Below are 57671 nucleotides of genomic sequence, written 5' to 3' on the forward strand. Positions count from 1 at the left end.
TTTTGGAAAATTCTTGGCAGTTTTTAATTAAATTTTTCATGCTGTTAAGGAACTTCATTCCTTTAACTTTATCAGTTCTAAGGATGTGGGGTTTATTATCTGTATCGTTTAAAATAAACTCTGTATAACCAGCTTCATCAACATGGCTATTCTCTGGCCATGTCAGAAGCGAAAACTGGTATTTTCTAGAAGATTCCATGGTAACAGTAATGGAGCATATATGATCCGAAGCAACGCTATAGATTCTTTTACCATCAATCGTGGCTTTTCTGGGCATAGATTGTTGTAAATTACTGACTGCATTGAGGTACAAAGAAGTGTTTTGTACATTTTGCCCATAAGTGTGATAAGTTACGAAAAAGCCAGTTACAAACGAACAAGATAACAATAGTGTTTTCATTTTGTATGCCTTGTAGAATGAATGCGAGGTGCGTGACGATATGTGATCTAATCTTTGATTTTTAAAGGAATTTGTTTCAAAGACGGTATTTGAGAGAAGCTGCAATTTTTTGGGTGATATTCTTCACACACAGTTGTTTCATTGGGGTTGCTTAGCTCTTGATTTGCTTGATTAATATCAAATGAGATTTTACATCTTTTATAAGTTATAATGAGCTTGTTATTTTTCAATGCAAAAGGGTCAATATACCCTGCAATTTCTGCATTACATTGTGGGGATTTCAAAGAAATCATACCATAGGCAGGGTAATAAGGCATATATAAAACAGTTGCGTAGTGATTGGGTGCTTTATGTTCGTATGCAATCATATTTAAAGCATATTGTTCTTGTTGTTCCTTACTGGATTGTGCTTGGCTCAATGCAGGAAAGAATATCGCAGCACCAAGCATATATGGAAAGAGAACAGAAAATATTTTCATCGGATGATACTTTGGCTTATTGTGGATAAATACGAGTTAATAAAGATATAGATGAAAAGGTACAAAAATCACCATGCCATGCCGCACAAGCAGGGGTTTCTTTGGTAATTTTTAATTGATTATTGTTTGTTTTTTGTAATGCAATCTTGCAAAGTGGATCTTCTGTCGAGGTGAACTCAATCTCAGATTTATTTTTTGGATTAATCGTTGTGTTGCCGTACGAATTTGCCTGACATGTTGGAGAATCATAGGTGATTAACGCTTTTCCAGGTCGATCTGTATATAGCGCAATAACATAATTATTTTTATCTTTATGGGCACTATAAATAGTAATCTGAGGATCTGAAACGATTGATTTCTCCACATTTTTAGGAATGGTCTGCGGTGCATTGTGCTTATGCTTAGGAGGCGCTGTGGTATGTTGTTGTGCCGTTGCAAAACTGGATGGAATATTGCTTATCATCAGTAAAAAAAATATTCCCAAAGAACTGTTTGTTATCAACGGTCATCTCCAATATATTGCCTAGCAAGTAAGTAAGAAATCCCCTAGTATCAAGGGGATCATTAACTTCATTTAAATTATTTTATTTATTATCGAGTATAATAGTTGAAATATAATCAAATTTCAAATGTCAAACTACATATTCGATATGCTGGTTCAATTTGGGGTGTTAATATAATTTTGAGAATATTTTTTGAATTTGATTGGGCGTGGAAATGTGATTTGCAAGTAGAATTTGTAATAATAGGCGTGATTTTTGAGGGTTTAAATCTTCTGAAACCACAAAATGATTTTGGTCATCATTGACCTCTACGTTACGATTAACAAAGCCACTACTGACCCTTGTGGAACGGACGATAATGACACCTTTCTTTTCAGCATCTTGTAACGCTTTTAAGGCGACGGCTGATGTATTGCCATCTCCAACGCCTGCCAAAATGATACCTTTTGTGCCTCTTTTAACAGCATCTTCGATCAAATCTCCATCCATTTGGACATGAGAATAAATAATATCCACTTTGGGAAAAGGTGCTTGGGTAGGTAGAGATAAGGTGTCAATTTTTGTAGAAGATGATGGTTGATAAAACCGAACATGTTCATTATTCACCATGCCAATCGGACCCGCATTCGGGGCTTGAAACGCCTCTAAATTGGTGGTGTTCATTTTTTGTACAGAACGTGCAGCAAAAATTGTGTCATTCATAATCACCATAACATGACGATTTTGGGCGAGCGGGCTGGTTGCAACTTTGACGGCATCAATCAGGTTGGCATTTCCGTCTGCACTGGCATATCCTGCGGGGCGCATGGAACCGACTAGGATAATAGGTTTATGATGTGGTAAAACTTCGTTAAGGAAAAAGGCAGTTTCTTCCATTGTGTCTGTACCGTGGGTAATCACGATCCCAGCAATTTTTGGGTTTGCTTCTGCTTTTTGAATATGATGTGCTAGATCTAATAAGATTGCATCGGACATATCTTGAGAACCAATTTGAGAAACGGCTTCAACTTGTATATTCGCATGGTCTTTTAGCGCAGGAACAGAAGCAATTAATGCTTCGCCAGAAGTTTGCCCAGCATGATATCCAAGGCTTTGATGGTTTTGCGCTTGTCCTGCAATCGTTCCCCCAGTGGTTAAAATTAAGACAGTTTCTTTTTCATGTATTGGGTGCTGCATGATCGCTGTTCCTGAATTTGGGTGGGTATTTTGGGCAAATACTGCTTGAGAAAAACACATAAGGATGACGTAAGTAAAGCCAAAAATAAATTGGTGTGTTGTTTTTTTTATATTATGATACATGGTATGAAACAATCATTTTGATTAATGGAATATATTGCAAGGATGATTGGTAATTATTATCTTTGATTTCTTTTTTAATCTGTTTTGGTTGTGGTTAAAATAGCATAGATTATGATGCTGGATATTTGAATAAAAATATAGACTTAAATAAAGGTTGGGGCAATTTTATGGTATTTCAGTGGTTTAAAAAGAAAGGTCAAAAAGGTTCTAAATATAACCATTCTCAACAACGTTTGCTGGTTTTACCCATGTTACAAACGGGGCAACAAATTGATTTTATTTATAAAGCTGAAAATCAGGACGTTCAATATTTATTTGACCTGAGCTTTGTTTTACAACCTGATGAAGTCATTCAAGAAGTCAATTACGACAATAAAGAATCTTCTTTTCAATTAAAGAATTTCATTTATGAACAAAATAAGTTTACAGTAACTGCCGAGGGGGGGTGGAATAACTCTAAGTTTTCCATCTTATTAAAGGTTACTACCAAAACCAAACAAACCTATCATTTTACAATATTAGTAACCATTATCAGTACTTATAAAAGTAAAAGCGATCTTGAAAATGGACAAAGATCCTGTCGTTTATGGGGGCTTGAACGTAATCCAGATTCCAATTATGTTCAGGAAAATCAGGAACCTTGGATCGAAGGGGATATGATTTTGAATATCCATAATCGATATTTGTGGGAATTCAAAAAAACAGATGCACAAGAACTATGGTTGCCCTTGTTTATTTTGAACGGGGCAACAGATCCTGTGGTAAGTTCTTATAGTGATGCACAAAATCCCGGTGAGCGGTTGGCTTTAAATCACATTCATTCCGATCAAGGAAAGGTTAAATCAGATTCCAAAGGGAATTTGTCCGTTCAAGGGGATGTTACAACCGGTTCAATTTATACCAAAGCAATGATCGCTGGACATCCATTGGGAGAGGGGATGCTGTTTACTTCCCCAGGAATGATTGCAGGGCATAGCTTATATATCGGTTCCCCAGAGGCAAAACCTAAAAATATTTATATTGGAATGCCCGGGGTAGTTTCTACTAAAATGGTCTCGTCCGATTATTTACAATTAACCCCTTTATCAGTCAAAGAGTTACCTTCTCAGGTCACCAAAGGGACGTTAATTTTATGTTATGACTATGTGGGTCATTCTGATTTGGTTTTGTTATATGCCAACAAAGATAACCCGCAAACCTCAAATGATTGGAAGGCTTTATTTGCATCTGTTGGCACAGAACAAAAATCATTACCGCAAACACCGCCCTATATGCCACGTATTGTTCCAACATCCAGACCCCATTTATATCCAGTGTCCTTTAATCCAAATATTCCAACAGGAAGGTCAAGAACACATCATACGAATGATATCAAACCAGTTCCAAATACTGATGAACAGAAATTGGTTGCGGTGCAAGCAAATCGATGTTCTGGGGTTAAGACGTATACAAGATTTCAATTTGAAAAAATAATTATTCCCAAAACAATAGAGAGGAAAATAGTGTGGGAAAAGCTGTGTGTCAAAGAACATGAACAACAATTGAGCGGTGAAGGTCAACAATATTGGTCTGAGGAAGATCATTGCTGGGAAGCCCCTACAGAGGGGTTATTGCATGTAGAGGGATCTTTTGTATTTGCCGAGGAACAGTTAAATCCGTCAGAGCCTATTCCCTATCATGCGGGGGATATGTTTCTTTTGAACATTGCTTGTAATAAAGAGCAAAAACATGAGATTTATCCACCAACACAGTTGGAATTTCCTTTGATTCCTTATGTCAATGACGTGACACGTAAAATTTGCGCGCATCAGCAAATTTCTTTTACCATGACATACCCAGTCAAAAAAGGCGATATGGTTAGCTTCATACTAGGATATCTCAACCAGCATTCAACTTATGGCATCGCAAGGGATTTATCGGTTAAAAAATCAATCATAACATTATTTATGTCTTAGGTTATTTTATTGGCTTGATTTATGATTTTTGGTTATTAGAGTAAGCTAGGAAAGGGGATGCTATAACTACATTCATTCCCTTGTATAAATGCTCCAAAGTAATATCGATTCCAAATTCTACGTTTATTGCAGTGATAGTTCCGTAATATTGAATATTATAAATATCTATAGGCAGTTGATCCAGTAATGCTTGTGCACATTGGGGAGTGATAGAGTAACAGGGTAAACCAGCAAACATTGTTGTAGAAATAAAGTTAGGCGTAATAGATTGTGATAGATAGGATGCTTTATCTATTTGATTTTCATATGAACCAATTTGGTTAATTATATTCAGTTTCGTAGGATCTCCGACCTGCACCAAATAGGATATGAGAGAAGATGGAAGACCTTTGGCTGTTTGTAACCGAATGGGCCAGTCTAAATTATACCCCCAAGCAATAAGATCGTATTGTTCTTTATTATTAATTAAAACTTGATTTGCTTTGGCAAAATCAGGGTGAACGATGATATCATCTTCCATGATGGTAATACCATGTTCACTTTTTGCTGCGATCTTCCAAAGCTCGACGTGCGATTTTAAAATACCGAGAGCTTTTGGCTTATAGTTATTTTTCTCTGTAATCAATCCATCAAAAATAAGTTGCCTGCGGGCTAGGCGATTTCCTTCATACGCTTTAAATATGTTGACATGCTCTACAAGGAAAGGGTTGTTTACTTTGAATTGCTCTAGGCGTTCTTTTTGATGTTGCAAGTTAATAAGATAAATAGGCAGCATATATTCCTCATAAGATCTTATTGATTAAGATAGTGTTTTTATTAATAATCAGACTTGTAACGGATAAATCTTGAAAAGTAAAAATACTTTTTAAATCATATTAATTATTTTTCTTCGGCATTTTTCAATTCACCAGCTGACCATACGCGATACGATAAATGAATATCTTTTGGAATATAAATTACAAGAGGTAATTTGCTATTATATCTTAAGAACATTAAATTCGTGTGAATTGCGATTTTCTTGAATTGTGTCGTTTGTGGAATACAAGCCATTCTTGTAGAAGCGGGTTGCCCAACTTGAGTTAATACATAATAGTCATAGCCCCATCCAGTCAAAGGTTTTGTTTCGATTGTTCCATTAATCATGATGTGGTTGCAATCTGCTTTTAATGTTTTTTCAGGGATTAATTCGATACGATATAAATCTTCATCTTTTAAGTTAGGTAATTGAATAACAACTTGTTTATATCCTTTTTCAGGTTTAGGCCAAATGGACATGGGATCCTTTGTATTTTCTGCATCTGCTGTTATGCAGAAAAAAAGCGTAAACAAACCAACGAGAGATAAGCATAGTTTATAGAGTAAAAAATTCTTTGAAAAACGCATTTTATTTCCTTGAAAATCGATGGGTAAAGAAATACCTTATCATGAATATTATAAGATTTTGAGATATTCTCTTAACCTTATTATAACGCGACCATAAATTATAAATAATACATATTATCGCTATGGATAACTTTCCTTGGTTTAAATAATGGTTTTGATTTGGATAAGCTATGAAACTTTATATTTATGAACATTGTCCTTTTTGTGTGATGACAAAAATGATTTTTGTTTTAAAGAACTATCCCGTAGAAACTGTTTATTTATTATATGATGATGTGCAAACGCCAATGCAGATGGTTGGGCGTAAATTACTGCCTATTTTAGAATATAAACCTAATCGTTTTATGTCTGAAAGCGTTGATATTATCCACTATATGGATCGAAACATAGGCGAACCCCAAGTAATATTACCTGTGGTTGACGAGGTTGGGCAATGGGTTAAAGAGGTCGAGAGGTTTATTTATCGTTTGACCTATCCTCGTTGGATTCGAGCTCCCTTTCCAGAATTTAGTTCTGAGGAGGCAAAAAAGTATTTTTATAAAAGCAAGGATCCGTCTGGCAGAGGGTTTATGTCTGATTTGGCTGATCCTGCGTTGTTGCAAAGAGCGCAGAGGGCAATCGATAGGCTTGAAAATATTTTAGTTGATTATCCATTAATTGATCTTACACAACCCATTTCAATTAGCAGTTTATCTTTGTTTGCACAATTGCATTCTTTATCGATTATCAAAGGGTTACAGTATGGTCCTATCATCGATAAATGGCGCCAATCAACAGCAAAGACATTTTTTATTCCGTTAAATGATGAATTTGCCAACTAAAAAAAGAACGAGACAGACAGGTTTATGTCTGTTGTCTCAGTATTTTAATTAAATAAAATCTTTGGTTTGTGGAAACATTGCAGAGATGCTGCTTAATTGGTGCAATTTCTTGGCGACATTTAAAGCTGTTGATGAGCGTGAAGGGGTCGAAGCAATTGGAATTGTATCCGCGCCCCCTAATTCATGAAAATTATTGTCGATTTTATGAATTAAAGCGGTTCGGTCTTTTGGATCCAAATCAACAGCAAAAGATGAAATCAGTTGTTCTAATAACAATAGCGCGGCACTAAGCCGCTGATTTTCAAGTTTAAGGTTTTTTACATCTTCTTGCAGCTGTTGAAGTTCTTCTTTGGAAATAAGTGATTCAGTCATATAGGGATCCAATCAATAATATAATGAGAAATTAATTTATATATTTATTTATTTATCTGAAAGCCAGTTTATTGAAATTTTATATAATTCTCTGAATTTACTCAACAGAAATCACACGATGTTGAACAACTTGACCAATTATGACTAAAACAGGGCTTTTCAGATTTGCTGTTTTTACTAATTGAGATAAATTCCCCAAAGTCCCAGTGATTACTTTTTGGTCGGGCAAAGTTCCTTTTTCAATAGCAGCAGCAGGGTAAGTTGAAGGCAGCCCTTTATGGATCAATTCTTGGCATAGCTGGCTTAATGTGCTGAGCCCCATATAAATAACCAATGTTTGTTGTTGGTTAATCATGCTTTCCCATGGTAAATCCAACCGTCCCTCATGTTGTGTGTGACCCGTCAGGATCAGGCATGATTGGGCGCAATCACGGTGGGTCAGGGGAATGCCACTATAGGCAGCACATCCATTAGCTGCCGAGATACCAGGAATAATTTTAAATGGTATTCCAGCCTCAACCAAAGCTTCAGCTTCTTCGCCACCACGACCGAAGATAAAGGGATCTCCGCCTTTTAATCGCAAGACCCGTTTGCCTTTCAAAGCATACTGGATCAAAAGTTGATTAATTTCTTGCTGTGGAAGGGTATGTTTCTTTTTCTGCTTTCCGACGTAAATTAATACAGCATCGCGGCGAATACGTTTTAAAATGTCTTCTGATAACAAATGGTCATACAAGATGATATCTGCGTTTTGCAAGCACTGCATTGCTTTTAAGGTTAATAAATCAGGATCGCCAGGACCCGCACCAACCAACCAGATTTCTCCCTTAATCGGTGTGTTTTGTTGAACAAGTTGTTCTAAATAGGTTAAAGCTCGGTCTTCTTGATGTTGCTCTATAAAAGAAGCACCTCGACCATCTAGGAAACGTTCCCATAAACGTTGACGTTCTTCTGTGATGGGCAAGCGTTTTTTAATCCAATGACGATGTCTGCCCATAAAACGAGCCAATTGCCCTGTGGTTTGACTGATGATAGGTTCGATGGATTCACGAATACGTCTACTAAGAACGGGGGCGGTTCCGCCTGTCGAAATTGCGATTTGAACTGGGTTTCTGTCAATAATAGCCGGTGTAATAAAACTCGATTGTTGGGGATTATCGACTGCACAAATAGGAATATTGCATTCCTGTGCCCATTGAGAAATTTGAGTATTATAGTCTTGATCGTCTGTTGCGGCGAAAATTAAACGGGCGCCGTGAATATGGTTTTGAAATTGCTCTTTATTTTCGATTTGCCCGTGGAATTGTACGCGATCTTGTTGTACAAGCTGTTGAATTTCTTTGCATAAGTGTTGTGCAAAAATTTCTATTTGAGCATTTTTATCCAATAAGAGTCGAATTTTTCTCGCTGCAATTTGTCCGCCGCCCACAATAATAAGGCGTGAACGATCAATGCGTAATGTAATAGGGAAATAAGAAAAAGGGGTAGAAACATCCATAATGTGATTATTTTACCTGATAAAATTGTAAAAATATAAATGCAGTCGATAAAATTGTTCATATCTTAATTTTATAGGTATTGAAAGGAAAGTTGTTTTTAAATAGTATAAAAGGCAATTTTTTGTTCGGGCAGTATATTTTCACAGTAAAAATATAAAACGACAAGAGAATGATCCGTCGACTACCTGTAACAAAAATGTTATGTATTTATAACGCTGTGCAAGTTTCTTTATTGTTTTTGTGTTTTCTGACGACTTGCCTCTTGTGATGATAAACGTTCTTTTGTAAAGTCAAAACTAAGTTTATATCATAATTTTCGTAAAGGTCAGGATGTTCGCTGATGAGACCCGATAAACAGGTTCGTTGTTTATTTTCCAACAGTGAATATACATATAGACCTTTATTTCCAGTTGTTTCTAAAAAGAAAAGATTAATTGTCCCATGTTTTTTTTAGAGTACATCTTATTATTTTACATAAAAAGCTCGCAATATGACCCCTCGTAATCGATCGCTACTTAATACGATTGCTTTTTTAACTGTTTTACTAGGTGCAATTATTTATACCATTATGCATGTGCGTGAGGACTTGATGGGTTCAGCACATGCATCGGCTTTGGCTTTTTTATTATTGGGCCTAGCATTAATTATTGCATTAGGGTTTGAATTTGTAAATGGCTTTCACGATACAGCCAACGCTGTTGCAACGGTAATTTACAGTAACTCATTGCCCCCGACTTTTGCTGTCATTTGGTCAGGAGTTTGGAATTTCATAGGCGTATTGTTGTCAAGTGGTGCCGTAGCCTATACGATTATTTCCTTGTTACCTATTGAATTAGTACTCAAAGTTGGCAGCGAAGCAGGATTTTCAATGATTTTCGCTTTGCTATTGGCGGCGGTTATTTGGAATTTGCTGACTTGGTTTTTTGGTATTCCGAATTCATCTTCACATACATTAATTGGTTCGATTCTTGGTGTTGGAATTATGAATCAGCTCTTGATGGGGGATGGTGTCTCTAGTGGGGTTGATTGGGGACAAGCCCTACAAGTCTTCAAAGCATTGATTTTCAGTCCTTTGGTTGGGTTTGCAATTGCATTTTTGGGGATGCAACTTTTAAGAATTTTATTACCGATTCCAACGCTTTATCAAGCCCCAAAAGATGGCAAAGCCCCACCTTGGCCGATGCGTTTGCTTTTGATTCTGACCTGCACTGGGGTCAGTTTCAGTCATGGTTCCAATGATGGGCAAAAGGGAATGGGGCTGATTATGTTAATTCTAATTGGCACGGTTCCAACTGCGTATGCATTAAATAGTACCGTTTCTTCGAAACAAGTTGAGGATTTTACTCAAAAAGCCATTGTCGTGGATAAAATTCTAGCTGAATATAGTTCGGATATTAAATTATCTTTGGACGAAAGTCATGCTGTTTTAACCAAAACAATCCAACAAAATCATCTGCTTCCTGAAACTGTTCCTGCGATGAGAACAATGTTGCAGGCAATCAGGGCTGACGTTGGCAATCGAACCACATTTAAAGAAGTACCGATCGAACACCAGACCAATTTAAGAAATAATTTATATCTCCTAGACCAAAATTTAGTTCATTTTACCCATTTAAAAGCTGACTTACCAAAAGCGGAAGAAGCTGTGATTAACGATTTCGAAAGTGATATTGTCAGTGCTATTCAGTTCATTCCCCCTTGGGTTAAAGTTGTTGTCGCAATCGCATTGGGATTGGGGACAATGGTAGGATGGAAACGCATTGTTGTCACGGTTGGTAAAAAAATTGGTAAACAAGAAATGAGTTACGGTCAAGGGGCTGTTGCTGAAACCGTGGCAATGACAATGATTCAAATGGGAAATCAATTTCATATGCCAATTAGTACAACCCACGTTGTGACGTCTGCGATTGCAGGAACTTCTGTTGGACGCGGAAACGGAATACAATGGAGTACAGTGCGCAATATGGCAATGGCATGGATTTTAACGTTACCCATTTCTATTTTGTTATCAGGCTGTTTATTTTGGATATTTTTAAGATTATTTTAACACTTAATGGGTTTTATTTAGTAAAGATAAGCGTAAGCTGTAAAACAGATTTCATGGCGAGGTCTGTTTTATTTTTTAATAGATTGCATGATTTGGAATAAAGTAAATGAAGTCAACAATTGGTTACCGGCTATCTGAAATTGAACAAGAGGCAATAGCAATTTTTTACCCTTGGATTTTTAAAGGATTTCAATGTTTCAAGCCTGAAACAGGTCATGAGCTAGCAATTACCAGTTTATTATTGGGGTTATGCGGTGGACATAAACCTTGGCAAGATGATCCTGTATTACGCGTCAATGCAATGGGCTTGTCTTTTCCCAATCCCGTTGGAATAGCGGCTGGATTTGATAAAAATGCCTTGGTGATTTCACCGTTGGCTCGACTGGGTTTTGGTGCAGTAGAGGTTGGCACGGTTACTCCTCGACCACAAATTGGGAATCCAAAACCGCGATTATTTCGTTTGATTGAAGATGGCGCCATTATTAATCGTATGGGGTTCAATAATGATGGGATTAATCGTATTGTTGCTCGACTAGAAAGAATGAGAGCTTCAAAAGGTTCATTGAAAACAACGGCGAATATTCCAGTTGGTGTCAATATTGGAATTAATAAAGTGGGGGCTGATCCTGAAAAAGATTATCCGTTTTTAGTTGGAAAAGTTCAGGATTATGCAGATTATATTGTTTTAAATCTTTCTTCTCCTAATACGCCTGGACTAAGGGATTTGCAGCATCCCTCTCGTTTACGTGGTATCTTGGCAGCGATCAAGGATCAATATCCGCATCACCCTCCGTTATTGGTTAAATTGGCTCCTGATCTTGAAGATAAAGAGGTTGAAGGAATTGTTGAAACCGTTATAGACGCTGGGGTTACAGGATTAATCTTAACCAATACAACCATTACACGCTCTGATGATTTACAAGGGGCTTTTCGTTATGAACCAGGTGGGTTGTCAGGTCGTCCAGTGCGTCAAAAAAGCACAGAAATGTTGGCTCGGGTTGCGCGCCTGTCCAAAAATCAATTAACCTTAATTGGATGTGGAGGCATTGAAACAGGCGCTGATGTAATTGATAAAATCATGCACGGTGCAGATTTTACCCAAGTTTATAGTGCGCTGATTTATGAAGGTCCTGGACTTGTGAGGCGTATTAAAAAAGAGATTGTCGAGATTTTAAACCGCGAAGGCATTCAAAACATTGTTCAATTAAAAGGGGTTGCTCTTTAGTTGTGAATGAATTTAAGTTTATTTTATGAGATGTTTCATAAAATGACTTGTTTCAAGAATAGCATTTTCAGGGCGTATTGTATCTAGATATTTTTTCATTGTGATGAGTTTATCTTTGGTTGATACGTTCAAAAAATGTACAAGACCTAGTTTTTTGTTTTGAGTAGGTAAGGAATGAGTTCCTGGTGCAATACGGTGTAAAAGTAACCAGTTTGCTAGTATTTCAATATCTATTTTTTTTAATTTAAATAAAATATAATTTGTAAAACGTTGATCGTAAAAATCATCATTATATCCTTGTTGCTTCATGAATCCATAGACTGATTTAATAATTATATTAAATAGAGGCAATGCTAACTCTAGATTTCGAAAAAACATGGCACCAGCGGAAAAACCTCGTCCATATGGATTAAAGGGGACATTATCTTCTTTCATCAAACGCCAGCCATACCAATAGCCTCCAGATTCAGGATGACCTTCATCTATTCTTCCTTCTTTACAAGCGAGGATCAGTGAGCTGTCGATATTATCGATAAAAAGGGTGTCCAGTGGTGCATTACAGACAATATCTGTGTCTAGGTATAAGATAGGTTGCGCTTGTTGGAGTATAGGATGATTGATTCGATATCTTGCCATAACCCAATCTAGTGTATCTGTTGCGGGGGTAATGGTTATAATATGAAGTTTATTTTTTAATTCTAAGTCTAGTAGTTTATTTTCAAGAAACTCTTTGGTTTCTGTGGCGGTGAATATAACGATATCATGTTTCCATTTTCCAAATTCAATTAATGATTGTATGGCTGTGTATACGCACTCAAAGATTTCACTTTTACCAAAAGCACAAAAATAAATTAAAGGGCGATAAAGCTTAAAAGAGGCAACTTTCCAAGAATCATGAATGATATTAAATTCTTTAATACCATGAATATCAGTATTAGGATACGCTTCTAATATTTCTTGATCATCGACTGTAATATTTCCTAGTAACCATATACCTTTTGATGAATCTCTTTGAGGTTGAATAACTTCATTGCTTCCTAATATCACCCATTGAGAGTTAAGAATATGATCAAACCATTTTTGTTTATGTTGCATGATACTATCTTTAATAAATGTAATATCCTAAAGGTATATATATACCTTTAGGATATTATGGTTTACGGAGTGGCAGGACCTTTAATAATTTGTGCAAGGTCTTTTGGACGAACGTAGGTTTGGAATGCTTTTTGAATCTCAGTGGCGGTTGCTTTGTAATAGGCTTCGGCTGCGACATGAGACGTATTCAAAGGTAATCCCAAACTAGTATAGGTTAAATAGCGACTGGCAATGCCATCAATGCTTGCTTCTTGCAAAGGGATACTGCGTAACAAAGAGGCTTTTGCCAGTTGTAATTCGTCATCTGTCACAGGGGCAGTCTGCATCGCAGTCAAATCTTTTAAGGCAGCTTTGCGAGCCAAGGCGACTTTGTTCGGATCAGCACCAAAACTAATGCTGTATGCTCCTCTGGTTTGAGACCAGCTAAAATCACTATTGACATTATAAACATAGCCTGTTTTGACGCGTAAATCTTTGTAAAAACGCCCTGCAAAACCACCACTTAAAACCTCATTGCCAAGGTTTAATAAATAATGATCGGGGTGATGCACATCCAGTCCGATGCTTTCCACTAAGGCAACACTATTTTGCACAGCGCTTTTATCTGGGACATGTACATCAGAGCTTTTGCTATTGGGACGTGTAGGCATGTTTAAATCAGGTTTTGGTCCTTCGGCTTTCCATTGACCAAAATATTTCTCGACAGTTGCTTTTGCTTGTTCAGGGGTAATGTTACCAGCCACAACAATTGTCGTCAGATCAGGTCTAAAAGATTTTTTATAAAACTCGTTTAAATCTTGTAGGGTCAATTTCATAACTTCTTGAGGGTTTGCTTGGCGCAAACTGAGGTCATTAGGTGGGTTGATGGCTTTGGTAATGGCTCGACTGAAATGATAGCCAGGGGATTGGTATAGTCCAACCAAAGATTGTGAGGTTTGTTGTTTCACAATATCAAAGAATTTTTGATCGAAAGCAGGATTTAACTCATTATCAGCAAGTAATTGCACACCACGATCAAAATCTGGGGTTAATACAGATAATGAAAAATCACTTCCAGCACTGACATCCGCAGCAATATCATCGACAGCTTTTCTGAAAGCCAAGCGATCGAGCGTTTTGGTGCCATATTTGAACATATCATCGGTAATACCCGCAATGCCCTCTTTTCCTTTTCCTTCTTGGAGGCTGGGGTTTTGACGAATTTGCCCGAATATACTGATTGTGTTGCTGACATGGATGGGCTGGACGATTAAACGTATCCCATTGCTGAGCATTATATCACTAGGCGCAGCACTTTCTTTGGGAATATTGAGTTTTTTAAGAGCAGATTCTGCCCATTCAGGCAGTTTAACGGGTTTGTTTGGCACAGAAGCAAAGGATTCCGCACCCCCATATCCTTTGTTTGAAATGGGCTTTCCTGAATTTTCAGGGGTTAAAATGGCAGTAATGGCTTCATCAGGATTTAGGATTTGTTTGGCTAGTGTATTAACTTGCTCTGGTGTGACGGCTTGATAAGCCGCGACCATTTCATTTGGATCATTTAACCCTTGGAATGCCAATGCTGTTGACCAAGAGCTGGCCAATCCTGTGATACTATTGGCAGAAAACGCAAGGCTGGCAATTTCTTTACGCTTTGCGGCTTCAACCAACTCAGGGGCAACCCCATGCTCGTGAATATTTTGAAGGATTTGTTTTACTTCATTTAAAACTGGCTTGTAATCTTGCCCTTTTGGAAACGCCGCAATTGCAACCCCAAAACCAACCTCTCCTTTGGGAACATACTCAAAATCCGCCATTAAGGCTTTGCCTTGAGGAACCAACCCATATAAAGCCCCACGCTGGCTGGAAATAACATCACTTAAAATATCTGCTACGGCAAAATTCTGTGATTTTTCACCAGGCATACGCCATGCAATTGTAACCAAACTGGTTGGAAAATCGGTAGGATACGTTAAGGTTTGTGCTTTGATGGGTTTTAGAGTGATCGGCTTGGTTTTTGGAATATCTTTGCGTGGGATAGAGCCAAAATCTTTTTCGACTTGTGCAAGAGCTTGACTAGGATCAACATCCCCAGAAATCACGAGGATGGCATTATTGGGCGCATAATATGTTTCGTAAAATTTACGTAGCATTGCCACAGTCGTTTTATTAAAAGAGGGACGAGTTCCCAGGGCATCATGTTCATAAGGCGTGCCATCGAACATAATTTTTTGAAGCTCTGAAACATATTTATAAATAGGATTGGATAAGTCTCTTGAAACTTCTTGTTCAATAGCCCCGCGTTCTTTTTCCCAATCCGCAGCGTTGAGGCTAAGCCCCCCCATACGTAATGCTTCGATTTTTAACATAATGTTTAAATCTTCAGCAGGGGCAGTATAGTAATATTGGGTTACATTTTCAGTGGTAAAGGCATTATAACTGCCTCCTAATTGTGCGCCGAGAACAGCAAGTTGGTCTTTGTCTAGCCCTGTGCTGCCACGGAACATCATATGTTCCAAGGCATGTGCGGTGCCAGGAAATCCAGCAGGGGCTTGATTAGAACCAACAAGATAGCTGATTTGAGCCGTTACAACAGGAGCCAGAGGGTCTTTGACAACGATGACACGCAATCCATTTCTCAGCGTTTTCCGTACAACATCTTGTTTAATCAATACCGAGGATTTTACAGGATGGGTTGCGATATTTTGTGCAGATGCGTTTTGAGTAAAGGAAATGCCACCCATTAACGGGGTTGATGCTAGTAAAGCAAGAGAAAATGTTGCTGTACCAAATGTAAATTTCATCGTTATTTTTATCCTATTTTATAAAAATGTCCCTTAGCAGGTTAGTAGAAAAAACAGATTTAGTAAAATATATATCGATGAGAATAATGAAAAAATCGGTGTGATGTTGAAAATATTGACGATTTTAATGTCTGATTGGCTGCTTTGAAACCAGTTTGTTAGGCCACAAATATTGCCCAGCACCATCAGTTCTTTGAATTGTCCCATCAATACGTTCCCAATCATCCTTTGCATAGGATCCAGTCAGGAAACAAGGTTATTCACAGGTTTTTATCGGTAAGCCACTGGTGAAGATCGCATTGGCACTACTAGGGTTTACAAGGGGTAACATCATGCAACAAACAAAAAAGCGAAGTATTTTGAATGTCGTATTATTTACCCACTTAAGAAAAGATAAAAGGGAGAGCCCCTTTATATCTTTGAGTTCATTACTCGTCTGCGCTGTCAGAATTTAAATTAATGTAATTTTCCAGACCCATACGTTTAATCAGGTCAAATTGTTTGTCGATAAAGTCGATATGTTCTTCTTCTGCATCAAGGATAGAAAGGAATAAATCACGAGTGACGAAATCACGAACAGATTCACAATAAGCAATCCCTTCACGAAGGTCTTTGGTTGCTTTTTGTTCCATTGCAAGATCAGATTTCAACATTTCCTCGACGTTTTCACCAATTTGAATGGTGTTTAAACGTTGCATGTTGGGTAAACCATCTAGCATCAAAATTCTTTCGATAATTTCATCAGCATGTTTCATTTCTTCAATGGATTCGACATATTCTTTTTTCCCTAATTTGGTAACACCCCAATGGTTCAATGTGCGAGAATGAAGAAAATATTGATTAATGGCCGTTAATTCATTGGTTAATTGAATATTTAAATATTCGATAACTTTTTTGTCTTTGATCATTTGGTTTCTCTTAGAATGTTATAATTTATTATATTTTGTTTCTTGAGGATGATGACATCCTTGGGGCTGATCTTACCACTTTTATTGTCATAAGTAAAAAGCATAAACACTCCTAAAATTGTTTTTTTATATTTTTAATAAAAAACACTGGACAAATTAATTGAGAATGGTTATTAATATCATTATTAACAACTTTGTTGTCTTGGGGCATTTTGGCAATGTATATTTGTTCATGTAGAGCTTTAACGGATAAGGATGTTGGTAACGCAATTCGGAGCGGTGCAGATCGCCCCAGTGCGGTTTATGAATCTTGTGGATGCAAACCTGATTGTGGTCGGTGTGTTAACCGGATTGTTAATATGCTTAAAGAACACAAGGCAGACCCTGTCTTGGCATAGATTTGTATATTTTGTTTCTTGAACTTATTCAGCTCGTTTGTAATGAACGAGCTTTTTTTTGTTTTGTTGACAGCGATTATTGAAAAATCTTTTTACCTTGTTAAGATTTCCTACTATGACTAGAATAGCTTAGAAACAGAGGATAGAGTAAGTTTATGGCACAAAATACAGATAATGTATTGGTTCAAATTGATTTTTGGATATTGGATACTATTTTTCAACCCATTGCCAATCGTCTTCCAGGTGAAAAGATGAATATACGCCTTGGGATGAATCTGTTGTTGGGTTCAGTTATTTTTTCTTTTGCATTTTTATTAATGCCATTATTCTTTTTTAATGTTGGATTCTTTAATTCGACCTATAATTTGATGTCTTGTATTATGGTCATCTGTTTTTATATGTTTGTCTATCGACATCAAGATATGGTCAGAGAGGGTTTTATGAATCCTTTACGATATCATCTCTTTGGGATCAGGATTATTTCGATTCCATTTACATTATATGGTATCTATATTTGGTTATCATCGGGCAGTATGATCGGTCGATTCACCATGTTATATTGTATCAGTAATATTTTATCAGTATGTGGGTTATATTTGATTTCTTGTAATATAAATCCACCCAAGAAAAAAGAAGAACATAAAGTCGCTTTTGCTGATAATCCTTTTTCTTAAACTGTAATAATGCCCTGTTTAGCAATAATAATCAGGGCATCGTTTATATTAGTGATGAGATCTTTCATATTCCGCAATGCGTTGTTCGGCTAATTCTCGCCAAGGGACATTCTTAGGAGCAGTTTCTAGAGCTTTACGGAATAAATTGACGCTGTCCTTAGAAATTTTTCCTTCTGCTTGGGTTTGGATTTCGGCAATTTGTGCAGCAAGATTGGGATCAAACTGTTGGTTTAGTGCTTCTTTCCATGCTTGGGCTGCTGCTGATAAATTGCCACGAGAAGCCTCAACTTTACCTAAGAGTAAATATCCTTCTATCCTTTTGGGGTCGGTTATGGATAAATTGTATAGTTTCACTTTTAATTGCTCGATATAAGGCGCAACTTTTTGGTTCATCTCTTGTTGTTCTGCTAATCTTGGAGCCAAAGGTGCAGCAGGTAACGAGGGACTAGCATTTATCAAATATAAACCCATTGCTGCCAAAGGAATACAGCATAATCCTAAACCAGTAACAATCACGCTGCTTTTGGGTGTGATGGATTGAATGGCAGATGATGCAACAGAAGAATCTGTTTTCAATAATCTTCTTTGGATTTCCAGTTGTGCTTGTTTATATTCCGATTCTAGAATAAATTCGTTTTTTAAATCGTTTGTCAGCTCTTTTAATTGAGATTGATAAACACGCAAAGCAGATTGCTGCGTACTGATTGTGGCAGGGGTTTTGCATAAAGCAATCCAACAGGGAACTAAGCAAAGCAGGCTAAAAAGAATAATCACTGTCCATAACATCGTTGTTTACTCTTTCATTAACTTGGCAAGGCGTTGCCGCTCTTCTTTACTCAGTTCTGTGGTCACTGTATTTTTGTTTTTACGCAAGGTTACAAAAGCAATCATACATCCTATTCCCAAAGCCAATATAGGCATAAACCATAACAGAGCTGTTGTGAACGTAAAGGGTGGTTTGAGGCGGATAAAATTCCCATAATGGTCGACCATCCATTGCATGACTTGTGAATCGGTATCTCCTGCAACAATGCGTTGTCGGACGACTTTACGTAAATCTTTGGCAAGATCGGCGCTGCTATCTTCGATACTCTCATTTTGGCAAACCAAACATCGTAATTGTGAACCCAGATGTTGCGCTCTTTGTTCTTGTTGAGTGTTTTTAAGCATTTCATCTGGGCTATCAATACCAAAGGAAAGATGTGGTGTTGATAGACCAATGCAAAATAGAAATAAAATGGTTAAATAACGCATGGGAACGATGCTTTATTGCAAAAGAGATAAAAGAGTTTGAGTAGAAGTAACCGTCAATGGTTTGGGATAATGCCATTTGATAATGCCACCAGGCATAACAAGGAAACTTTCTGGAACACCCGAAAGCCCCCAATCAATACTGATATTGCCTTCGGGGTCTTGACCGATCCGTTGATAAGGGTTGCCATTCCGTTGTAAAAAGCCAGAAACCGCATCGGGTTTGTCTTTATACGCAATCCCCCAAATTCCAATATGGCTGGAAAGTTGTTGTAAAACGCCCATTTCTCTTAAACAAGGAATACACCAAGAGGCAAAAAAATTAATCAAAATAGGTTTGGTTTGTTGTTGTAGCTCTTGCTGATTGAACCCAGTTGATGGCGGTTGACTGGCTACTGAAAAAGAGGGGATGGGTTTGTTGATTACTGGAATATTAATTTCTCGTGGATCAAAATTACCTTTGCGTAATCCCGATAGCATTGAGAAAAAACCTCCACCTGCAACCGCAGCGGTGGCAAAAGGAAGTGACCATAATAAACGACGACGGGTTATCTGTTTCATATCATGCTTCCTTTATTTTTTTTCGTTGGGCAGGAGTGCCAATTCTGAAACGTCGGTCAGTTAGCGTAATAAAACCACCCATTGCCATGATGAATCCTCCAAGCCATATCCAAGGAGCTAAGGGATTATAGTGCAGACGTAGTACGAATAAAGGGGTTGGCTGGGTGCTATTTTTGCTATCGCCAAGAACAGCATATAAATCAGATAGAAAATTCGTATGAATGGCTACGTCGGTAACGACTTGCTTTTGACGATCAAAATAATGGCGGGCAGGGAACAACCATGTGATGACTTTTCCATTTTTAGATACTCTGATGACTGCCTCTGTGGCGATGAAATTCGCTTCTTGTCGATCTGCAATATTGGTTAATGTCCAATCATATCCAGCAAGATGGATCGTGGTATTGATAGGCACCTCAACGATTTTTTGTTGGCTGGCAGCCATTCCAACGATACCTAAGACAGTAATAGCAACGCCAATATGAGCAATGTTAGTGGCATAAAAAGCTTGGGGTAATCCAACCATTCTTTTCATTGAATTGTTCAGAGATGTTTTAAAAAGGGCTATATGCTTGATAAAGTCTGAACATGAACTGAGAATAATCCAGATACTTAATCCAGTTGCAAGTGAGGGGAAAATTTGATGAAGATAGATAAACGCAATGACGATGGAAATAATGGATAAGCATGCAGCAATACTTAATGTTTTAACTGTTTGTTGAATATTGCCTTTTTTAAAGGCAATGACAGGACCAATCGCCATGACAAGGAATAAAAAGAGTGCAATGGGAATAAGTGCATTATCAAAAAAAGGTTTACCAACCGATAAGGTTTGTCCATTAATCAGCTGCACAAAAGGAGGGTAAAGTGTTCCTGTTAATACAACCGCTGCCATAGTGCATAACAGGATATTGTTCAAAACGATTGAACCTTCACGGGAAAAAAATGTAAAGATTCCTGTAGAGGTCAAAGTCGGGGCACGCCATGCAAAGAGTAATAAAGCCCCACCGCTAATCACGCCCAGTAAAAGTAAAATAAAGACCCCTCTGGCTGGATCGGATGCAAAAGCATGCACTGAGTTTAAAATACCAGAACGAACTAAGAACGTGCCACTTAATGAGAGAGAGAATGTCCCAATAGCCAATAAAATAGTCCAGATTTTAAGGGCTTCTCTTTTTTCCACGACTAAGGCTGAATGTAACAAAGCTGTTCCCGTCAGCCATGGCAATAAAGAGGCATTTTCGACAGGATCCCAAAACCAATAGCCTCCCCAACCGAGCACATAATAAGACCACCAAGAACCCAAGGCAATTCCGCATGTGAGTAATGCCCAAGCTAAGACTGTCCAAGGACGAACCCATCGCCCCCATGCGGCATCGACTTTTCCTTCTAATAATGCAGCAACAGCAAAAGCAAAAGGAACTGCAAACCCAACATAGCCCATATAAAGAATAGGAGGATGAAAGGCTAAACCTGGATCTTGTAACAAAGGATTCATGCCTTGCCCATCTAGAGGAGCAGGTGATACACGTAAAAAAGGATTAGAAGTCATTAAGCAAAAAAGTTCAAATCCAGCAGCACTTCCCCCCATAATAGCAATTACTTTGGCGCGAAGAGATAGGGGGAGGTGATGGCTATATGCAGAGACAATGGCTCCAAAGAGTGCAAGAATAAAAGCCCAGAGTAAAATAGACCCTTCGTGATTTCCCCAAACCCCTGTAATTTTATAAAGTAAAGGCTTGTCCGCAGCACTATTTTGCAAAATATTCAAAACAGAAAAATCATCTGTGACCGCAGCGGTGATTAAACACGCAAACGCTAAAGCCAAAGCCAAAAATTGCCCCCACGCCAAGGGTGAAGCCAAAGCCATCAAACGGTTATTTTTTACCTTGGCACCCATCAAAGGAATGATACATTGCGCTCCTGCCAAGCAGCAAGCGAGTGCCAAAGTAAAATGACCAAATTCTGGGCTAAGTATTTTTGAGATCACAGTATTTGTCCAGAGTGTATTTTAAAATAATTTTTATTTTATCTTCTCTAACAAAAGCTATTTTAAAAGGGAATAATGAAATTGTGAATATAGTTAAACTTACAGACATTTTGAATTGTTAAAGTAAGCTTAACTTTATTGAAAAAATTGGTTCATTTATTTGATTATTTGGGTTTAGTCATATGATCCCATGTTGCAGCATCAGGAGGAGGACCATATTTAGGATCCCATTTTCCGCTTTTACGCAAAGCTTCGGCAACTTCTTTGGGCATATAGGTTTCATCATGCTTAGCAAGCACTTCGTTAGCCGTAAAAATATTGTTATTATCCAATGTTCCAATAGCAATTACACTTTGCCCTTCACGAAATAAATCTGGTAAAATGCCTGTATAATGGACTTCAATGGCGGCCTGTCCATCCGTGATTTTAAATTGTGCAGTCGGGGTTTGGTCTTGGTGGGAATAGTGCAAGGAATTTGCTAGTACCATTCCGCCCAATCGGATCGTTGTGCCTTTTTCGGTGGGATGGTTAATCAGTTGTGAAGGGGCTTTGAAATAAACCAGATTACTTGAAAATGCAGAAAGAATTAAAACCATAGCGATGGCAAAAGAAGCCATAGATCCCAGAATAATCCATAATCTTTTCGTTTTACGTTTCATGGCTGCTGATTATTTTGAATTTGAATAAGTTTTTTTTGAACGCGTTTTAACCTTGTCCAAGAGTGAAAGGATAAGACACTAAGAGAGAGAACGGTAATACCGTAAGCAGCAATAAGATAAGGTAAATGGGTCACGATTTAAATGGCCTATTCATTTAATAAATAATGGCGGACTTGACGTTCAAGAATAGCAGCACGTAATTGCATACAAACCAAAGCAATAAAGCCCAAAACAAATCCCACAAAACAAAAAATAAGGGGCCACATCATGGAAAGGCTCATTGCTGGTGCATGTGTTATACTAAATGTGCTAGGTTGGTGCAAAGTATGCCACCAATTAACACTAAATTTAATAATAGGTAAATCAAAAACACCAACTAGGGCTAAAATAGCGGCTGCTTTATAGCCTTTTTGTTGATTATCAAAAGCATGTAACAAGGTAATATGCCCAAGATATAAAAAGAACAAAACTAACACCGAGGTTAATCGGGCATCCCATACCCACCAAGTCCCCCACATTGGCTTGCCCCACAAAGAGCCTGTAATTAAGCAAAGTGCTGTAATGACGGCACCAATGGGTCCAATTTCACCTGCGGCTAAATCTGCCAAAGGATGCTTCCAAATCAAAGAGCATAAAGCACAAAGAGCCAGCGCAAAATATCCCCCACTAGCCAGAATTGCCATAGGAACGTGAATATACATAATTCTGACGCTGTCTCCTTGCTGCCAATCCGCAGGGGAAAAGCATAACCCCCAGACCATTCCGATCGCAAGGAAGATAATAGCCGATATTATAACCCATGGTTGTATTTTGCTGGCAAAACGTAAAAATGTTCCAGGGTTAGCAAAACGATGAATATTAAAAGGTGACTGGTTCTGTGGGGAAGGTGATGTATTTGTCATTCGGAAGAGATTAAATAAAAGAAAGATAATCATACTATTACAAGTGAATGTATTTTTTTTCAATTTTAAAAGTAGAAAGATTTATTTTACTGTGCATAATTAAGAAAGTTTTAATTGTAATATTATTAAGGTGAGGAATCTAAAATGTTATTTGTCATTATGTGCACCGATAAACCCGATAGTAATGAATTGAGAATGGCAGTTCGTCCGCAACATCTCGCATATTTAAAAACATACGAAAAATATATTAAAGTTTGCGGTCCTTTGCTGAATAAAGATGAAAAAAGCTGTGGCTCTTTGATTATGATCGAAATGCAAGATCGTGCAGCAGCAGAAGGGTTCGCAGTCAGTGATCCATATACCAAAGCGGGGCTTTTTGAAAGTGTTGTGATTAGACCGATGAAAATGATTGGATATGACGGAAAAATGTTGACAACATAGTTATTCTTAAAGCTGAATGTGTAATGTAATATTATTAAATACATATATATATAAAGGATAAATTCGGCTTCAATTTTATACAATCTAGATGGTAATTCACAAGTTCAAACGACAAAAGTTCCTGTTGATTTGACAAACGTTCATGATGTGAAATTTATTCGTAAATCCCCAACAGGGGAGGGGCTTTTGGTAACGGTAAGTTAAAACGCAATCAAGTATTTATCGTTATTATAACAATGGAAATGTCGCAAACTTCGGAACCATTCCGAACCTTACAAACACTAATTCAGAGGCTGAGAGTAAACAATCAACAGCGTCAACATTCTCTATTGATGGGTATTATTATGTTTCGTTATAAACGAACTTGAAACAAGATGCTCCAGGATATATTCGAATCACGAAATTGAATTCAGATGGGCAATCGGTTGCACAATATGCTTATGGTATCGATCACCCTGCAATGATTAATGTTAAGCATGATGGTGTTGCTGAAATATTGGTAATAAATAATAATCAGTTATTGATTTTGGAACGAGGATATATTTCAAATCAAAGTAATACAACAACAGGAATTAATTCTGATGCCAGAATTTATGAAATTAATTTGCAAGATGCTCATAATATTTTTGGGGGGTGCAAATATAGATCAAACAAATATGCAATTGATTCCAAAAAATCTTGTTTGTGATTTAAAGAATTTACATATTGGTCAAGTTGAAAATTCTCAAACGCAAAGATTAAATAATATTGCTAGCATGAGTTTAGGACCGACCTTATCTGATGGCAGGCGTTCGGTTGTTTTTGCGTCAGATACTCCAAATACAGTTAGCCCAGAAAATACAAAATTAGTTAGTTTTGCGCTTGATACAACATCAAGCAATTTACAATTACATTATATTAATCAAATTGGATTGCCTTTTGATTGTCAATACACAGATCCTAACGGAATAACATATCGTATCGGTGGTTTATCAGGAATTGATTATGATCCAAAAACAGATACTTATTTGGTTGAATCTGATCATCAGACAATAGACGGTGCTTCTCTGGGATATTCGGTAATGTTTCGTGTTAAATTGAACAGGTTAACTGATAAAAATGAGCACCCAACAATCGAGTTTTTAAGCGCGCAGCCATTGGTTAATGAAAAAGGTAATCCCATATCCGATGCTGAATCCATTCGTCTTGACCCGAATGGTAATGGTTTTTGGTATACAACAGAAGAGAAACCTGCAGGGATATACCATTATCATCAAGAAGGTTCAGTAACCAAGATTGCCGTGCCAGATAATATTACGACGCGTGCTCAAGATAATTTAAGTCTAGAAGGATCTAGTTTTGCGCCTGATGGATCATATTATGTTTCAATGGAGCGTAATTTAACCGGTGATGCAACTGGATATTCCAGAATTATGAAATATGATGCGAATGGAAATATCGTGGCACAATATGCGTATTATACGGATCGCCCTTCTACGATTGGTGCAACCAGTAATGGAATTTCCGAGATTCTGTCTTTGGATAATAACACACTTTTAATTATGGAAAGAGGCGATAATAAAAATCAAACAGGTGTTACAGAAGGGGCATCAAGAAACCGTGTACGTATTTATAAAGTTAGTTTAATAAATGCGCAGAATGTTTTGGATATAGATTATTTGGCTGCAAATAATACTAAATTACTGGATAAGACTAAAATTTTTGACTCTCAGGACTCTTCTATCGTGGATAAATTAAATACGAATGAGACAAAAATTGATAATATCGAAGGAATGACATTAGGACCAAAATTGCCCGATGGTCGGCAATCTTTAATATTGGTGTCAGATAACAATTTTAATCAGTCTCAATATAAAACTCAGTTTATTAGTCTGGTTTTAGATGATGGCGATGCTTGTTTTTGACTGGCACTTTTATTTGTGCGCAAAATGGAATGGTGAGGGTTGAAGATATAATTCCAGAGAATTTGATATATAGTCTTAGGCATCGAAATATATGGTAATTACGTCAAGTTACATGGGTGGGTAAATAAAAGGGCACAGTTGCTCCATATAAGTTACCCTTTACTGTTCAAACGGTTCCTTTAATGTCTAGGACTTATCGTCCGTGTGATGCATTTAGATCTTTTGTCGATAATTGTTATACTTTAAGTATTTTAGTCGGAAAAATTTGTTTACATCATCAGGATCAAGAACAAAATATTGATATCCATTTATCAAAGCGAGAATTGTCAGGATGGTTGCCCTTATCTGAATTAAGTGCCAGATAGATATCAGGAAATGCGTTTCTTCCTTTACAACCTATAGATACAACGGGAAAAATCTTTTTATCCATTCAGATTGTAGAGGCAGGTTCTTATTTTGTCGAAGATTAAAGAATGTGCTGGTGCATATTTTGCGAAAAATCAATGGTCTGTTATTGTAAATAGATGATATGCGTTGAAAGAGGAATATTCACGATAATAAGAATTATTCCTCTAACAGGCTAAGCGTCAAATCAATATTGAGTTGTTGCAATATCTCTATAATAATCGTTTTTATATTAGTGATATTGCCACCATTGATGGTTAAAATTATTTTGCCACTTACATGATATAAATTGAAATGCCCACCCCATTTCAATATTTCTTTATTGAACGCTTGGGTTTTATGAATGCAACAGATGGAATAAGACGTTACATCAAAGGCATGAAAAGTTGTGGTTGTATTGATTTTACTCGCTAAGTGGGCAAAGAAATGATCGGGTAATGGGCTGCTGATTATTAATTGATATTCGTCACTCATTGATGTATCAAAACTCCCTTGTATCTTCTGCCCATGGGATCAGTTTCGTTGTGGCTATCGTCACAGTTCCCCATAAACATATGGTCATCAAAGATAATAAAAATAAAGCGGCGAACATTAGGTCGGTTTGAAATCGGCTATTCGCATTTTGCATTAAAAATCCAAGTCCTGAAGAGGCACCCACCCATTCCCCAACCACTGCACCAATCGGGGCAATTGCTGCGGCAATGCGCAGTCCTGAAGCAAATGAAGGCAATGCAGCAGGAATACGGATATATAATAACTGCCGCAAGGGGGAAGCGTTCATTGTTTTTCCTAACTCTATCCATCCTGTCGGGGTTCGGGTTAAACCATCAAAAAAGGCGGAAGTGACTGGAAAGAAAATCATAATCATCGCCATGACCACTTTCGAACTAACCCCGAAACCGAACCATAATACCAATAAGGGAGCAAGCGCAAAGGTTGGAATGGATTGGCTTATCAAAATGATTGGCATTAACCATTGTCTTATAAAAGGAATGAGGCTCATCATTAACGCCAAAATCATTCCTAACCCACATCCTAAAATGAGACCCAAGATTGTTTCATTAAAGGTAATAAAAGCAGCATTCCACAATAATGCTTGGTTGTCTTTAAAAGCGATAAATACAGAGTATGGAGACGGTAATAAATAAGGGGGGATATGAAGGAATAAATGTATGCCTTGCCATAAAAGGAACAAGCCAATGATTAAGATAGGAATACGGAAATAAATTGGAAGAGAGGGCATTATAGTGCGCTTTTTTCTATTAGGAAAGCGAGTAAATTGGCTTGGGCTTGTTGCACATGTAAATTATCTGGATGACGAGGGATAGCCCCTTCAATAGATGGTATATAATGAATTTGTGCAGGATTGCCAACGAGGATTTGGATATTTTCACCCAATCGACAGGCTTCAAAAGGGTCATGTGTAATTAAGATGACTGTTTTTCCTTGTAGTAATTGTGCTGTATAATCCTGCATTTTACTACGGGTGACACTGTCCAATGCTGAAAACGGTTCATCCATTAGTATAATGGAACGATTTTCGTATAAAGTTCTGGCAAGGGCAGCACGTTGGCGCATTCCCCCAGATAGTTGAGAAGGATATTGATGGACTGCTTTGGTTAACCCTACTTGTTCTAAAATATGTAGTGCTTTGTTTTTATCTGGTTTTTCATTGCGTAATTTGCTGCCTAACATTACATTTTTTATGATCGTAGCCCAAGGCATCAGCAAATCTTGTTGTGCCATATAGCTAATTTGTGAATTTAACGAGGTTAATGGCTCGCAAGTAATCTTACCTTTGGTGATTGGTAATAGACCAGCAATCATTTTTAATAAACTACTTTTCCCTACACCACTTGCACCAAGGAGAATATTGAACGCACCTCCTTGAAACGATGTATTTAATCTGGAAAATATCGGTTCGTTGCGATAATTGAGTGTTAAGTCACGAATATGAATGGTTGGCGATGGGTTTGACACGGCAATGACTTGTTTGAAGAAGAGGTTGCAAAGGGACGGGTAATGCGTGGAGGAAAAGCAAGTTCTTCGTCCATTCCCCGTTGTAAAGAAAGATTGGGGTTATAAAAAGGATCATAATTGCATATAGATTTCCATTTATTACGAATTGAGAGGATTTCTTGCCGTTCTTTGCCAGCGCGTTGACCTGTATAATGATTGCCCAAAGAAAGAGATTCATAGTGAATAAGTTCAGCCTGTTGGCACTGAATTATGCGATAGGTTGCTTTTTGTAATTTTAAGCAAAAATCTATATCATTATAAGCAATTTCATACTCTTCATCAAATCCTTGTACTTGGTCATACGCTGTTTTACGAATTAACATGCAAGCTCCTGTAACGGCGGACACATCATGGTCATGAGTTAACGTAAACCGATTAGAGTGCTGAAAACGCCCTGCATGTTCGCATAAATTAGCGGCTCCCATAATGATTCCAGCATGTTGGATTTGCCCATTCGGATAATAGAGTTTTGCCCCAACAGCACCTACATCTTGATCTTGCATATGTCCCATCATGGAATTCAGCCATTGTGCAGTTTTAGGGCGAATATCGTCATTTACGATGGCGAAAAAATTATGTTTTGTGTGCTGAATGCCAAAATTACAGCTTTGTGAAAAATTAAACTGATTTGTTTTTAACCAGACCACGCGTAAGTTTGTATGTTTCAGTAATGGGCGTAAATAATGAAGCTGTGCACGAGTTAAAAAAGTTGGTTGTGAAATCACTAATATAAGTTCAAAATTCGGATAATTCGTTTCATTGAGAATACTTAAAATTGAATTGCGAATTATTTTGGATGAAATTGTTGTTGGAATAATCAAGCTGACAGGATGATGGTTTGATAATAAATTTATTTTCAAAGGAAAAATATTGTCTTTTACGTGTCCCGTCCATTGCCGAGATGAGATATCGTTTCTAACACTCTGTTGCATCTCTTGGATCGCTTGTGAATCAGGAACAATATGGCGATGGCTTAGGATAAAAGGCACATGATGGATCGAAGATCGTTTCTTCCAAAGATACAACGCCAAGGCAAGACGATGTGTATAGGCAGAATAATAATGGATTGGATAGTTTTGTTGAAAAGACTCAAAAATATCTTGACGAAACAACCAAATATCTTGGGTAAGGATACCTGATATCAAGGTTAAATATCCAATATTGGGTTTAAAGAGCGGACTTGCCCTGTGGTGATGTTGATCGAACATATCAGAATCTGCATAAAGTGCTTGTGGAAAATTTGCTCGTGCAGCTTGATCGGCGAAAATAGCCAAAGCATGATCTGACAAGACCTCACCATTTTGTAAAATAGCAACGTAAGAATGCGTTGCTTTCTTTGGTGTCGTCCATTGTTGGTTTAAAGATATATTTGTTTGTGAGTTATGATGATCGTCAGCATTATATATTATTGAATGAATAACAGGCCATTCTTTATAAAACGGACTTTGATATAAAGTTTCCTTTTCTTTATCTCCCCAACAATCATATAAATCACACCAATCCTTATAGGATAAATTAATTTTTGAGTGGTTATAGTGATGTTGAATGGCGGTGCGTAACCGTTTTTTAAGATGAATAGGGGATCCAATCAGTGTTTTTAAGATTTTTTTTGGATTGCTGAACGCCAGCAAGCTACCTGCAAGCAATCGGGATAAAGGAATAATTGTAACGACAATCTTCGTAGAAATATTCTGTTTGCTTTGAAGAGAACTTATTTTCACTTTGTCACTATGTTTCGGTATATATATAATCCCCATTATCCAATGTTGTAGAAAACAGAAGTAATGTTGCAAATAATGCGTTTCTTCCCATTCTTGGCTGTCATGGTGATGGATAGAAATCACATAGGGAAGCTGTTTATTCTCCTTATGAAGCACTTTAAAAAGCACTAAGCACCATCGGTTTTCATACGCTGTGATTAAAGGTTGTTTAATAAGATCGGACATTGGGTGCGGCATAGGAGTTCTTTGTAAGCAAATAAAACTATGTAAGTTTTCGATTTGTGACGATATTCTTTAAATAATCCAAATATTTTCAGAATAGAGTATAATTTAAAAGATTGGTTTGTAAAATGGGTATAAAAATAATTTGGTTTATGAATACATAACACTATATAAAATAGTATTTTAATCGCATTTAAAAATTTAATTTACTTAAAAATATTGTAATAAATTATTAGGAGCATTATAGTATGTATAATTAGCTGGGCGATTGTCGTTTTAAATAGGTAAATCATAAGAAAATGAGTAAATATTATTATGGATATAAAAACACCATAGCGCTACTTTTAATTGGTGGTGGTGTAACGTGTTTGCACGATTCTGGGTACAGTGCGACCCCGCAAACGAATATTTCTCATAGTACGATGGATGCAACCGACCAAGCAAAAGCCTTGTCTCATTTGCAAAAGGTGGATATTGGACAAGGATGGATTGCGTGTGAAAAGACAGTTTCATCATGTTCCCCGTGGAACGCGGTGAAAGTGATCAATATTGATCCATACCAAGATATTCACTATCAAATAGGTAAATTATCAGTTACTTTTTCCAAGGGACGACCAACCTTTTCTGTGAATAAAAATGAGCTGGTTATTTCTTTGGGGGGAATGTTTCAATATGATGTGGGTGCTTTTGTTGGCGCTAATCCCAAAGGAAATGGTCCGTCAATGAATAGCATCCGCAGTCATCTTAGGCGTGGACGTTTTATTGTCAGTGCAAAATACAAAGATTTCGTTGTAACCGTGACCCCTGATCTGGGAACCTCTGGCACACAAAATGATTCTCTGTTTGAGGCGTCCTTAAGATACCAAGGATTTCGTCATACCTCCATTGATATTGGGTTATTACAACCTCGTGTTACGATGGAAGATGCCGAGGGGTCTAATTTCTTTGAGTTTGTTGAACGCCCCATGGTAATTGATTTGGTTCGTAATATCGCTTCGGCAAATGCACGTCTATCTTTTGGGGGAACGCATTGGGAAAAAAGATATATTGTCGCAGCTTATGTAACAGGACCACGTTATGGACCCTTTAAAAATTTCCAAAATAATCAAATTGGTGGTGTATTTAGGCTGGCAGGACGACCCGTTATCACCAATGATATAGATTTACATGTAGGCGTTTCTGGATCTTTTGCGTTTCACGGGGAAAATCGACAATATTCGATGAATACAGGGCAAGAGGCACAGATATGGCTTACGCGTCCTTACATAAAGACCAGAACGATGGATGGGGTGAATAGTATTTGGAGCGTTGGTCCCCAAATCGCCTTGCGGTACAAGCGGTTTTTATTAATGTCCGAATATTATTCTATCCATATACAAAGATCAGCAGTAAATGGTCAAAATGCTCCAAATTTGAATTTTCCTGGATGGTATGTCAGTGCCAATTACACGTTATTTGGGCAACCTCGGCTTTACGAAGCACAAAGAGGTGTATTTATCACGCCAATAGGTCCCACTTTTAACCCAGCAGCAGGATATTGGGGGGCTTTGGAGTGGTCTGCACGTTGGAGTGTGATGGATTTAAATAGCCATAAATTTTGGTATGGCTCTAACAATAAATTATTTGGTGTCAATGGTGGCAAACAGACCGTATGGTCGACGGGGTTCAATTGGTATCCATCTTCTCAGGTAAAAATAATGTTAGATTATAATCATATTCAAGCGTCATCTTCGTTAAAAAATGAGTATAACCCCAGAGGGCGCAACAGTAATCTCGTTATTTCAAGGCTACAATATAATTTTTAAGCTTCTTTTACACATTATTTCAAAATTAATGTGTAAAATTTCTTAAATTACCTGACCGAAATGTTACTTTAACTTTCACCATATTCATACATAAGATTATTTTTCATAGTTTGATTCTCTGATATTCGTTAATTAATTAATCTATATATTTAATAATATGGTGTGTGATATGTGTATAAATAAAATAAATTACAGCAAAATTAATAGCTTTATTGTACCATATAGCATTGTTTTCAGTGTTGCTGTGTGTTTTACAAGTTTTTCTTCAGTAAGTGGAGCCGCTAGCACGAAGACTATTACCCAATCAGAGCAAATGCCTGACGATAAACAGCTTGCAAAATTAGGCGAGCAAAAGACAGATTTTGGACAAGGGTGGTATATTTGTTCAGAAACTGAAAAAACTTGCACAATGTGGAATGCAATTAAAATTGTTAATGTCGACCCTTACAAGAACATTAAATATCGTATAGGCAGCTTAAATTTAACATTTCCAAAAGGTCGCCCAACTTTAACATCCCAAGATAAACGTTTAAAAATCACTTTGGGGATGATTATTAACTATGATATTGGCGGGTTTATTGGTCCTGATAATAAATATGGACAAGATGTTTCAGGATCTCGGGGCTATATACGTCGTGGGCGTTTTAGTTTGGGCGTGCAATATGATGATTTTTTGTTAACTGTTAGTCCTGACTTTGGTGAGTTTTTTAGAGATACATATAATTTATATGAAGCGAACTTAGCATATAAAGGTTTTAAAAACACAATCATTAGCATTGGTTTATTCCAACCAAGATCGTCAATGGAGGATGCAGAGAGTTCAACTGGCTATGAATTCATGGAACGACCAGCCATTGTTGATGTGGTACGTAATATTGCTGGGGGTGAGCCAAGATTGTCTTTTGGTGCTCAACATTTTGGTAAAAGATATCTGATTAGTGCTTATGTTACGGGGCAACGATTAGGCAAAGCATTTCAACAAAATTTCCAAAATAATCAGATCGGTGGTGTTTTCAGAGCCGCTGTGCATCCTCTTTCTACACGTGATCTTGATTTACATGTCGGACTTTCAAGCTCTTTTGCTTTGCATGGCGATAATAAAAAATATGGAATAAGTGCCAGGCAAGATGCTCAATTATGGTTAAGTAAACAATATATTCGTACGGGTACATTAAACGGGGTTGATAATGTATGGGCGATTGGACCAGAAGTGGCATTTCGTTGGAAAAGACTTGTATTACAATCAGAATTTTATAATGTTCATTTAGGGCGTAATTCAAGCCAGGCAGAGTACAGACCGAATTTTAATTTCAAAGGATGGTATATTTTATCTTCTTATACTATTTTTGGTCAACCGCGTTCATACAATAACGCACGTGCTATTTTTAATCCGCCAACAGGGTCATATTTCAATCCAGCGGCAGGTCAATGGGGGGCTTTGGAATGGGGTACACGGTTCAGCCAAATGGATTTGGATGATCGTGTGCATAGTTACAGCTCAACAGGAAAGTTCCAAGGCGTTCAAGGGGGTAAGCAAACGATTATCACGACAGGATTTAATTGGTATCCATCAACACATATGCGTATCATGCTTGAATATCATCATGTGCATGCGACGGGATCTAAAGGAAATAAATATAATTTATATGGTCGCAGCAGCGATTTTATTACATCAAGATTACAATTTACGTTTTAATTTTTTAATGATACGCTTTTGCAAGCTGGTCAGGCGTTTGTTGTGATAATGCAAAATTGTACAGTTTTAAATAATCTGGCGATCAATATGTGGTAAGCATCAAAAACCATTCTGAGATTTCAAAGGCAATAAATGATTTCTGTAATGACCAACATATTATGTGTAAGAATTGCTCGTATTGTTTACAGTGATATTCCATATCACTGTAAACAACGCGATCAATTCCTACATGTAATGTTATGATATTCAGCTTTTCTAGGCTTTGCTCATGAATGGATGCTGAGCATAAAAAATAGAAATATTAAATAAAAGCGATATGTTATATAGTTAAATTAACCCTAATTGCTCGACATGTTTATCTTGTTGCATTTGCACGGCGTGTTCTAAATCAATAGATATAATTTGGCTAACCCCACGTTCTTGCATGGTGACACCATATAAACGATTCATGTGGCTCATTGTCAGTTGATGGTGGGTGACCACTAAAAACCGTGTGCCAGCCTGTTCGGTCATATCGGATATTAATGCACAAAAACGCTCTACGTTCGGATCGTCCAAAGGCGCATCAACCTCATCCAATATACAAATAGGAACAGGGTTACAACGACTGACCGCAAAGACAAGAGAAAGAGCAGTTAATGCTTGCTCTCCACCTGATAGCAAAGACAATGTAGCGAGTTTCTTTCCAGGAGGTTGAGCATAAATCTCTAATCCTGATTGCAAAGGATCTTCATGTGCCAATAATTTTAAATATGCACTACCGCCATTAAACATACGGGTGAATAAATCTTGGAAATGTTGGTTGACTTCATTAAAAATAGCGTTCAGTTTTTCTTTGCCTTGTTGATTGAGCTTTTGAATAGATTCTCGTAATTGCTGAATAGCAGCAGTTAGCTCGTTATATTCTTTTTCAATGGTATTTAATCGTGCTTGTTTTTCTTCGCGCTCAATCTCAGCCCGTAAATTCACGGCTCCCAAAGTATCTCGCTCAGCAGAATTTTCGGCAATGATAGTTTTAAGTTTTCTCTCAGCTGTATCACTAATATCGAGGTCAGATTGCTGTTTTGCAACTTCTTGAATAGAAGGTTCAATATTATTTTTTAATTGTTCTAATAATGCTTCTGCTTGTTCTTGTTTTGCTTGTGCTTTCAGTAAATTTTCTCTGGTTTTCTGAGTGTTTTGTTCAGCTTGTTGCAACTGTTTTTGTGCTTCTGTAAGATTTTTTTCTAACTGAATTAACTGTTGCTGTGCTGATTGATAAAGTTGACCCGCTTGAGTTTCTGTTTCTTTTAAAGAGTCATGTTGTGCTTCAAGATCAGGCAGTTTTTGATTGAGGATCGTATATTCAGATTTTAGCTGGGTAATTTTTCCTAGAGAGGTTTTGGCTTCCTCTTGCGCCTGAGATAAACGAGCTTGCCAGTCTTTAGATTGGTTTTCCAAAGCGTCTTTTTGTTTCAAGAGATTGTCTTTTTCATTGAGTAACAAATGATACGCTAATCGTTCTTTTTCTTCTTTTTCTTTACAGTTTTTATATGCTTCTTGAGCCGTGTAAAGGTTGTTCTTAACAGTGTCTAGTTCAGGAAGGGATTCGTAGTTTTGTGTAGAATGAATGAATTCTTGTTGTTTGATTTCCAAATATTTTTTTGCATCTTCACAACGGGGGTGCAGTGTTTCAATACGGCTATGGTGTTGAATATAGTTCTCTTTGATCGCTTGATATTTTTTTTGCGCTACGGAAAAATCTTGTTCAGCAATTTGATAATCTTTTTGTAAGTTGAGTATCTGTTGTTCAAGCTCTAGGACTTTCTTTTGTGCTGCTTCTTGTGTCGAAAGTGCTTGTTGGGGATTTTCCAGTTGTTTTTTCTGTTCTTGATCTTGATGCAAAGAGCGTTCTAAATGCTCTAACTCTGTGTGTAGTTGGGATTGTTTTTCTTGCAACGCCTCAAGACGGATATGATTTTGTTCATCTTCGCTGAGGCGTTTTTGTTGTTGATCTTTGAGTGTGGATAGTTGATTTTCAATCGTTTGTAATTGCTGTTGTGCTTGTCGAGCAGCTTCTTGACAGCGTTGTAATTTGTCTTGGCTTTGTTGAACGAGGGTATCATCAGGGTTAGGAAACTCAGCCTCTTTTTGAGCTTGTTCTAAATTTGTTTGTTTGTCTTTAAAATCTTGCTGTGCTTGTGAATAAGCAGGTTGTAACGCTTCAAACTGAGTTTGAGCGGCTTGAGCACGATTTTGAAGGGATAAGAATTCTTGTTGCAGTCTTTGAAATTCTTGTTTTGTCGTTTTGTAAAATGCTTGTTTTTCTGCAAGCTGTGTTTTGAGAATGTGGTACTGATCTTGCAGCTTTTGAAGTTGTGTTTTTAATGCAGGATATTGAGTGTTTAATGCTGCAAGTGTTTCTTCGGTTTGCTTCAGATTTTCTTTTTGTAATAGGCGTTGCGCAGCCTTACTTTGTAATCCTGCTTTTTGATGATAACCATCCCAACGCCATATATCTCCTTTTTTGGTCATCAGGCTTTGCCCAAAAGTCAGGTTATGAGAATAATCTTGACCTTCTTGGACTGTTTTAACCACACCAATATGATCAAAAGCACGTTGTAGAGCAGGGGAAGGAGGAATGATTTCTGAAAGTTTTCGTATAGATTCAGGAAAAACAGAATGACTAGGTGGTAGTACAATCCAACCTGTTTGTGTCTCTGAGCTTACAGGGCTTTCCAAGGTTTCATCAAATAGCGCAGCCACAGCAATAATGAGATCAGATGGGATCGTGATGCTGTCCAATACAGCAGGTAACGTGTGTGATGGTTTTTCACTTTGATCGTGCGACAAAGCAAGTGCTAAACCATCTCGCTTGGCTTGCAATTTCTGCTGTTCTGCTTCGTGTTGATACAGTTTTTTTTGTGCTTGCTCCGTTGCTTCTTGAGCCTGTTGATAGTGTATCGTTAAATTTTGTATGGTTTCTTGTAACGCTGTAACCCGACTTTCTTGCTCGGTTAATACTGTATTTTTATCTTGTAACACTTGATTGGCAATAAGGGTTGCTTTGACCTTGTCGATTTGCTCGGTCAAGAGTGTTAAGTTCTTTTGTGTTTGTTGGAATGCTTGTTGCGCAGTTACCAGATTTTTTTGACGATTATCATAAGTTTGTTTTGCTTGCTGAGTGGCAGACTCTGTTTCAAAATGCGTTTTGATGGCCTCTTGATGATGTTGAATCGTAACTTGCGTATGTTCTTTGGCACTCACATATGTTTTTTGTAGCTCTGATAATTCAACAACAAATTGTTGTTTTTGCTGTTCTGTCAAAGATTGATTTTGTAGCGTTTGAATTTGTGTGGCTACATTATTTTTCTGGCTTAGAATTTGTTGTTGTTTTTCTGTTTGCTGCTGAATTCTTTGAGCAAGCTGTGTATAGGCTTGCTCTACTTGTTGCGCATGATGTTGTGCATGACTTGCTTGTAATTTTGCTTCGTTTAGCAGTGTTTCGCTTTGTTGTTTTTGCGCTTGTATTATTTGTAAATGTTGTTGAGCATTGATTTGACTATTCTCAAGTTTATGAATTTCTTCTTCTTTGGGAAGGGCTTCAAGGCAGATTTGATATTCAGCACTCATTTTTTGATATTCTATTTCAGCATTATGTTGAGCCTGTTTTGCTTGTTCATAGTGCTGGGTTATAGCTTGATGTTGTTTTTGTTGTTCATCAAGGATATTTTCTTCTTTTTGGATTTCTAATGTTAAAATTGTTAATTGTTTTTCATAAGAAGCAATAGTGTCTTGTAAAATTTGTTCTTTTTCAGGATGGTTCTGTAAATTTTGTTCTGTAGTTTGTAAATTGATATGAACTTGATTTAAATCAGCTTCTGTTTTCTCTACACGAGCATTGGTCGTGCTTTGTTGTTCTGTTGCTTCTTGAATACGCTCTTGAAGTTGTTCTATTTGTTCAGCAATTTTGTTCTTTTGTTCTTGCAAGGATCGTGTGGCATGGCGTTCATGATCCCATTGTGTAAGAGCTTGAATCTCTTTTTGTCTCAGTTGAGGCAGCTTTTCTTCCAAAGATGCAAATAGAGCTTGTTGTTTGATATATTGATCTTCAGCGTCTTTTTGAGCATTTTCAGCTTGTAAATGTTTTTGTTCGAATACATACAGACTACGAATTGCCCGTTGAAAATATAAGGATTGTAACGTAGTTTCCGCAGTTCTCAGTTCTGTTGAAAGGCGTCTATAGATCGTTGCTTGTGAAGATTGCTCGTTCAGAGAGTCAATAAGAATGATTAATTGTTGTTGCAAATCATCCAAGCGGGCAAGGTTTTCCTCGGTTGCTTTGAGTTTTAACTCAGCCTCTCTGCGCCGACTATATAGACCAGCGATTCCTGCGGCCTCTTCTAAAACTTGTCGTCTTTCTTCAGGTGATGCTGAAATCAGTTGAGCAATCCGGTTTTGGCTGATGATAGCCGAAGATCGTGGTCCAGACCCCAAATCTGCAAAAAACGTTTGCACATCTCTGGCGCGTTGAACTTTGTTATTAATGCGATATTGGCTACCAGAACCACGTTCCAGCTGCCGTGAGATTTGTAATTGATCTTGTTGTTGGAAAGGGGCTGGCGCGATATGTTCTGTGCCTTCGATGGTTAAAGAAACTTCGGCGATATTGCGTGCTGCTCTGCGTGCTGTTCCTGCAAAAATAACATCGTCCATTTCCCCGCCTCGTAAGGATCGGGCAGAGCTTTCCCCCATGACCCAGCGGATCGCTTCGACGATGTTGGATTTGCCACAACCATTGGGACCAATAATCCCTGTTAACCCTGGCAAGATTTCTAATGTAATAGGATCAGAAAAGCTTTTAAATCCAGCGATTTTAAGATGTGTAAAGCGGATGGTCATACAGGGAATTGGGACTATTTATAATTAAGGGGTTGGTTGGCGACTTAAAGCACTTGTAACCTGTTTCCCAAAATCTTCAATAGTTAATTCACCAACAACGGGCTGATTGTTAAAAATAAAAGTGGGGGTGCTATCAATTTTATATTGATCTTCTGCTTGTTTAACTTCTGCTAAAATTGCATTACGTAACGCAGAATCGTTTGTGACTTGCTCAAATTGAGAAGCATTCATACCAGCAAGTGTTGCATATTTTTGTAATTCTTTGGCTGGGTCTGCACCTTCTTTGAATGCCCATTGGTCTAAATTATCCAACAAAGCAAAAACAAATGGTTTATATTGTTCAACAGGTAAACTGCGTGCAACAATAGCTGCCATTAATGCAATTTTATCCAAAGGAAAATCTTTAAAAATATAATAGACTTTGCCTGTGTTAATATATTGTTTTTCGATTTCAGGAAAAATAGTTTGTGCAAAGCGACCACAATGAGCACATGTCAAAGAGAACCATTCTTGAATATGGACTTTGGCATTGGGGTTCCCTAATGCGCGTGGTGCTGTAAAACTAGGTGAAATCGTTGCTGCTTTGGCGCGTAGGTTGGATGCAAATAAGGTTGCTGCGGGAAGCGCAGTGCTTAGAAATAGGCGACGAGTAATAGCCATAATAGTGTTCCTAAAATAGTAAAAAAAGACAATTATATTTGTTTCAATTTTAACATAAAAATTGATGGTTAATCTCTTATTTTATCATAAATATTGTCGATGATTATAAATAATTTGTTTGCAGTATGCAAAGAGAGACCTAAATAGGGGCATTGGTCAATAATATCAATCATCCACCCCGAAAGATAAAGAATACAGCACCAACAATACAAAGCCCTGCCCATACATAATCCAGCTTAAAGGATTGATTCATGAAAAAGATACTAAATGGGATAAAAACCAATAGCGTAATGGCTTCTTGCATGATCTTTAATTCACCCAAAGAGAGTTTGGTATATCCAATACGGTTGGCAGGAACTTGGATCATATATTCGCCCAAAGCAATGCACCAGCTAATGAGTGCAGCAATATACCAAGGTTTGCTTTCCAATGTTTTTAAATGTCCATACCATGCATAGGTCATAAATAGATTAGATAAGACCAACATCGACGCAGTCGTTAACCAAACAGGCATTTGATTCTCTTTTCAAGTATAAATTTTGTTGAATTTAAATAAATTTTAGTGGTTTGTTAAATAAATTGAATATGCTAACATTTGGTAATAATTTTTGATATATAAATGAAATTATTCAAATGGCTAAAACAATTTTTTATTTTATATGCTTGATAAGCATGATCCAATAGTAAAATACTGGAGATAATACTATTTTATAATCATATTCTGTTGTAGGAGATTTTTAATGATTATTTTGTGTGGGGATGTTTTAATTGATTTTATCCCAGATAAAACTGCGGATGGAGCAGATTGCTATTGTCCAGCCCCCGGTGGGTCATGTGCCAATATTGCCGTGGCGATTGGTCGTTTGGGCGGAAAAGTTGGGTTTATGGGTGGGATATCCAATGATTTTCTAGGTGAAAAACTAATGGAATTTCTTGAAACCTCTAATGTCGAAACACGCTATGTTGCACGGGGACCCCAACAAACGACGCTTGCGTTTGTAGAGTTGGGAGAAGAAGAACCTCAATACGCTTTTTATGATGAAAATACAGTATCTCGTCTTTGGGTGCGTTCACAATCCCCTGGATTTACAGAAGATGTTAATTTAATCCATATTGGTTCAACTTCCTTGATCGGCCCCCCCATTTCAGAGGCATGTGAACAAATGTTCAGAATTGAAAAGGGGAAACGGATTCTCTCTGTTGATCCAAACTGTCGTCCTGGTAATACATTACATCCAGACGTATATCGTGCTCGAATGGCACGCTTGCTTGCTATGGCAGATGTGATTAAACTTTCCAAGTCTGATCTTGCATTCTTAATGCCGGATACCTCTTTTGATGAGGCTGCTGAAATGTGGATTTCACAAGGGACTTCGATCGTGATCGTGACACGAGGTAGCCAAGGCACATTATGTTATTTGCCAGGTCAAAAAACAATTACCGTAGAGCCCGATTATATTGATGATGTTGTCGATTCTATTGGTGCTGGGGATACGTTCATGGCTGCAACCTTGGCGTATTTGCAGAAAGAAGAGTTGTTAACATTGGATAATATTAAAACAATTACGCCCGATCAAATTACCAAAGCATTAAAATATGCATCTGTTGCCGCAGCAATGATATGTCAACGTCGTGGGGCTAATCCTCCTTGGGAAAAAGAGGTTGCGGCACGCATTGCGTCTAAAAAGTAACTTCTAAAATTGGCAAAGATAAAGTTTTTTCTTTGCCCTTCAAATTTACACATATTTTCAAATAAATCGGTTTTTAATCATTGATGGTTGTAGGAAAACTATCAAAGGCAAGAAAATGAGTAATACATTGAAAAGGCTTGGTGCTGATGATTTTGAGGATTGCCAAAAAATAAGAATAGAAGGATTCGAACAGCAAGAGCGTGAATTTCGCCTTTCCCCTCAACATGAAAAAACTATCTAAAAGTGTTGTAATAGAACGTTTAAAATCTGATTTTATTATTGGATCATATGAGAATAATAATTTAATTGGTATTGGCGGGTTGACACGATTTGCAGGTTCAAAATTACAGCATAGAGCGTTGTTATGGGGAATGTATGTTCGTTCAGAATATCGAGGAAAAAATGTTGCAAACACCATTATGTCATTGTTAATTGGGCATGCAACTGATAGTAAAATTGAAAGAGTAATATTAACTGTTGTCAGTAGTAATTTACGTGCCATTAGTTTTTATAAAAAATGGAAATTTATTTCTTATGGGTTCGACCCATATGCAGTGAAGTGAAGTAATGGTGATTATTTGAATGAAATTTTGATGGTTAGATCCATATCTAGCATTTGAAAAAAAATTATATTGATTAAGAATCTCTTTTGTTAATGTCACTTTCATCTGCTTGCTTAGAAGCTGGAAAAACCCAATTATCAGGAATATGCATTCTTAAACGTCGAATATGTCTTGGGTCAGAGTCTAATACTCTAAACACCAAACCGCTAGAATGTGTTAATACTTCACCTTTGGTGGGAACATGCTCTGCCAAACGAAAAACAAGACCACCAATCGTATCAATGTCAGAGTTACTTTCTTCTTCGGTTAAAAAAGAGCCTATATGTTTTTCAAGATCTTCCAATACCATTCTGGCATCAAGGTCTAGGGTATTGCGATCACGTTCAACGATCATTTCCACATCAGGATCATCATGTTCATCCGCAATGTCGCCGACGATTGTTTCAACAAGATCCTCAATGGTGACCAAACCATCAATACCGCCATATTCGTCGATGACCAACCCGAGATGCGTTCGATGTTGACGCATTTGTAACAATAAATCCAAAATAGGGATTTGTGGTGCTATAAAAAGGGGTTGTCTTAAAAGGTTAGTGATATTAAATTCTTCTTGAGTTCCAGTATAGGCGATCAAGTCTTTGACGTGTAACATGCCAATAATATTGTCGAGTTCAGTATGATATACTGGGACGCGAGAATGATTTTCATGGCGCATGACCTCAAGTACCTTTTCCAAGGTAATTGTATCCTCAATGGCAAATATATCGGCTCTTGGCACCATAACGTCATCTGCTGTTTTGCCACGCAGGCGTAAAATATTAGAGATTAATAAGCGTTCTTGAGTACTAAGTTCTTCGGTATTAGCATGTTGGGGGGATTGATCGTTAGCGTTTTCTTCGTCAACCAAATTGACAATGGATTGACGTAAGCTGGGATGTTTACTTTTATATATCCAACGTGAAACAACTGATTTAAAACGTTTGGGTTTTTGCTGAGAGGAATTTTGTCCGTTATCAAATGGTGAGTTATTTGCAGAACCAGAGCCACGAGGCATTATTATATACTCCGTGAGGGATAGAGTTTCCAAGGATTGGGAATATTAAGTTTCTGTAATAAAACTGCTTCTCTCATTTCCATTTCTTTGGCTTCGTTGACATAAATATGGTCGTAACCTTGTAAATGCAATAAGCCATGAATCATTAAATGCGCCAAATGATGCATAAAAGGTCTTTTATTGTGCTGTGCTTCTTTTTGAATCGTTTGCAGTGCAAAAATAATATCACCGCCTATCATACCCCCACCAGGTAATTCAAAGGTTAATACGTTGGTAGGTTTGTTTTTCCCTCTGAATTGATCATTCAGTTTTTTAATTGAAAGATCATTGGAAAAACATAAATTGGTATCTTCGGTAATAGGAAGAATTTGATGGATACGATAGATCAATGGCAATAATTTAGGCATAAAACGCCGCCATTGTTGCTCTTGTATAATTAAATTTTCATTAAGGCTATGGCGGATTTGATAAATTGGCTGCATGGATTTATAAATGTTTTATGTTTTCTGAAAATCTGGATGTTGTTGTGCGTAACGCTTGTCATATGCTTTCACAATTCGACCAACCAAAGGATGCCTGACAACATCTTGGGCTTGGAAACGCATGATTTCAATGCCTTGAATTCCTTCCAACGTTTCAACAGCATCTTTTAATCCTGATTTGATATTAGAAGGCAAATCAATTTGGCTGAGATCCCCTGTAATCACCATTCTGGATCCTGGTCCTAAACGTGTTAAAAACATCTTCATTTGTGCAGTGGTGGTGTTTTGCGCTTCATCCAGAATAACATAAGCATGTTCAAGCGTACGCCCTCTCATAAACGCAAGAGGGGCGACTTCGATTTCACCATTGGTTAACCGTTTAATGACTTGATCGCCAGGCATCATGGCATGGAGTGCATCATATAAAGGACGTAAATAAGGGTCGATTTTTTCCTTCATATCCCCAGGTAAAAAGCCCAATCGTTCGCCCGCCTCTACAGCAGGACGAGATAAAATAATACGATCTACCTGACCAGACAACAACATTGAAACAGCTTGTGCAACGGCAAGGAAGGTCTTGCCCGTGCCAGCAGGACCAATTCCAAAAACCATTTCATGTTTGAGTAGTAGTTTAAGATACTCCGCCTGCCCAGCCGTGCGTGCAGAAATTGTTCCTCGGCGTGTCGTAATACTGGGGGCATTGCTGGGTATCACATCAGCTTGTTCAGGAGAGGAAGCCTGAGAATATGTGCTGGTTTCCAGCAACCCATCTTGGGTCATACGAATAATCGTATCAACGACAGTCGAATTAATGTCTTTTTGATGATAAATATGGTTATAAAGATTGCTAAGAACGGCTTTACCAAGCTCGACTTGTTGTATATTCCCTTCAATAACAACATAATTTCCTCGGCAACCTAAGCTTACTTGAAGCTCTTTTTCAATTTGCATCAAGTAACGATCATGTTCGCCGATCAAATGTGCTAGGACAAGATTGTCACTAAACTGCAATGTTGTTTTCAACGAGGACGCGTCTAGTGGTTCTTCTGAAACGATAAAAGGGCGGTTATCGGTTTGTTTGCTCAATGGGATGTGCTTTCTTTGACAAGATATCCTGATAGAGAAAAAGTAAGGCATTCATCTATTTCTACCATACATTCTTGACCAATCAAACTATCATTTCCTTGAGCATGAACGGCTTGTAAATAAGGGGACTTGCCAGCGATTTGCCCTTCTTTACGACCTTTATGGGTAAAAAGAATGGGAATCTTGCGTCCAACAGTATCTTTGTTGAATTGTGTTTGCTGATCTTTTAATACAGCTTGTAATTCTTGCAAACGTGCATCTTTTTCGGGTTCTGCGATTTGATTCATTGAAACCGCAGCAGAAGTGCCAGGACGAGGTGAGTATTTAAAAGAATAGGCTTGTGCAAAGGTAATATCGTTGACCAATTTCATCGTTGCTTTGAAATCATCGATGCTTTCACCTGGGTGCCCGATGATAAAGTCTGAGGATAACGCAATATCAGGTCTGGCTTTTTTTAATTTTTCTATAATTGCGTAATATTCACTGACCGTATGCCCTCGATTCATCGATTTTAAAATTCGGTCTGACCCTGATTGGACAGGTAAATGCAAAAATGGCATTAAAGCGGGTAAATCACGATGTGCTGCAATGAGGGAATCGTTCATATCATTTGGATGAGAGGTCGTGTAACGAATACGAAGCAACCCTGGAATGGTCGATAATTTTTCAGCCAGTTTGACCAAATCCCAAATATTTCCATCAGGACCTTGACCGTGATACGCGTTGACATTTTGACCAAGTAATGAAATCTCTCTGACACCAAGGCTGCATAAATGGGTTGCTTCATCGATAATGGCTTGTACAGGACGGCTTTCTTCTGCACCCCTTGTATAAGGAACCACACAAAAAGAGCAAAATTTATCACAGCCTTCTTGGATGGTTAGAAAGGCTGTATATCCTTGCGATTTATCGGGCGCGGGTAAGAAATCAAATTTACTTTCGGTTGGAAAGTCTGTTTCAATCACATTACCCGATTTGCGAGCGACATCTAATATCATCTTAGGTAGCCGATGATAGGTTTGGGGTCCAAAAACAATATCAACATAAGGAGCACGTTTGAGAATAATTTCACCCTCAGCTTGTGCAACGCAGCCCGCCACAGCGATTAATGTTGGATTACCTTGCTCTTCACGATATTCTTTGATTTGTCTTAATCTTCCCAGCTCAGAAAAGACTTTTTCAGTTGCTTTGTCACGAATATGGCATGTGTTTAAAATTAATACATCAGCTTTTTCAGCCTCGTCAGTTACTTTATAACCAAGGGGACGTAATAAATCGACCATACGATTACTGTCATACACATTCATTTGGCATCCCCATGTAATCACATGCAAATAACGTTTTGGTATCGTTTGTGTAGACTGAGCAATTTGAGAAAAACTGGTATCAACCATTCGGTAAGCAACCTATTATAAATAAAAAAGACAGCAAGGTTCTTATTTTTAACAAGAAAAATTGAACCAAGCTATCTTTTTATAAAAATAAAGGCGTTGAGACAAGTATTTTATAAACGTTTAACCGTTAGGTTCGAAGAAAAAATATCCCCATCAAAACGAATCGCACCTTGTAAATTTTGAGAAAGCGTTTCAAAGTGTTTTTGGAACATTTTCGCCAGTTCTTCTGCTTGTCTATGATAGGCTTGTGGATCCGCCCAACAGAGTGCTGGATTTAACAACTCACTTGGGATTCCATTTACTTTTGTGGGTATTTGCAATCCAAAATGTTTTTCTGTTTCAAAAGGCACGTCTTTTAACGAATGATTCAACGCCATATGCAATAATTGACGGGTATGAGGTAAAGAAAAACGTTTGCCAATCCCGTATGGACCACCGCTCCAACCGGTATTGATTAACCAGCATTGAATGTCAGGATTTTCTTCTAATCGCTTCATTAACAGCGCCCCATACACATCTGCAGGTCTTGGCAAGAACGGGGCACCAAAACAAGGGCTAAATGTAGCTTTTGGCTCTTTGCCTAATCCGCTTTCTGTGCCAGCAATACGTGCTGTATACCCCATTAAGAAATGAAAGATCGCTTGTGCATTGGTCAGTTTTGAAATAGGAGGTAAGACACCAAACGCGTCTGCGGTCAACATCACGATATTTAAAGGAAGACCACCTTTGCCAGATGTGGAGGCATTGGGAATGAAATCAACAGGATAACAAGAACGCGTATTTTCTGTTAAAGAGTTGTTATCAAAATCAGGAGAAGCATCCGTATTTAAAATAACATTTTCTAAGACTGAGCCAAATCGTAAAGATGCACTCCAGATTTCAGGTTCGGTTTTTTTATTAAGATTAATTACTTTGGCATAACATCCGCCTTCAATATTGAAGATACCTGTTTTTGACCAACCATGTTCGTCATCACCAATTAAAATACGTTCAGGATCAGAGGATAAAGTAGTTTTACCTGTTCCAGAAAGACCAAAGAAAATAGCAACGTCACCGTCCTGACCAATATTAGCAGAACAATGCATTGGCAAAATATTTTCAGCAGGAAGCTGCCAATTCATCGCAGAGAAAATAGATTTTTTAATCTCTCCAGCATATTGTGTGCCGCAAATAACAATTAATTTTTCTTTGAAAGAAGTGGTAACAGCCGTTGATCCATGTGTGCCACATCTGTCCGCATTTAAAAACAGATGAGGGGCATGTAAAATTGTATAAGGTTGTCTGTTATTTTGTTTAACAGATTCTTTTTCTTCCTCGCTTAAATCTTCGGGTCTGACAAACATATTCTTGGCAAAAAGAGCATGCCAAGCACTGGTTGTAATTAATCGGATTGGTGTGCAACAATTCATATCACGCCCTGCATACAGGTCTTGAATATATAATGGTTGTCCCTGAAGATAACCGCCAACTTCTGACAATAATTGCGTAAAATGAGCAGGGGAGAGTTTATGATTAATATCCCCCCATTGAATTTGATCGCGAACTTCGTCTTCATCGACAACGAATTTATCGCCAGCGGCGCGCCCTGTGAACTGTCCTGTTTTAACAACAAAGGCACCGTCTTTGGACAAGGTTCCTTCTTGGTTGCTAATGGCATGTTCGATTAATGTGGCGCGGGAAAGATTGATATATAAAGTTGGTGCTTTTATTATTCCCGTTCCTTGTAGAAAGCCGGCAATAGCATTGTCAACTTGTTCGTGATACCCATGTGTATAGGAAAGGCTTAGCGTTGCTCCTGTAACATAAGGTTTTATCACATCATGAGGTAAAGAGGATGCGTTTGTCATAATTTTCAGAACCTTGAATGATATTAAATAGGTTCATCTTATTAAATAGAGTAAAATATTCAAAAGGCTATTCACAAAAGCGCTAGGTCTTATCAACAGTTATTGAAATATTTTGCAATATTACGGTTAATATTAAAAAAAATAATAGTTCAAATAAGTTATATTATTTTTTTAATATCCTCCTCAGATTTCCCTTGTCTTAAATAAGCTGTACCTGTCGCAATAATATCCCATGTTTTTTGTGATAATTGCTTTCTGTTTTTAAACTCTTCGGGATAAAGTGGTTCATGATAAATGATAGAGGCTCTCATATCAGACCATTTACAAAAATCCCATAAATGAGGTGTCAGCTCCATATCGCCATACCAAGAATAGATAGGGCGGCGTAGGCGATTGACTGGCAACATACCCAGACGATCATATACAACTGAAATTGGTTGGATGATTGGGATAGGATAGGCAACAGTTTTGCTGATGGGTTTTGCCAACACAAAGAAAGAAGATAGAAATGGCGCAAGATGAGACCCCTCGGTTGAGGTGCCTTCTGGAAATAAAATTAGATTTCCACCTTCTTCTAATCTTTTTTCCATGGTTTGTTGTTCTTTGATTGTCGATTGACGCTGTCTACTGACAAATAAAACGCGCCCTAAACGACATAATGTACTAATCACTGGCCAAGAGCCAATTTCTTCTTTGGCGACAAAAGCTCCTGGTAATAATCCTCCAATGGATGCAATATCCAGCCAAGAAGTATGATTGACGATATAAATAATAGGTCGTTTTTGTGAGCCAGATTGATGTTTTTGTTCTGCAAGTTTTCCAAATATACGCAGGTCAAGCCCTAATATTCTAGAAACGTTACGCCAATAAAAACGTGCAAAATTAATTTTCGCAGAGCCAGGTAGTTTGATAAACAGGCTTTGAAAAGGCATACAAAGAATAGTCCATATCAAGACAATGCTAATCTTTTTTGCGGCTCTGATTCTTTGATAAATAGTCGAAAATTTAGATAAAAAATGAGGGTATGTAATAGGTGATTGATGAATATCAAGTTGTATAAAATGCTTTTTTTGGTTAGGAGAACGCAAAGGGGAATGTTTCATCTGTGACGAGGTTGGTTTGCACAATATTTTTTGTAAATTTCGTTTGAAAAAGGATAAGTATTTCAAGGTATGACAGCTGCTTATTACAAAGGTTTTGAAAATTGGGTAAAATGTTCTACTAACAATTGTCGGCATTCTATAAGAAGTTAAAAAGAACTACAAGGATATGTCTTATAATACGTTTTAAAAATGTTGTACTTATATCACAACATCTTTATAGTGCCAATATTTATAAATTATACATGGTTTTTCATAATGATGTGCTGTGAAATGTTTTATATATAAGGTTAAATAGGTCGTCACACTATATGCTCAGATTAATTTTGTCTTTCTTAACAATCGATGCCGAATAAAAATACTGTAATTATATCAATAGGATAGAGGGAATAAAGATTTGTTGTTCACTGAACTGCAATTAAGTTACTTTTATTGTATAAAAAAGATAAGACCCTCAAAAATAGCTTTCTGCTTGTGTTGGGGGGTGGTTGCAGGGACTTTTTCCTCGACATATGTCGCAATGGCAGCCGACCCTCAGACTTATAGAGTAGAAATAAGACCAACAGGCAATAAGGATATTGATGCCACTTTATCCGATGTGTCAAGCCTTGTGTCTTTGAAAAAAACCAAACCTGTCGGAGCATTTGCCTTGGCTGGGCGGGTAAAGGGCGACTATGATCGTCTGCAAAGTGCAATGGATAGCTTTGGATATTACAATGCTAAAATACACATTAAACTTGGTGCAGGAAAAGCCTTGGCAAACGTTGACGAGGATAAGAAAAAAGACAAAACAGAATCGGATATACATCAAGTTACTCAATTAACCAACGCAATGGATGGCAGTAACCCCGACCTACCTAGCTTTATTGCAAATATTCCTGAAAAAACAGAGGCGGTTATCGTTGTTGAGATTGATAAAGGGGATCAATACCATCTTGGTAAAATAGAGTTGGTGGAAAATAAACCAATAATACCACAACCTGTCAAAAGTTCGACACCATCAAACCCCAAGCCTCAAGTAACCACTCAACCCATAACATTAACCCCAGATCAGCAAAAAGCCTTTGGGTTAAAGTCTGGACAATCTGCCATATCCGCCGATGTTGTTGCAGCGAAGGGGCGTTTATTGACAGCGTTGCGAGAAGATGGGCATGCATTGGCAAAGATCAATGATCCTGTGGCTTATTTGCGCCCAGATACGAAAACACTCGATATTGTGTATCAAGTCAATCCTGGACCGATAGTTGACTTGGGGGATATTGACTTTAAAGGATTGAAAAAAGTTAACGAAGCTTTTGTGCGTAAGCGTTTATTATTGCATGATGGTCAGTTATATCAGCCTTCGAAAATAGAATCCGCGCGACAAGATTTGGCTTCTTTGGGTGTTTTTTCCAGTATTGATGCCACCGCAGCAACAAAGCTCGATGCGAATGGCAAATTACCCTTGGTGCTAACTTTCAAAGAATCAAAACGAAGGTCTGTTAGCTTTGAAGCAGGATACTCAACAGATTTAGGCGGACGTTTAGGGGTGCGTTGGGCGCATCGTAATTTGTTTGGCAATGCTGAAAAACTGAATATTGCGGCTTTGGCGACGGGACTAGGTGGCACAGCACAAAAAGGATTGGGATATGATATTTATGCTGATTTTACCAAGCCTGATTTTGGACGCAGAGATCAAGATCTGAATGCACGTATCGAAGCGGTTAAACAAAAATTATATTCGTACAATCAAACCGCGTTTTTAATCAAAGGGGGGCTGAATCGGAAAATCAATAAACGGTGGAGGGCTTCTGTTTATTTAGGCGCGATACAAGAGCGCATTATTCAGCAACATATACGCAATGACTATACGATGATTAACGTGCCATTAAATGTTCGATATGACAGCACAGATTTGGACAGCCCAATGATGTCGCCAACTCATGGAATGAAGGGATCGGTTTCCGTAACACCGACAACTTCTTTTGGTGATGGTACGATTTTCTTTGCAATATTAGAAGGTAGTGCTTCAACATATTTAGACCTTGCAAAAATAGGTTTAACAGATCCAGGGGATAGTGTGTTTGCATTCAGAGGAACGGTCGGAAGTATTCAAGGAGCCTCAAGAATGAACTTGCCACCAGATCAACGTATGTATGCTGGGGGGACTGCAACCGTCAGAGGGTTTCGTTTTCAAGGGGTAGGCCCTCAATTCCCAGGAACGAAATATGCGGTTGGGGGAAAAGCGATGGATGCTGGAACGGTGGAGTTTCGTCAAAAAATTACACAATCTATTGGCGCACAAGCGTTTGTGGATGCTGGGCAAGTCAGTAAAACCAGTATGCCTTTCCAAGGAGATTTAAGAGTGGGTGTGGGGGCAGGCGGTAAGTATTATACACCTTTGGGACCTATTCGTTTAGATGTTGCATTACCGATGAATCGTCCACCTAGAGGCGATAAATTTGAGGTGTATATTAGTTTAGGTGAGACATTCTGATGATGCTGGAACAACAAGAAAATATTGTAACTTCCCAAAAGTGGCGCCATAAACATCTCATTTTGCGGTATTTTATGCTGGGGGTATTCAGTATTCTAGCCCTGTTTTTTTTGTTTGTTGTTGGTGTGTGGGTGTTTGTAAATACATCAACAGGTAAAAACTATATCGCTACTGAAATTCAAAAACATACCAACGATCGTATTCAGATTCTGGGAATAACGGGGTTTGTTCCTACGCATATGAATATTGCTGAAATGCAATTTAAAAATGTCGAAATTGGGACATGGCTTGATGTCAAACAAAAGCAATTGAATTGGTCGCCTTGGGCATTATTACAAGAAAAAATCAGTGCCAGCGTCGAACGTAAAAATGGAAAAGAATATATGGAAAAGAATATAATGCACCTTTGGTGCCTTTGCATTTTTCAATTCGGTTACCAGAATATCCAACCCCTGCCAGTCATGACAAATTGCGAATTTATCTTGGTTTAGGAGACAAACTTTGATGCACCCTATCGACCAACAAACAAATGAACATGTAAAACCATCCAAGAAAAAATGGCGTCAACGGCATCGTATCCTATGGGGTTTGGGATGGTTTGTCGGTGGTGTTTTGGGATTGATGATCCTTGTCATTACAGGTGCTATGGTTTTTGTGAATACCCAAAAAGGACAAAATTATTTAGCGAGCAAGATTGGGGAATTAACAAATCATACAGTGATTGTCAGTGGATTATCAGGGTCTTTTCCTAATCATTTACGTGTTGCAACCATCGAGTTACAAGACCCACAAAAAGGGGTTTGGTTATCCTTAAAACAAACCGAACTAGATTGGTCTTTATTGGCATTACTAAGTAAAGAAATTCATGTCGATCGCCTATATGCCAAAGAGATTAATGTATATGATTTGCCTTCGCCAACAGAGCCAGAGGCACCTTCTGAAAATAGTGCTAGCTCTTTACCCAATATGGCGATTGCAGCGAATATTAAGGATATTCAAGTTGATAAATTATTCGTTTCAAACAAAGTCGCACCGATTGACCTTTCTGTAGGGCTAAAAGGCAACGTTGCGATTAAAAATGTTTTGAAAGTCGTTGAGATAGAATCTGTGAGTGATTTATCAAATATTCATTTGTCTCTACATCTTTGGGAATTAAATCAGGCTACAGATCTGAAATTATTGGCAGATATTGGTAATCAAAAATTCAATAATGCGTCTTTAAAAATTAATGTCAAAAAACAATCTGACGGATTGGTTGAACGTCTATTAAAGAGGGATCAAGTCACGCCATTGGCATTACATCTTGTATTAAAAGGTTCATATAATCAATTACAAACAAACCTAGATTTATCTGCTGCTCAAGCCAAATTAAATCTGAATGGTGATGTTGATCTTATTCATTCTAAAATGAATATTGCTTTAGCTGGGCATTCCCCTGAAATGACGATAAGCCCTACAATTGGATGGGGTGGGTGGAATTTGGATGCGAAATTATACGGTGCGTTTCAATCTCCATCTGGTAAAGGGAAATTTGAGCTGACCAACTTGGCGGCTGGGGACGCCATGGTAAATAAGTTGTTGTTACAGTTCAAAGGGGAAGATTTAGCCTCTTTGGATGATCAAAGGACGCGGTTTGACCCTTGGATTCGATTAAACCTTGTTGCTGATGGGTTGCGAATTCCTGGCAGCCAACCTCAATTATTAGCAGATAGTCCATTATCTTTGGATATAATTTATCATCCTAAGGAAAAGGACCAACCTATTGATCTACAATTAGATCATCAATTGATGAAAGCAGTGGGGCGTATTTTTATAAAACCTTCTTTGCATGGAAGTTTGGATTTATTTGCTCCACAACTCAGTTCTTTGGCAAAAGCTGGTAATGTTGATCTAAAAGGTTCTGCAATTCTCAATATGGCTTTTGCACTACCAGAAGATCCTAAAAACCCTATATATATCGATGTTGATGGACCCTTAATGATTACGGGGGGTATGCCCATTGCGGTGCAAATGGTTGGATCAGAAGGGCATCTTGGGTTACATGCACAAATTATTCAAGGGCAAGATCAAAAAATTGATTTACAATCTTTGACCTTTAAAGGAAAACAGATTGGTTTAAATGTGCAAGGTTCATTGATTGGTGAGCAAGTCAAAGGCTTGTTAAATTTGGACATCAAAGAGTTGGCAGCAGCAGCGCCAATGTTAAAAGGTAAAGCAAATGCTCAGGTCACTTTGGATGGTTCTTTAAATGACTTAGCCGCACAATTACAATTAACAACCAATTTTACCACCGCTGCCAAAAGTGGATATGTGGTAAGACCCAGCCAGTTGAAGCTGACAGCGAAAGCCCAACATTTGCCCTCAAAACCAATTGCTGAGGTCGGGCTGACTGGGACTTTGGATCAAACGCCTGTGAATATACAATTACAAGCAGGTCAATCCGAACAACAAAAAGCTTATTATTTAAAACTACAACAAATGGAGTGGCGAGGCATCAAAGCTGTGGCAGATATTGTGATGTCGAAAAATAACATGTTGCCTGTTGGAACAATTAAATTTGATGTTGTGCGTTTATCTGATTTTAGCCGGTTAATTAATCAAAAGATTGATGGGAATATTCATTTAGATATTCATAGTTCACCTGAAAATAAATCAAGATTAATGGTCGATCTGAATAGCCAAATTGCAATGCCTCAGGCAAAAATTGGCAAATTATCTTTATCAGGCTCTGTGGAAAATCTAATTCAAAAACCTGTTGTTAATTTGAAATTACAAGCCAACCAGTTACAAGTCCCTCAAGTAGTTCAGGGGAACGCAAATATGACTGCGAATGGTGGAATGGATAATTTAAAATTAACCTTAAATGGTAATTTCCCTAGCTTAATGGATGCCAAAGGTAATATTAATACGGCGCTTACGCTAAATTTATTAAAGAAAAAATTAGATATTCAAAAATTTACGGCATTGGTAAAAGGCGAGAATATTCGTTTATTATCACCTGTACAAGCTGATTTCGGCGAAAAAATAGCCGTGAATCGCCTTAGAATGTCAATAGCTCCATCTGGTGCAACCCCAGCAACCATTGATATCGCAGGCGAGGTTAAGCCAAAATTGGCGTTAACAGCGTCGATTCAAAATATTACTCCAGTGTTGGCCAAACCATTCGCTCCAGATTTAAAAGCCAAAGGCGTTATTAACGCTCAAGCAAAATTACAAGGATCAATCGAAAAACCACAAGGGTCGATTCAAGTTAGTGCTCGTAATATGCAATTGATGACAGGTGCAGCGGCTTCGTTGCCCCCTGCACAATTAAATGCTCAGGCAAATTTAAATGGTAATATAGCAAGGTTGGATACAAAATTACAAGTTGGACAAAAAGTAAATGCCAGTGTGACTGGAACCGTGCCATTACAACCTAAAGGGAATTTGGTATTGCTATTAAATAGCAACGTTGATCTATCAGTAGCCAACGCAATTGTTGGTGCATCAGGTCAACAAGTTCTTGGGTTAGTGAATATGGCAATGCAGGTCAATGGGAATATTAATTCGCCTGTCATTACGGGGCATATTGATTTAACGAATGGCAACTTTCGTGATTATGCTCAAGGGGTAAGTATTCGTAACATTCAAGCTTCTATCATTGGGCAAAGAGATTCCATTATTTTACAGTCTTTTTCAGCCAAAGCGGGAAACGGAACAATGGATGCCAATGGTCAAGTAGGTGTGTTTAAACCGGGTATGCCTATTAATTTGCATTTTGGTATGAAAAATGCCAGACCATTGGTCAGTGATTTACTGACAGCGGTCTTGGATGGCGATATTAACATCAAAGGAATGGCTAAAACCCGTGTTGATGTTGATGGAGTTGTTAAGATTAAACATGCGGATATTAATATTCCCCATTCTATGGCACGTTCTGTTGTTCCGTTAAAAGTGATACGCCCAGGCGATAAGGTCGAAGTCGTGCAGCATGACTCTTCAGGACCTGATATTGGTTTGAATTTAACTGTCAAATCTGCTGGACAAATTTTAGTGCGTGGGTTTGGGCTGTTTACGGATATGGCGGGTTCTTTACATGTTGGCGGGACAGCCAATGCACCACAAATCTCAGGCGGTTTTGAAATGCAGAATGGTCATATTGATTTGGCTGGTATTTCCCTAGAATTTACCAAGGGGATTATTGGGTTTAAAGGTAGCAACGTCGATCATAAAATGGATCCTTCTTTGGATTTTGAAGTCAAAAAATCTGTTGAAGGCAATACAGTCAGCTTAGCCATTACTGGATATGCCAGCTCTCCTAAAATAGCGTTAACTTCATCTCCACCTTTATCTCAAGATCGCGTCTTAGCAATGCTGCTGTTTGGTGTTGATTCACAAAGTCTTTCTACAACTCAAATGGCTGAAATTGGGGTAGCGTTGGCAACATTAGGTGGTGAAGGAAGTGGATTTGACCCATTGGGAACAGTTCGTAAAACCTTGGGGCTTGATCGTTTATCCGTTGGAGGCGGTAGCAGCGATGGTAAAGGCTCCTCCACAGGAACCAGTGTTTCAGCAGGTAAATATATGATGAAAGGTGTTTATCTTGGTGCTAAACAATCCACGGGAACGGCTGGAACACAAGCCGAAGTGCAGGTTGATATTACCAAGCGTTTAAAAGCCACAGCAACAGTCGGAACAGGTCAAGACAGAAGTGGCTTTGTCACACCAGATAATGATCCAGGAAGCAGTATCGGATTATTATATAAATTCGATTACTAGGTTGTTCTTGGTTCATGCTTATCAGCCATTTCTTGTAAAATAGAAATGGCTCTTTGAACAACGTCACTCCATATTCTGGGGCGTGTTTGTCGGATGATTCTGGTTTTTGGATACCAAGGGCTATATTCTGCCCCGGAAATCCAACGCCAACAATTATCATAACGATCCAATAAAATAGCTTTGCATCCAAGTCCGCCTGCTAAATGAATGACAGATGTATCAACCGAAATAACGAGGTCTATATTTTTAATGATCGCAGCAGTATCATCCATATCTTTGACCTCGTTCATCGGGTTAAAGATTGAAATATTTTTTGGTAAATCATTTATTTCGTGAGCATGATGTCCCATTTGTAAACTAATAAAAGTGGCATTTTTGACCGATCGGAATAAAGGGATGAGCTTTTGTAAATCAATAGAACGTTTATTATCTGTCATAACCGCATAAGCATCGCTGGGATGAGGGGACCCTCCCCAAACAATCCCCACTTTTAAATTCTGGGTTTGGGGGAGTTGTTTTTTCCAAAAATTTATTTTCTTGCGAGCTGCTGTTAAATAAGGTTTAAATTTAACTTTATTTGGATCTGCACTGAATACTCTGGGCAAGCTGATAAAAGGGCAATGCCAATCAAAAGGGGGTGCTTCCTCACCACCAATTTTGACTATTGGGTTTCCTTTGATCCGCTCACATAGCCCTTTCATTGTTTCCGCCACCCATAATTCAACGATAGCACCCCGTTGGATAAGCTCTGGCACAAAGCGTAAATACATTAGGGTATCTCCAAGCCCTTCTTCTTGGGTAATCAGGATCTTTTTCCCTTTGATATCCGTTGTTTTTGTTAATGTGGGAAGCAATGTTTCACGCGGTAAATTTGTGTGATTGGGTGTATCTAGGCGATATTCATGTTCTGCCCAGCCTTGATAATAATATTGTGCTTTCAACAAACATAATGAGTAATTAACCCGTATTGCTGGCCATAGGGGATTGAGCATAATGACTTTACAATAATATAATAAAGCCTGCTCTGCATCATTGATAGCATTATAATAAGAGGCAATATTCGCAAGAACAGTGATGTTATTTGGATTGCGTTGTTCTAGATCTTTATATAGTTTGAAAGCTTGTGGGTATTTTCCTGCTTCGAAAAAAATAGTGGCTAATATGTTTAGTAACCAATCTTCTTTTTTTGAAAATTTTAAGCATTTTTTGATATATAAAATTGCCTTTGATGATTGTTTTGTATGTTGCAGAACATTAGCATAAGCAATATATAAGAGTTCATCTTCGGGTTGATATTTAAAGGCTTCTTTGAATACTTTAAATATCACATCGTATAAATTATAGCTGCCCAAATAAGGTTCTAATTCGCTGCAAACATGTTGATAGGATTTTTCTTTCAGCTGTTGTGCTGAAAAAAGATGATATGCAGCTTCTTTCGGTTTTTTACACCCTGCATATGCAATTCCAATTAAAGTCATGATTGGTAGGCTGAATTTATCATTCTTATAGGGAAGCAGTAAAATAAGGGCTTCTTCAAATTTCCCTTGATGTAAAAGAATATTTGCTTGATTGATTATATCATCATTAGAAGAGTTAGAAATTTTTTCCATCACTAGATCAATAAAATAATAAGATAATAATTTATTTATCAAAATTATTTTAGTTTTCCCAGTTTTTTAATTTGCTAGTTTTACCGATACCTGGGTTAAAAATATTACATGGATCAAGTTCTTGATAGAATTTTTTGAGAGATTCCTTCGCCTGGTATAAATGTCCAACATTATGTTCAGCGGGATATTCTGCTCCTCTTTGATCTAAAATCTCTAACATTTCTTCTTCAAGTGCAAAAATATCGTGTCCTTTATAGATCACATAATCTTGATGAAATACATGACAGAAGAAATGACCATAATAGAGTTTATGCATACATTTTTTTTCAATTCCAAGGGGTAGGATTTCTGTCCATTCTTTATCATTGCGACGTAAGGCAATATCAAGGGCGAGGATATTTTCAACTGTTTTATGATGAATGGCACGATAGCGAACAGCTGCACCTGCCACCGCAAAACGGTGTAGAAAAGCTTTTTTCCCTTCGTCAGCAATACATTCAAAAAAACTGCCTTCTTTGTGTGTTTGAAACAAGTTGCCTAAGTATTTTTTTACTGTTTCAATATCATCTTTTCCTACTTTTAATAAAAGATGATGTTCGTATCTTTTTGCATAGTCGTTCATGCGGGCAGGTAGATGTTGAGGAAATAAAGT

The 57671-nt window shown here is 37.8% G+C and carries 51 protein-coding genes (2 of these 51 only partly in view); 18 read left to right on the forward strand and 33 right to left on the reverse strand.

The features are described 5' to 3' along the window. The 4 genes from QJV33_RS08375 to QJV33_RS08390 all read right to left on the reverse strand — a co-directional run. A protein-coding gene (locus QJV33_RS08375; protein WP_281462897.1) for a hypothetical protein crosses the window boundary here: on the reverse strand, positions 1 to 400 show its 5' portion. Its footprint begins 23 nt before the window's first position; only the first 400 of its 423 coding nucleotides appear in the window; the start codon lies at positions 398 to 400; the stop codon falls past the left edge of the window. Between the two features lie 47 nt (positions 401 to 447). Continuing rightward, positions 448 to 879, reverse strand: a complete 432-nt coding sequence (locus QJV33_RS08380; RefSeq protein ID WP_281462898.1) for a hypothetical protein — start codon at positions 877 to 879, stop codon at positions 448 to 450. Positions 880 to 895: 16 nt separating this feature from the next. Next, positions 896 to 1381, reverse strand: a complete 486-nt coding sequence (locus QJV33_RS08385) for a hypothetical protein (protein WP_281462899.1) — start codon at positions 1379 to 1381, stop codon at positions 896 to 898. Positions 1382 to 1550: 169 nt separating this feature from the next. After that, on the reverse strand, positions 1551 to 2558 hold the full coding sequence (locus QJV33_RS08390; protein WP_281462900.1) for an asparaginase: 1008 nt from the start codon (positions 2556 to 2558) through the stop codon (positions 1551 to 1553). 290 nt (positions 2559 to 2848) lie between these two features. Here QJV33_RS08390 and QJV33_RS08395 point away from each other — a divergent pair, with 290 nt between their 5' ends. Beyond that, positions 2849 to 4636, forward strand: coding sequence for a hypothetical protein (locus tag QJV33_RS08395; RefSeq protein ID WP_281462901.1), 1788 nt, complete (start codon positions 2849 to 2851; stop codon positions 4634 to 4636). A 19-nt stretch (positions 4637 to 4655) separates the two neighbouring features. Here QJV33_RS08395 and QJV33_RS08400 read toward each other — a convergent pair whose 3' ends face one another. Then, on the reverse strand, positions 4656 to 5411 hold the full coding sequence (locus QJV33_RS08400) for a glycosyltransferase family 25 protein (protein WP_281462902.1): 756 nt from the start codon (positions 5409 to 5411) through the stop codon (positions 4656 to 4658). 104 nt (positions 5412 to 5515) lie between these two features. Then, on the reverse strand, positions 5516 to 6019 hold the full coding sequence (gene eco, locus QJV33_RS08405) for a serine protease inhibitor ecotin (RefSeq protein WP_281462903.1): 504 nt from the start codon (positions 6017 to 6019) through the stop codon (positions 5516 to 5518). 170 nt (positions 6020 to 6189) lie between these two features. Here eco and grxB point away from each other — a divergent pair, with 170 nt between their 5' ends. Next, entirely contained in the window at positions 6190 to 6840 is a 651-nt protein-coding gene (gene grxB, locus QJV33_RS08410) for a glutaredoxin 2 (RefSeq protein WP_281462904.1), read from the forward strand. A gap of 48 nt (positions 6841 to 6888) precedes the next feature. Here grxB and QJV33_RS08415 read toward each other — a convergent pair whose 3' ends face one another. Next, complete coding sequence (locus QJV33_RS08415) at positions 6889 to 7212, reverse strand: bZIP transcription factor (RefSeq protein WP_281462905.1); 324 nt, start codon at positions 7210 to 7212, stop codon at positions 6889 to 6891. 97 nt (positions 7213 to 7309) lie between these two features. Next, entirely contained in the window at positions 7310 to 8713 is a 1404-nt protein-coding gene (cysG, locus tag QJV33_RS08420; protein WP_408869673.1) for a siroheme synthase CysG, read from the reverse strand. A gap of 488 nt (positions 8714 to 9201) precedes the next feature. Here cysG and QJV33_RS08425 point away from each other — a divergent pair, with 488 nt between their 5' ends. Continuing rightward, a complete protein-coding gene (locus QJV33_RS08425; protein ID WP_281462907.1) occupies positions 9202 to 10758 on the forward strand; it encodes an inorganic phosphate transporter in 1557 nt (518 codons plus the stop codon). Between the two features lie 106 nt (positions 10759 to 10864). Continuing rightward, positions 10865 to 11983, forward strand: coding sequence for a quinone-dependent dihydroorotate dehydrogenase (locus QJV33_RS08430; RefSeq protein ID WP_281462908.1), 1119 nt, complete (start codon positions 10865 to 10867; stop codon positions 11981 to 11983). A gap of 18 nt (positions 11984 to 12001) precedes the next feature. Here QJV33_RS08430 and QJV33_RS08435 read toward each other — a convergent pair whose 3' ends face one another. The 3 genes from QJV33_RS08435 to bfr all read right to left on the reverse strand — a co-directional run bounded on the left by QJV33_RS08435 (position 12002) and on the right by bfr (position 16769). Further along, positions 12002 to 13078, reverse strand: coding sequence for a glycosyltransferase (locus QJV33_RS08435; RefSeq protein ID WP_281462909.1), 1077 nt, complete (start codon positions 13076 to 13078; stop codon positions 12002 to 12004). A gap of 62 nt (positions 13079 to 13140) precedes the next feature. Beyond that, on the reverse strand, positions 13141 to 15861 hold the full coding sequence (locus QJV33_RS08440) for a M16 family metallopeptidase (protein ID WP_281462910.1): 2721 nt from the start codon (positions 15859 to 15861) through the stop codon (positions 13141 to 13143). 428 nt (positions 15862 to 16289) lie between these two features. Beyond that, the gene (gene bfr / locus QJV33_RS08445) at positions 16290 to 16769 is read right to left on the reverse strand and encodes a bacterioferritin (protein WP_281462911.1); all 480 of its coding nucleotides are present in this window, start codon (positions 16767 to 16769) and stop codon (positions 16290 to 16292) included. A 218-nt stretch (positions 16770 to 16987) separates the two neighbouring features. On the opposite strand from bfr, the gene QJV33_RS08450 reads away from it, so the two are divergent. Both QJV33_RS08450 and QJV33_RS08455 read left to right on the forward strand, forming a co-directional pair. Beyond that, the gene (locus QJV33_RS08450; RefSeq protein ID WP_281462912.1) at positions 16988 to 17167 is read left to right on the forward strand and encodes a (2Fe-2S)-binding protein; all 180 of its coding nucleotides are present in this window, start codon (positions 16988 to 16990) and stop codon (positions 17165 to 17167) included. Between the two features lie 155 nt (positions 17168 to 17322). Next, complete coding sequence (locus QJV33_RS08455; protein WP_281462913.1) at positions 17323 to 17841, forward strand: hypothetical protein; 519 nt, start codon at positions 17323 to 17325, stop codon at positions 17839 to 17841. A gap of 48 nt (positions 17842 to 17889) precedes the next feature. Here the strand turns inward: QJV33_RS08455 and ccmI are convergent, their stop codons facing one another. The 7 genes from ccmI to QJV33_RS08490 all read right to left on the reverse strand — a co-directional run bounded on the left by ccmI (position 17890) and on the right by QJV33_RS08490 (position 23204). Then, positions 17890 to 18627 carry a c-type cytochrome biogenesis protein CcmI gene (ccmI, locus tag QJV33_RS08460; protein ID WP_281462914.1) on the reverse strand — a complete coding sequence of 246 codons (738 nt, stop codon included), beginning with the start codon at positions 18625 to 18627 and terminating at the stop codon, positions 17890 to 17892. Between the two features lie 6 nt (positions 18628 to 18633). Next, positions 18634 to 19095: a cytochrome c-type biogenesis protein gene (locus QJV33_RS08465; protein WP_281462915.1), complete on the reverse strand. Its 462-nt coding sequence runs from the start codon at positions 19093 to 19095 to the stop codon at positions 18634 to 18636. Positions 19096 to 19107: 12 nt separating this feature from the next. Next, entirely contained in the window at positions 19108 to 19653 is a 546-nt protein-coding gene (locus tag QJV33_RS08470; protein ID WP_281462916.1) for a redoxin family protein, read from the reverse strand. A 1-nt stretch (position 19654) separates the two neighbouring features. Next, positions 19655 to 21631: a heme lyase CcmF/NrfE family subunit gene (locus QJV33_RS08475; RefSeq protein WP_281463407.1), complete on the reverse strand. Its 1977-nt coding sequence runs from the start codon at positions 21629 to 21631 to the stop codon at positions 19655 to 19657. 176 nt (positions 21632 to 21807) lie between these two features. Next, a complete protein-coding gene (gene ccmE / locus QJV33_RS08480) occupies positions 21808 to 22302 on the reverse strand; it encodes a cytochrome c maturation protein CcmE (RefSeq protein WP_281462917.1) in 495 nt (164 codons plus the stop codon). After that, a complete protein-coding gene (ccmD, locus tag QJV33_RS08485; RefSeq protein ID WP_281462918.1) occupies positions 22299 to 22436 on the reverse strand; it encodes a heme exporter protein CcmD in 138 nt (45 codons plus the stop codon). The genes ccmE and ccmD overlap by 4 nt, the downstream gene beginning before the upstream one ends. A gap of 12 nt (positions 22437 to 22448) precedes the next feature. Continuing rightward, a complete protein-coding gene (locus tag QJV33_RS08490) occupies positions 22449 to 23204 on the reverse strand; it encodes a heme ABC transporter permease (RefSeq protein ID WP_281462919.1) in 756 nt (251 codons plus the stop codon). 144 nt (positions 23205 to 23348) lie between these two features. On the opposite strand from QJV33_RS08490, the gene QJV33_RS08495 reads away from it, so the two are divergent. The 4 genes from QJV33_RS08495 (at position 23349) to QJV33_RS08510 (ending at position 25914) form a co-directional block, all read left to right on the forward strand. Then, entirely contained in the window at positions 23349 to 23645 is a 297-nt protein-coding gene (locus QJV33_RS08495) for a YciI family protein (RefSeq protein WP_281462920.1), read from the forward strand. A 364-nt stretch (positions 23646 to 24009) separates the two neighbouring features. Beyond that, complete coding sequence (locus tag QJV33_RS08500) at positions 24010 to 24333, forward strand: esterase-like activity of phytase family protein (RefSeq protein ID WP_281462921.1); 324 nt, start codon at positions 24010 to 24012, stop codon at positions 24331 to 24333. After that, positions 24302 to 25549, forward strand: coding sequence for an esterase-like activity of phytase family protein (locus tag QJV33_RS08505; protein WP_281462922.1), 1248 nt, complete (start codon positions 24302 to 24304; stop codon positions 25547 to 25549). The genes QJV33_RS08500 and QJV33_RS08505 overlap by 32 nt, the downstream gene beginning before the upstream one ends. Before the next feature lie 182 nt (positions 25550 to 25731). Continuing rightward, positions 25732 to 25914, forward strand: a complete 183-nt coding sequence (locus QJV33_RS08510) for a hypothetical protein (RefSeq protein ID WP_281462923.1) — start codon at positions 25732 to 25734, stop codon at positions 25912 to 25914. A 199-nt stretch (positions 25915 to 26113) separates the two neighbouring features. Here the strand turns inward: QJV33_RS08510 and QJV33_RS08515 are convergent, their stop codons facing one another. The 4 genes from QJV33_RS08515 to QJV33_RS08530 are packed head-to-tail and all read right to left on the reverse strand — an operon-like array spanning position 26114 to position 29919. After that, on the reverse strand, positions 26114 to 26428 hold the full coding sequence (locus QJV33_RS08515; RefSeq protein WP_281462924.1) for a hypothetical protein: 315 nt from the start codon (positions 26426 to 26428) through the stop codon (positions 26114 to 26116). Positions 26429 to 26435: 7 nt separating this feature from the next. Further along, positions 26436 to 27197, reverse strand: a complete 762-nt coding sequence (locus QJV33_RS08520) for an ABC transporter permease (RefSeq protein WP_281462925.1) — start codon at positions 27195 to 27197, stop codon at positions 26436 to 26438. After that, positions 27197 to 27934: an ABC transporter ATP-binding protein gene (locus QJV33_RS08525; protein WP_281462926.1), complete on the reverse strand. Its 738-nt coding sequence runs from the start codon at positions 27932 to 27934 to the stop codon at positions 27197 to 27199. The genes QJV33_RS08520 and QJV33_RS08525 overlap by 1 nt, the downstream gene beginning before the upstream one ends. Next, the gene (locus QJV33_RS08530) at positions 27895 to 29919 is read right to left on the reverse strand and encodes a glycosyltransferase (RefSeq protein ID WP_281462927.1); all 2025 of its coding nucleotides are present in this window, start codon (positions 29917 to 29919) and stop codon (positions 27895 to 27897) included. Before QJV33_RS08530 ends, QJV33_RS08525 begins: the two co-directional genes overlap by 40 nt. A gap of 296 nt (positions 29920 to 30215) precedes the next feature. Between QJV33_RS08530 and QJV33_RS08535 the strand changes: the two genes are divergently transcribed. Then, on the forward strand, positions 30216 to 31721 hold the full coding sequence (locus QJV33_RS08535; RefSeq protein ID WP_281462928.1) for an OprO/OprP family phosphate-selective porin: 1506 nt from the start codon (positions 30216 to 30218) through the stop codon (positions 31719 to 31721). 169 nt (positions 31722 to 31890) lie between these two features. Further along, a complete protein-coding gene (locus QJV33_RS08540; protein WP_281462929.1) occupies positions 31891 to 33417 on the forward strand; it encodes an OprO/OprP family phosphate-selective porin in 1527 nt (508 codons plus the stop codon). Between the two features lie 327 nt (positions 33418 to 33744). Here QJV33_RS08540 and QJV33_RS08545 read toward each other — a convergent pair whose 3' ends face one another. From QJV33_RS08545 to QJV33_RS08555, 3 genes are all read right to left on the reverse strand, one after another. After that, a complete protein-coding gene (locus QJV33_RS08545; protein ID WP_281462930.1) occupies positions 33745 to 38298 on the reverse strand; it encodes an AAA family ATPase in 4554 nt (1517 codons plus the stop codon). 24 nt (positions 38299 to 38322) lie between these two features. After that, positions 38323 to 38958, reverse strand: coding sequence for a thioredoxin domain-containing protein (locus QJV33_RS08550; RefSeq protein ID WP_281462931.1), 636 nt, complete (start codon positions 38956 to 38958; stop codon positions 38323 to 38325). Between the two features lie 169 nt (positions 38959 to 39127). After that, positions 39128 to 39472 (reverse strand): DMT family protein, encoded by a 345-nt coding sequence (locus tag QJV33_RS08555; RefSeq protein ID WP_271789059.1) that lies wholly within the window; start codon positions 39470 to 39472, stop codon positions 39128 to 39130. A gap of 226 nt (positions 39473 to 39698) precedes the next feature. Between QJV33_RS08555 and QJV33_RS08560 the strand changes: the two genes are divergently transcribed. The 3 genes from QJV33_RS08560 (at position 39699) to QJV33_RS08570 (ending at position 41212) form a co-directional block, all read left to right on the forward strand. Beyond that, the gene (locus tag QJV33_RS08560) at positions 39699 to 40649 is read left to right on the forward strand and encodes a carbohydrate kinase family protein (protein WP_281462932.1); all 951 of its coding nucleotides are present in this window, start codon (positions 39699 to 39701) and stop codon (positions 40647 to 40649) included. A gap of 115 nt (positions 40650 to 40764) precedes the next feature. Then, a complete protein-coding gene (locus tag QJV33_RS08565; RefSeq protein ID WP_281462933.1) occupies positions 40765 to 40890 on the forward strand; it encodes a hypothetical protein in 126 nt (41 codons plus the stop codon). Continuing rightward, positions 40874 to 41212 (forward strand): GNAT family N-acetyltransferase, encoded by a 339-nt coding sequence (locus tag QJV33_RS08570; protein WP_281462934.1) that lies wholly within the window; start codon positions 40874 to 40876, stop codon positions 41210 to 41212. The genes QJV33_RS08565 and QJV33_RS08570 overlap by 17 nt, the downstream gene beginning before the upstream one ends. Positions 41213 to 41285: 73 nt before the next feature. On the opposite strand, the gene QJV33_RS08575 is transcribed toward QJV33_RS08570, so the two are convergent. The 6 genes from QJV33_RS08575 to QJV33_RS08600 form a co-directional block, all read right to left on the reverse strand. Then, the gene (locus tag QJV33_RS08575) at positions 41286 to 42266 is read right to left on the reverse strand and encodes a hemolysin family protein (RefSeq protein WP_281462935.1); all 981 of its coding nucleotides are present in this window, start codon (positions 42264 to 42266) and stop codon (positions 41286 to 41288) included. Positions 42267 to 42268: 2 nt separating this feature from the next. Then, the gene (ybeY, locus tag QJV33_RS08580) at positions 42269 to 42748 is read right to left on the reverse strand and encodes an rRNA maturation RNase YbeY (protein WP_281462936.1); all 480 of its coding nucleotides are present in this window, start codon (positions 42746 to 42748) and stop codon (positions 42269 to 42271) included. Between the two features lie 15 nt (positions 42749 to 42763). Continuing rightward, entirely contained in the window at positions 42764 to 43834 is a 1071-nt protein-coding gene (locus QJV33_RS08585; RefSeq protein ID WP_408869654.1) for a PhoH family protein, read from the reverse strand. Next, on the reverse strand, positions 43831 to 45228 hold the full coding sequence (gene miaB / locus QJV33_RS08590; RefSeq protein ID WP_281462937.1) for a tRNA (N6-isopentenyl adenosine(37)-C2)-methylthiotransferase MiaB: 1398 nt from the start codon (positions 45226 to 45228) through the stop codon (positions 43831 to 43833). The genes QJV33_RS08585 and miaB overlap by 4 nt, the downstream gene beginning before the upstream one ends. A gap of 110 nt (positions 45229 to 45338) precedes the next feature. After that, complete coding sequence (pckA, locus tag QJV33_RS08595; RefSeq protein WP_281462938.1) at positions 45339 to 47075, reverse strand: phosphoenolpyruvate carboxykinase (ATP); 1737 nt, start codon at positions 47073 to 47075, stop codon at positions 45339 to 45341. Between the two features lie 158 nt (positions 47076 to 47233). After that, positions 47234 to 48178 (reverse strand): lysophospholipid acyltransferase family protein, encoded by a 945-nt coding sequence (locus QJV33_RS08600; RefSeq protein WP_281462939.1) that lies wholly within the window; start codon positions 48176 to 48178, stop codon positions 47234 to 47236. 517 nt (positions 48179 to 48695) lie between these two features. On the opposite strand from QJV33_RS08600, the gene QJV33_RS08605 reads away from it, so the two are divergent. Genes QJV33_RS08605 through QJV33_RS08615 form a run of 3 tightly spaced genes read left to right on the forward strand, consistent with a single transcriptional unit; the run spans position 48696 to position 55409 of the window. Continuing rightward, entirely contained in the window at positions 48696 to 50651 is a 1956-nt protein-coding gene (locus QJV33_RS08605) for an autotransporter assembly complex protein TamA (RefSeq protein WP_281462940.1), read from the forward strand. Then, a complete protein-coding gene (locus QJV33_RS08610; RefSeq protein ID WP_281462941.1) occupies positions 50651 to 51142 on the forward strand; it encodes a hypothetical protein in 492 nt (163 codons plus the stop codon). Before QJV33_RS08605 ends, QJV33_RS08610 begins: the two co-directional genes overlap by 1 nt. A 13-nt stretch (positions 51143 to 51155) precedes the next feature. Further along, positions 51156 to 55409: a translocation/assembly module TamB domain-containing protein gene (locus tag QJV33_RS08615; RefSeq protein WP_281462942.1), complete on the forward strand. Its 4254-nt coding sequence runs from the start codon at positions 51156 to 51158 to the stop codon at positions 55407 to 55409. Here QJV33_RS08615 and QJV33_RS08620 read toward each other — a convergent pair. Both QJV33_RS08620 and dld read right to left on the reverse strand, forming a co-directional pair. Then, positions 55406 to 57019 carry a tetratricopeptide repeat-containing glycosyltransferase family protein gene (locus QJV33_RS08620; protein ID WP_281462943.1) on the reverse strand — a complete coding sequence of 538 codons (1614 nt, stop codon included), beginning with the start codon at positions 57017 to 57019 and terminating at the stop codon, positions 55406 to 55408. The two genes, QJV33_RS08615 and QJV33_RS08620, sit on opposite strands and share 4 nt — an antisense overlap. Before the next feature lie 49 nt (positions 57020 to 57068). Further along, a protein-coding gene (gene dld, locus QJV33_RS08625; RefSeq protein ID WP_281462944.1) for a D-lactate dehydrogenase crosses the window boundary here: on the reverse strand, positions 57069 to 57671 show its end. 1125 nt of this gene lie beyond the right edge of the window; 603 of the gene's 1728 nt are visible here — the last part of the coding sequence; the start codon falls outside the window, past its right edge; the stop codon is at positions 57069 to 57071.

Source organism: Commensalibacter nepenthis (genome assembly GCF_029953305.1).
GTDB classification, from domain to species: Bacteria; Pseudomonadota; Alphaproteobacteria; order Acetobacterales; family Acetobacteraceae; genus Commensalibacter; species Commensalibacter nepenthis.

Coding starts and splice junctions, on each gene's coding strand:
- QJV33_RS08440 (WP_281462910.1), bottom strand. CDS start 15,861: ATGAAATTTACATTTGGTACAGCAACATTTTCTCTTGCTTTACTAGCA.
- QJV33_RS08570 (WP_281462934.1), top strand. CDS start 40,874: ATGAAAAAACTATCTAAAAGTGTTGTAATAGAACGTTTAAAATCTGAT.
- QJV33_RS08560 (WP_281462932.1), top strand. CDS start 39,699: ATGATTATTTTGTGTGGGGATGTTTTAATTGATTTTATCCCAGATAAA.
- QJV33_RS08555 (WP_271789059.1), bottom strand. CDS start 39,472: ATGCCTGTTTGGTTAACGACTGCGTCGATGTTGGTCTTATCTAATCTA.
- pckA (WP_281462938.1), bottom strand. CDS start 47,075: ATGACAAACGCATCCTCTTTACCTCATGATGTGATAAAACCTTATGTT.
- QJV33_RS08530 (WP_281462927.1), bottom strand. CDS start 29,919: ATGTCCGATCTTATTAAACAACCTTTAATCACAGCGTATGAAAACCGA.
- QJV33_RS08515 (WP_281462924.1), bottom strand. CDS start 26,428: ATGAGTGACGAATATCAATTAATAATCAGCAGCCCATTACCCGATCAT.
- QJV33_RS08450 (WP_281462912.1), top strand. CDS start 16,988: ATGTATATTTGTTCATGTAGAGCTTTAACGGATAAGGATGTTGGTAAC.
- QJV33_RS08380 (WP_281462898.1), bottom strand. CDS start 879: ATGAAAATATTTTCTGTTCTCTTTCCATATATGCTTGGTGCTGCGATA.
- QJV33_RS08400 (WP_281462902.1), bottom strand. CDS start 5,411: ATGCTGCCTATTTATCTTATTAACTTGCAACATCAAAAAGAACGCCTA.
- QJV33_RS08535 (WP_281462928.1), top strand. CDS start 30,216: ATGAGTAAATATTATTATGGATATAAAAACACCATAGCGCTACTTTTA.
- QJV33_RS08565 (WP_281462933.1), top strand. CDS start 40,765: ATGAGTAATACATTGAAAAGGCTTGGTGCTGATGATTTTGAGGATTGC.
- ybeY (WP_281462936.1), bottom strand. CDS start 42,748: ATGCAGCCAATTTATCAAATCCGCCATAGCCTTAATGAAAATTTAATT.
- QJV33_RS08520 (WP_281462925.1), bottom strand. CDS start 27,197: ATGCCCTCTCTTCCAATTTATTTCCGTATTCCTATCTTAATCATTGGC.
- QJV33_RS08540 (WP_281462929.1), top strand. CDS start 31,891: ATGTGTATAAATAAAATAAATTACAGCAAAATTAATAGCTTTATTGTA.
- QJV33_RS08470 (WP_281462916.1), bottom strand. CDS start 19,653: ATGAAACAGATAACCCGTCGTCGTTTATTATGGTCACTTCCTTTTGCC.
- QJV33_RS08505 (WP_281462922.1), top strand. CDS start 24,302: ATGCAATTGATTCCAAAAAATCTTGTTTGTGATTTAAAGAATTTACAT.
- QJV33_RS08495 (WP_281462920.1), top strand. CDS start 23,349: ATGTTATTTGTCATTATGTGCACCGATAAACCCGATAGTAATGAATTG.
- ccmE (WP_281462917.1), bottom strand. CDS start 22,302: ATGAAACGTAAAACGAAAAGATTATGGATTATTCTGGGATCTATGGCT.
- QJV33_RS08425 (WP_281462907.1), top strand. CDS start 9,202: ATGACCCCTCGTAATCGATCGCTACTTAATACGATTGCTTTTTTAACT.
- QJV33_RS08465 (WP_281462915.1), bottom strand. CDS start 19,095: ATGCGTTATTTAACCATTTTATTTCTATTTTGCATTGGTCTATCAACA.
- QJV33_RS08415 (WP_281462905.1), bottom strand. CDS start 7,212: ATGACTGAATCACTTATTTCCAAAGAAGAACTTCAACAGCTGCAAGAA.
- QJV33_RS08395 (WP_281462901.1), top strand. CDS start 2,849: ATGGTATTTCAGTGGTTTAAAAAGAAAGGTCAAAAAGGTTCTAAATAT.
- QJV33_RS08455 (WP_281462913.1), top strand. CDS start 17,323: ATGGCACAAAATACAGATAATGTATTGGTTCAAATTGATTTTTGGATA.
- QJV33_RS08575 (WP_281462935.1), bottom strand. CDS start 42,266: ATGCCTCGTGGCTCTGGTTCTGCAAATAACTCACCATTTGATAACGGA.
- QJV33_RS08490 (WP_281462919.1), bottom strand. CDS start 23,204: ATGACAAATACATCACCTTCCCCACAGAACCAGTCACCTTTTAATATT.
- QJV33_RS08615 (WP_281462942.1), top strand. CDS start 51,156: ATGCACCCTATCGACCAACAAACAAATGAACATGTAAAACCATCCAAG.
- bfr (WP_281462911.1), bottom strand. CDS start 16,769: ATGATCAAAGACAAAAAAGTTATCGAATATTTAAATATTCAATTAACC.
- QJV33_RS08600 (WP_281462939.1), bottom strand. CDS start 48,178: ATGAAACATTCCCCTTTGCGTTCTCCTAACCAAAAAAAGCATTTTATA.
- ccmI (WP_281462914.1), bottom strand. CDS start 18,627: ATGTTATGGACAGTGATTATTCTTTTTAGCCTGCTTTGCTTAGTTCCC.
- miaB (WP_281462937.1), bottom strand. CDS start 45,228: ATGGTTGATACCAGTTTTTCTCAAATTGCTCAGTCTACACAAACGATA.
- QJV33_RS08550 (WP_281462931.1), bottom strand. CDS start 38,958: ATGGCTATTACTCGTCGCCTATTTCTAAGCACTGCGCTTCCCGCAGCA.
- QJV33_RS08605 (WP_281462940.1), top strand. CDS start 48,696: ATGGCAGCCGACCCTCAGACTTATAGAGTAGAAATAAGACCAACAGGC.
- eco (WP_281462903.1), bottom strand. CDS start 6,019: ATGCGTTTTTCAAAGAATTTTTTACTCTATAAACTATGCTTATCTCTC.
- QJV33_RS08435 (WP_281462909.1), bottom strand. CDS start 13,078: ATGCAACATAAACAAAAATGGTTTGATCATATTCTTAACTCTCAATGG.
- QJV33_RS08610 (WP_281462941.1), top strand. CDS start 50,651: ATGATGCTGGAACAACAAGAAAATATTGTAACTTCCCAAAAGTGGCGC.
- QJV33_RS08510 (WP_281462923.1), top strand. CDS start 25,732: ATGTCTAGGACTTATCGTCCGTGTGATGCATTTAGATCTTTTGTCGAT.
- QJV33_RS08545 (WP_281462930.1), bottom strand. CDS start 38,298: ATGACCATCCGCTTTACACATCTTAAAATCGCTGGATTTAAAAGCTTT.
- QJV33_RS08430 (WP_281462908.1), top strand. CDS start 10,865: ATGAAGTCAACAATTGGTTACCGGCTATCTGAAATTGAACAAGAGGCA.
- QJV33_RS08390 (WP_281462900.1), bottom strand. CDS start 2,558: ATGCAGCACCCAATACATGAAAAAGAAACTGTCTTAATTTTAACCACT.
- QJV33_RS08620 (WP_281462943.1), bottom strand. CDS start 57,019: ATGGAAAAAATTTCTAACTCTTCTAATGATGATATAATCAATCAAGCA.
- grxB (WP_281462904.1), top strand. CDS start 6,190: ATGAAACTTTATATTTATGAACATTGTCCTTTTTGTGTGATGACAAAA.